This window comes from Planktothricoides raciborskii GIHE-MW2 (assembly GCF_040564635.1).
GTDB lineage: Bacteria > Cyanobacteriota > Cyanobacteriia > Cyanobacteriales > Laspinemataceae > Planktothricoides > Planktothricoides raciborskii.
Genome location: NZ_CP159837.1, coordinates 4,039,995 through 4,097,665 on the forward strand (window position 1 = coordinate 4,039,995; position 57,671 = coordinate 4,097,665).

The 57,671-nt window shown below is 44.3% G+C and carries 55 protein-coding genes and 4 pseudogenes (2 of these 59 cut by a window edge); 27 read left to right on the forward strand and 32 right to left on the reverse strand.

What is annotated here, in order from left to right:
- Nucleotides 1-382, reverse strand: the 5' portion of a protein-coding gene (locus ABWT76_RS17160; RefSeq protein WP_190879254.1) for an ATP-binding protein. The gene continues 71 nt to the left of window position 1, outside the view; 382 of the gene's 453 nt are visible here — the first part of the coding sequence; it begins with the start codon at nt 380-382; the stop codon falls past the left edge of the window.
- Nucleotides 383-1,665: 1,283 nt separating this feature from the next.
- On the opposite strand from ABWT76_RS17160, the gene ABWT76_RS17165 reads away from it, so the two are divergent.
- A complete protein-coding gene (locus ABWT76_RS17165) occupies nt 1,666-2,592 on the forward strand; it encodes an alpha/beta fold hydrolase (RefSeq protein ID WP_054466879.1) in 927 nt (308 codons plus the stop codon).
- 59 nt (nt 2,593-2,651) lie between these two features.
- Here the strand turns inward: ABWT76_RS17165 and ABWT76_RS17170 are convergent, their stop codons facing one another.
- Nucleotides 2,652-2,984, reverse strand: coding sequence for a ferredoxin (locus ABWT76_RS17170; protein WP_054466945.1), 333 nt, complete (start codon nt 2,982-2,984; stop codon nt 2,652-2,654).
- Between the two features lie 543 nt (nt 2,985-3,527).
- Here ABWT76_RS17170 and ABWT76_RS17175 point away from each other — a divergent pair.
- The 3 genes from ABWT76_RS17175 to msrB all read left to right on the forward strand — a co-directional run bounded on the left by ABWT76_RS17175 (nt 3,528) and on the right by msrB (nt 5,597).
- Complete coding sequence (locus tag ABWT76_RS17175) at nt 3,528-3,992, forward strand: CBS domain-containing protein (RefSeq protein ID WP_072160781.1); 465 nt, start codon at nt 3,528-3,530, stop codon at nt 3,990-3,992.
- A 62-nt stretch (nt 3,993-4,054) separates the two neighbouring features.
- Nucleotides 4,055-4,720 carry a phycobilisome degradation protein NblB gene (nblB, locus tag ABWT76_RS17180; RefSeq protein ID WP_354634670.1) on the forward strand — a complete coding sequence of 222 codons (666 nt, stop codon included), beginning with the start codon at nt 4,055-4,057 and terminating at the stop codon, nt 4,718-4,720.
- 478 nt (nt 4,721-5,198) lie between these two features.
- The gene (msrB, locus tag ABWT76_RS17185; RefSeq protein ID WP_054466876.1) at nt 5,199-5,597 is read left to right on the forward strand and encodes a peptide-methionine (R)-S-oxide reductase MsrB; all 399 of its coding nucleotides are present in this window, start codon (nt 5,199-5,201) and stop codon (nt 5,595-5,597) included.
- A gap of 104 nt (nt 5,598-5,701) precedes the next feature.
- Here msrB and ABWT76_RS17190 read toward each other — a convergent pair whose 3' ends face one another.
- A complete protein-coding gene (locus tag ABWT76_RS17190; protein ID WP_354634671.1) occupies nt 5,702-6,403 on the reverse strand; it encodes a pirin family protein in 702 nt (233 codons plus the stop codon).
- A gap of 139 nt (nt 6,404-6,542) precedes the next feature.
- Nucleotides 6,543-6,779 (reverse strand): CDGSH iron-sulfur domain-containing protein, encoded by a 237-nt coding sequence (locus ABWT76_RS17195; protein ID WP_054466874.1) that lies wholly within the window; start codon nt 6,777-6,779, stop codon nt 6,543-6,545.
- Between the two features lie 237 nt (nt 6,780-7,016).
- Between ABWT76_RS17195 and ABWT76_RS17200 the strand changes: the two genes are divergently transcribed.
- On the forward strand, nt 7,017-7,340 hold the full coding sequence (locus ABWT76_RS17200) for a helix-turn-helix domain-containing protein (protein ID WP_054466944.1): 324 nt from the start codon (nt 7,017-7,019) through the stop codon (nt 7,338-7,340).
- A gap of 206 nt (nt 7,341-7,546) precedes the next feature.
- On the opposite strand, the gene ABWT76_RS17205 is transcribed toward ABWT76_RS17200, so the two are convergent.
- The 5 genes from ABWT76_RS17205 to ABWT76_RS17225 all read right to left on the reverse strand — a co-directional run bounded on the left by ABWT76_RS17205 (nt 7,547) and on the right by ABWT76_RS17225 (nt 14,164).
- Nucleotides 7,547-7,810 (reverse strand): hypothetical protein, encoded by a 264-nt coding sequence (locus ABWT76_RS17205; protein WP_054470331.1) that lies wholly within the window; start codon nt 7,808-7,810, stop codon nt 7,547-7,549.
- A 143-nt stretch (nt 7,811-7,953) separates the two neighbouring features.
- Nucleotides 7,954-8,733 (reverse strand): hypothetical protein, encoded by a 780-nt coding sequence (locus tag ABWT76_RS17210; protein ID WP_354634672.1) that lies wholly within the window; start codon nt 8,731-8,733, stop codon nt 7,954-7,956.
- Between the two features lie 163 nt (nt 8,734-8,896).
- On the reverse strand, nt 8,897-9,121 hold the full coding sequence (locus tag ABWT76_RS17215; RefSeq protein WP_354634673.1) for a type II toxin-antitoxin system MqsA family antitoxin: 225 nt from the start codon (nt 9,119-9,121) through the stop codon (nt 8,897-8,899).
- Nucleotides 9,122-9,251: 130 nt separating this feature from the next.
- Nucleotides 9,252-13,478, reverse strand: coding sequence for a hypothetical protein (locus ABWT76_RS17220; RefSeq protein WP_354634675.1), 4,227 nt, complete (start codon nt 13,476-13,478; stop codon nt 9,252-9,254).
- Nucleotides 13,479-13,732: 254 nt separating this feature from the next.
- Nucleotides 13,733-14,164, reverse strand: a complete 432-nt coding sequence (locus ABWT76_RS17225; RefSeq protein ID WP_354634676.1) for a galectin family protein — start codon at nt 14,162-14,164, stop codon at nt 13,733-13,735.
- Between the two features lie 537 nt (nt 14,165-14,701).
- Here ABWT76_RS17225 and ABWT76_RS17230 point away from each other — a divergent pair.
- Nucleotides 14,702-15,040 carry a zinc ribbon domain-containing protein gene (locus ABWT76_RS17230; RefSeq protein ID WP_190880634.1) on the forward strand — a complete coding sequence of 113 codons (339 nt, stop codon included), beginning with the start codon at nt 14,702-14,704 and terminating at the stop codon, nt 15,038-15,040.
- Between the two features lie 220 nt (nt 15,041-15,260).
- Here the strand turns inward: ABWT76_RS17230 and ABWT76_RS17235 are convergent, their stop codons facing one another.
- The 6 genes and pseudogenes from ABWT76_RS17235 to ABWT76_RS17260 form a co-directional block, all read right to left on the reverse strand.
- Nucleotides 15,261-16,307, reverse strand: coding sequence for a patatin-like phospholipase family protein (locus ABWT76_RS17235; protein ID WP_190880632.1), 1,047 nt, complete (start codon nt 16,305-16,307; stop codon nt 15,261-15,263).
- Between the two features lie 431 nt (nt 16,308-16,738).
- On the reverse strand, nt 16,739-17,185 hold the full coding sequence (locus tag ABWT76_RS17240) for an NUDIX hydrolase (protein ID WP_054466245.1): 447 nt from the start codon (nt 17,183-17,185) through the stop codon (nt 16,739-16,741).
- A 32-nt stretch (nt 17,186-17,217) separates the two neighbouring features.
- The gene (locus tag ABWT76_RS17245; RefSeq protein ID WP_354634677.1) at nt 17,218-17,766 is read right to left on the reverse strand and encodes a hypothetical protein; all 549 of its coding nucleotides are present in this window, start codon (nt 17,764-17,766) and stop codon (nt 17,218-17,220) included.
- On the reverse strand, nt 17,767-18,510 hold the full coding sequence (locus tag ABWT76_RS17250; protein ID WP_054466243.1) for a Uma2 family endonuclease: 744 nt from the start codon (nt 18,508-18,510) through the stop codon (nt 17,767-17,769). It lies immediately after the preceding gene.
- A 107-nt stretch (nt 18,511-18,617) separates the two neighbouring features.
- Nucleotides 18,618-18,836, reverse strand: a complete 219-nt coding sequence (locus tag ABWT76_RS17255; RefSeq protein ID WP_054466242.1) for a type II toxin-antitoxin system HicA family toxin — start codon at nt 18,834-18,836, stop codon at nt 18,618-18,620.
- Nucleotides 18,836-19,003 (reverse strand): annotated as a pseudogene (locus tag ABWT76_RS17260) (type II toxin-antitoxin system HicB family antitoxin); the annotation flags it as partial. The gene ABWT76_RS17255 and the pseudogene ABWT76_RS17260, both read right to left, overlap by 1 nt.
- 427 nt (nt 19,004-19,430) lie before the next feature.
- Between ABWT76_RS17260 and ispG the strand changes: the two are divergent.
- The 5 genes from ispG to ABWT76_RS17285 all read left to right on the forward strand — a co-directional run bounded on the left by ispG (nt 19,431) and on the right by ABWT76_RS17285 (nt 25,795).
- Nucleotides 19,431-20,657 (forward strand): (E)-4-hydroxy-3-methylbut-2-enyl-diphosphate synthase, encoded by a 1,227-nt coding sequence (gene ispG / locus ABWT76_RS17265; RefSeq protein WP_054466241.1) that lies wholly within the window; start codon nt 19,431-19,433, stop codon nt 20,655-20,657.
- Between the two features lie 837 nt (nt 20,658-21,494).
- On the forward strand, nt 21,495-22,781 hold the full coding sequence (ctpC, locus tag ABWT76_RS17270; RefSeq protein WP_054466240.1) for a carboxyl-terminal processing protease CtpC: 1,287 nt from the start codon (nt 21,495-21,497) through the stop codon (nt 22,779-22,781).
- Between the two features lie 143 nt (nt 22,782-22,924).
- The gene (gene mtnA / locus ABWT76_RS17275) at nt 22,925-23,953 is read left to right on the forward strand and encodes an S-methyl-5-thioribose-1-phosphate isomerase (RefSeq protein ID WP_054466239.1); all 1,029 of its coding nucleotides are present in this window, start codon (nt 22,925-22,927) and stop codon (nt 23,951-23,953) included.
- 467 nt (nt 23,954-24,420) lie between these two features.
- On the forward strand, nt 24,421-25,077 hold the full coding sequence (locus ABWT76_RS17280) for a nitroreductase family protein (protein ID WP_082348843.1): 657 nt from the start codon (nt 24,421-24,423) through the stop codon (nt 25,075-25,077).
- A 79-nt stretch (nt 25,078-25,156) separates the two neighbouring features.
- Nucleotides 25,157-25,795 (forward strand): helix-turn-helix domain-containing protein, encoded by a 639-nt coding sequence (locus ABWT76_RS17285; RefSeq protein ID WP_054466237.1) that lies wholly within the window; start codon nt 25,157-25,159, stop codon nt 25,793-25,795.
- 73 nt (nt 25,796-25,868) lie between these two features.
- Here ABWT76_RS17285 and ABWT76_RS17290 read toward each other — a convergent pair whose 3' ends face one another.
- The 3 genes from ABWT76_RS17290 to ABWT76_RS17300 all read right to left on the reverse strand — a co-directional run bounded on the left by ABWT76_RS17290 (nt 25,869) and on the right by ABWT76_RS17300 (nt 28,780).
- Nucleotides 25,869-26,639 carry a DUF1350 family protein gene (locus ABWT76_RS17290; protein WP_054466236.1) on the reverse strand — a complete coding sequence of 257 codons (771 nt, stop codon included), beginning with the start codon at nt 26,637-26,639 and terminating at the stop codon, nt 25,869-25,871.
- Between the two features lie 163 nt (nt 26,640-26,802).
- Nucleotides 26,803-27,279, reverse strand: coding sequence for a tRNA adenosine(34) deaminase TadA (gene tadA, locus ABWT76_RS17295; protein WP_054466235.1), 477 nt, complete (start codon nt 27,277-27,279; stop codon nt 26,803-26,805).
- A 160-nt stretch (nt 27,280-27,439) separates the two neighbouring features.
- Entirely contained in the window at nt 27,440-28,780 is a 1,341-nt protein-coding gene (locus ABWT76_RS17300) for a CCA tRNA nucleotidyltransferase (RefSeq protein ID WP_054466234.1), read from the reverse strand.
- Nucleotides 28,781-28,882: 102 nt separating this feature from the next.
- On the opposite strand from ABWT76_RS17300, the gene ABWT76_RS17305 reads away from it, so the two are divergent.
- Entirely contained in the window at nt 28,883-29,131 is a 249-nt protein-coding gene (locus ABWT76_RS17305) for a Ycf34 family protein (protein WP_054466253.1), read from the forward strand.
- Nucleotides 29,132-29,252: 121 nt separating this feature from the next.
- Nucleotides 29,253-30,034, forward strand: a pseudogene (locus ABWT76_RS17310) (Uma2 family endonuclease).
- Between the two features lie 107 nt (nt 30,035-30,141).
- Here the strand turns inward: ABWT76_RS17310 and ABWT76_RS17315 are convergent.
- The 5 genes and pseudogenes from ABWT76_RS17315 to ABWT76_RS17335 all read right to left on the reverse strand — a co-directional run bounded on the left by ABWT76_RS17315 (nt 30,142) and on the right by ABWT76_RS17335 (nt 33,269).
- Entirely contained in the window at nt 30,142-30,489 is a 348-nt protein-coding gene (locus tag ABWT76_RS17315) for a hypothetical protein (protein WP_190880626.1), read from the reverse strand.
- Nucleotides 30,490-30,561: 72 nt separating this feature from the next.
- A pseudogene (locus tag ABWT76_RS17320) lies at nt 30,562-31,321 on the reverse strand (IS5 family transposase).
- Between the two features lie 60 nt (nt 31,322-31,381).
- Entirely contained in the window at nt 31,382-32,197 is an 816-nt protein-coding gene (locus ABWT76_RS17325; RefSeq protein WP_354634678.1) for an NB-ARC domain-containing protein, read from the reverse strand.
- A pseudogene (locus tag ABWT76_RS17330) lies at nt 32,197-32,956 on the reverse strand (IS5 family transposase). The gene ABWT76_RS17325 and the pseudogene ABWT76_RS17330 overlap by 1 nt, the downstream one beginning before the upstream one ends.
- Nucleotides 32,913-33,269 (reverse strand): hypothetical protein, encoded by a 357-nt coding sequence (locus ABWT76_RS17335; RefSeq protein ID WP_354634679.1) that lies wholly within the window; start codon nt 33,267-33,269, stop codon nt 32,913-32,915. Before ABWT76_RS17335 ends, ABWT76_RS17330 begins: the two are co-directional and overlap by 44 nt.
- 227 nt (nt 33,270-33,496) lie before the next feature.
- On the opposite strand from ABWT76_RS17335, the gene ABWT76_RS17340 reads away from it, so the two are divergent.
- From ABWT76_RS17340 to ABWT76_RS17350, 3 genes are all read left to right on the forward strand, one after another.
- Nucleotides 33,497-34,120 (forward strand): hypothetical protein, encoded by a 624-nt coding sequence (locus ABWT76_RS17340; protein ID WP_156331704.1) that lies wholly within the window; start codon nt 33,497-33,499, stop codon nt 34,118-34,120.
- Nucleotides 34,110-34,958: an AAA family ATPase gene (locus ABWT76_RS17345; RefSeq protein WP_054466231.1), complete on the forward strand. Its 849-nt coding sequence runs from the start codon at nt 34,110-34,112 to the stop codon at nt 34,956-34,958. The genes ABWT76_RS17340 and ABWT76_RS17345 overlap by 11 nt, the downstream gene beginning before the upstream one ends.
- 83 nt (nt 34,959-35,041) lie before the next feature.
- A complete protein-coding gene (locus ABWT76_RS17350; RefSeq protein ID WP_156331703.1) occupies nt 35,042-35,497 on the forward strand; it encodes a hypothetical protein in 456 nt (151 codons plus the stop codon).
- Between the two features lie 291 nt (nt 35,498-35,788).
- On the opposite strand, the gene ABWT76_RS17355 is transcribed toward ABWT76_RS17350, so the two are convergent.
- A complete protein-coding gene (locus ABWT76_RS17355; protein ID WP_054466229.1) occupies nt 35,789-36,220 on the reverse strand; it encodes a low molecular weight phosphatase family protein in 432 nt (143 codons plus the stop codon).
- Nucleotides 36,221-36,297: 77 nt separating this feature from the next.
- On the opposite strand from ABWT76_RS17355, the gene ABWT76_RS17360 reads away from it, so the two are divergent.
- The 6 genes from ABWT76_RS17360 to ABWT76_RS17385 all read left to right on the forward strand — a co-directional run bounded on the left by ABWT76_RS17360 (nt 36,298) and on the right by ABWT76_RS17385 (nt 42,450).
- Nucleotides 36,298-38,727 carry an ATP-dependent helicase gene (locus ABWT76_RS17360; protein ID WP_082348841.1) on the forward strand — a complete coding sequence of 810 codons (2,430 nt, stop codon included), beginning with the start codon at nt 36,298-36,300 and terminating at the stop codon, nt 38,725-38,727.
- Between the two features lie 135 nt (nt 38,728-38,862).
- Nucleotides 38,863-39,060: a 50S ribosomal protein L35 gene (gene rpmI / locus ABWT76_RS17365; protein ID WP_054466228.1), complete on the forward strand. Its 198-nt coding sequence runs from the start codon at nt 38,863-38,865 to the stop codon at nt 39,058-39,060.
- 138 nt (nt 39,061-39,198) lie between these two features.
- Nucleotides 39,199-39,555, forward strand: a complete 357-nt coding sequence (rplT, locus tag ABWT76_RS17370; protein ID WP_054466227.1) for a 50S ribosomal protein L20 — start codon at nt 39,199-39,201, stop codon at nt 39,553-39,555.
- Nucleotides 39,556-39,577: 22 nt separating this feature from the next.
- A complete protein-coding gene (locus ABWT76_RS17375) occupies nt 39,578-40,612 on the forward strand; it encodes a transporter substrate-binding domain-containing protein (RefSeq protein ID WP_313890672.1) in 1,035 nt (344 codons plus the stop codon).
- Nucleotides 40,613-40,811: 199 nt separating this feature from the next.
- A complete protein-coding gene (locus tag ABWT76_RS17380; RefSeq protein WP_190878867.1) occupies nt 40,812-41,327 on the forward strand; it encodes a tetratricopeptide repeat protein in 516 nt (171 codons plus the stop codon).
- Between the two features lie 331 nt (nt 41,328-41,658).
- A complete protein-coding gene (locus tag ABWT76_RS17385) occupies nt 41,659-42,450 on the forward strand; it encodes an HAD family hydrolase (protein ID WP_054466225.1) in 792 nt (263 codons plus the stop codon).
- 112 nt (nt 42,451-42,562) lie between these two features.
- Here the strand turns inward: ABWT76_RS17385 and mreD are convergent, their stop codons facing one another.
- From mreD to ABWT76_RS17400, 3 genes are all read right to left on the reverse strand, one after another.
- Nucleotides 42,563-43,129, reverse strand: coding sequence for a rod shape-determining protein MreD (gene mreD, locus ABWT76_RS17390; protein WP_190878866.1), 567 nt, complete (start codon nt 43,127-43,129; stop codon nt 42,563-42,565).
- The gene (mreC, locus tag ABWT76_RS17395; RefSeq protein WP_190878865.1) at nt 43,126-43,920 is read right to left on the reverse strand and encodes a rod shape-determining protein MreC; all 795 of its coding nucleotides are present in this window, start codon (nt 43,918-43,920) and stop codon (nt 43,126-43,128) included. The genes mreD and mreC overlap by 4 nt, the downstream gene beginning before the upstream one ends.
- A 99-nt stretch (nt 43,921-44,019) precedes the next feature.
- Nucleotides 44,020-45,027, reverse strand: coding sequence for a rod shape-determining protein (locus tag ABWT76_RS17400; protein WP_054466222.1), 1,008 nt, complete (start codon nt 45,025-45,027; stop codon nt 44,020-44,022).
- A 231-nt stretch (nt 45,028-45,258) separates the two neighbouring features.
- On the opposite strand from ABWT76_RS17400, the gene ABWT76_RS17405 reads away from it, so the two are divergent.
- The 3 genes from ABWT76_RS17405 (at nt 45,259) to ABWT76_RS17415 (ending at nt 46,867) form a co-directional block, all read left to right on the forward strand.
- Nucleotides 45,259-45,633, forward strand: coding sequence for a single-stranded DNA-binding protein (locus ABWT76_RS17405; protein ID WP_054466221.1), 375 nt, complete (start codon nt 45,259-45,261; stop codon nt 45,631-45,633).
- A gap of 60 nt (nt 45,634-45,693) precedes the next feature.
- Entirely contained in the window at nt 45,694-46,125 is a 432-nt protein-coding gene (locus ABWT76_RS17410; protein WP_054466220.1) for an EVE domain-containing protein, read from the forward strand.
- A 121-nt stretch (nt 46,126-46,246) separates the two neighbouring features.
- A complete protein-coding gene (locus tag ABWT76_RS17415; RefSeq protein WP_054466219.1) occupies nt 46,247-46,867 on the forward strand; it encodes an SRPBCC family protein in 621 nt (206 codons plus the stop codon).
- 327 nt (nt 46,868-47,194) lie between these two features.
- Here ABWT76_RS17415 and ABWT76_RS17420 read toward each other — a convergent pair whose 3' ends face one another.
- Both ABWT76_RS17420 and ABWT76_RS17425 read right to left on the reverse strand, forming a co-directional pair.
- The gene (locus ABWT76_RS17420) at nt 47,195-47,479 is read right to left on the reverse strand and encodes a DUF3288 family protein (RefSeq protein WP_054466218.1); all 285 of its coding nucleotides are present in this window, start codon (nt 47,477-47,479) and stop codon (nt 47,195-47,197) included.
- On the reverse strand, nt 47,476-50,088 hold the full coding sequence (locus ABWT76_RS17425) for a tetratricopeptide repeat protein (RefSeq protein WP_354634680.1): 2,613 nt from the start codon (nt 50,086-50,088) through the stop codon (nt 47,476-47,478). The genes ABWT76_RS17420 and ABWT76_RS17425 overlap by 4 nt, the downstream gene beginning before the upstream one ends.
- 781 nt (nt 50,089-50,869) lie before the next feature.
- Between ABWT76_RS17425 and ABWT76_RS17430 the strand changes: the two genes are divergently transcribed.
- Nucleotides 50,870-52,906, forward strand: coding sequence for a calcium-binding protein (locus tag ABWT76_RS17430; protein ID WP_054466215.1), 2,037 nt, complete (start codon nt 50,870-50,872; stop codon nt 52,904-52,906).
- A 188-nt stretch (nt 52,907-53,094) separates the two neighbouring features.
- Here the strand turns inward: ABWT76_RS17430 and aspS are convergent, their stop codons facing one another.
- Nucleotides 53,095-54,882, reverse strand: a complete 1,788-nt coding sequence (aspS, locus tag ABWT76_RS17435; RefSeq protein WP_054466214.1) for an aspartate--tRNA ligase — start codon at nt 54,880-54,882, stop codon at nt 53,095-53,097.
- 217 nt (nt 54,883-55,099) lie between these two features.
- Nucleotides 55,100-55,522 (reverse strand): hypothetical protein, encoded by a 423-nt coding sequence (locus ABWT76_RS17440; protein ID WP_190878854.1) that lies wholly within the window; start codon nt 55,520-55,522, stop codon nt 55,100-55,102.
- Nucleotides 55,523-55,916: 394 nt separating this feature from the next.
- On the opposite strand from ABWT76_RS17440, the gene ABWT76_RS17445 reads away from it, so the two are divergent.
- On the forward strand, nt 55,917-56,372 hold the full coding sequence (locus ABWT76_RS17445; RefSeq protein ID WP_190878870.1) for a Dps family protein: 456 nt from the start codon (nt 55,917-55,919) through the stop codon (nt 56,370-56,372).
- A 603-nt stretch (nt 56,373-56,975) separates the two neighbouring features.
- Here ABWT76_RS17445 and ABWT76_RS17450 read toward each other — a convergent pair.
- Nucleotides 56,976-57,671 carry the 3' portion of a TrpB-like pyridoxal phosphate-dependent enzyme gene (locus tag ABWT76_RS17450; RefSeq protein WP_190878852.1) on the reverse strand. The gene runs 669 nt beyond the window's last position, so 696 of the gene's 1,365 nt are visible here — the last part of the coding sequence; its start codon lies beyond the right edge, outside the window; its stop codon occupies nt 56,976-56,978.

Consider the following 57,671-nt stretch of genomic DNA (forward strand, 5'->3'; position numbering starts at 1 on the left):
TCCAATGAACTTTATCGAAAATCTGGTGTAAAATAAACAATCCTCTGCCGCATTCCTCTTCCTCGTGCGGGAATTCTTCATTAGTTTCATTGGCATAAGCCGAATTGGGGCAATAAAAACCATTTCCTTGATCGGAAATGATCCACCAATACTCATCACGAACTACCGAAAACCGAATTTCAACTGTTTTACTTGGGTCTAGGTTATTGCCATGTTTAGCTGCATTCACTAAAGCTTCTTGTAGTCCCAGTCTAATTTCTGCTTGCCATTGACTGGGAATTTCTGCCAATAGCAAATCTAAAATTGGACAGAGATATAGCGTGGAGGCAAAGCTAATTTTGTTCCAGCTACGTCCTTTGATCCGAGGTGATATAGCAATCACAGAAAAACCCCGCAGTTTTGATTAATAAATGAACATGGTTTGTCTAGGTGTCATCCTAAATATCCTTGAGGAGTTGCTAATTGCCTAAATGCTAATCAGCGCTAATCACCGAGTTACTTTGTTACTTTCGCAGCCATGTCAGAATCATAGACAAAAATCGTCAATGATGCTTGAATGTATCGAAAGATACTTATGAAAGATACTGATGATTGCATATGATGGCAACTCACCAAAAAAGGGATATTTGTGTCACCCCGATCGCGAATTGTTGTGGATTCCGGCAACAAAGCGATCGCATCCAAAAAGGTAAGTTGCTCCCCAAGGTGGATCATTGAGTTTCAGATAGATATAGGGTCAAACCCGCACAATCTGTGACTCGTTAAGCAGGATCCAGTTAACCGATTAAATATTAATTATTGATCAGTGCGTGTGCGGCATTGACAGCCGATGGATCGGCATTTGTTTGTCATCAAACTTGCCAGCCTTTTTTGGCGGCAGGTCACGGAATTTGTAGTTGCCAAATCATCCAAATCATACTGCTCGTGACCCAAGGTTCTCACTAAGTATATTTTTATTTTATCTCAAGAATCAGCAAAACACCAGAGGTTTAGTCAGATTCAAATAATTCCCAGGGAATCATTGCATCTTGAATTCCACACATTTGATTCCGTATTTAGGCATTCATAGTTATAATAGCCTATTTGTCGATGGACTGGATCGTGCGAGTTTTTACGGAATCAGGCCATCCAGAAAACCGGAAATAGCTTAGGGCGATCGATGTTATCCCAGGAGTTCACCCCCTTATCTGGACTATCTTCTCGGTAATTACACAGAATCAGATCCATCAACGACCCCCCAGCCAAATCCGGCAAAATAGAGTGATTTCCATCCCATGCTTAACCTGGGTCTAAATAGGAAAAAAGTTAAATTTTTATTAAAATTTTTTATTGAATAATCACTCATTCTTTGGATTTACAAATCTATCCGATGTAGGGTGTGGGGAGCTTCTGGTGCGGGGGTGCCCGCCGTCGGCAGAGGAGCAGAGGAGCAGAGGAGCAGAGGGGAGAGTGAATAGTGAATAGTGAATAGTGAATAGTGAATAGTGATATTTTTTTTGTACGGGCGAATGGCCATTCGCCCCTACGACTGTTCACTTGTACGGGCGAATGGCCATTCGCCCCTACGACTTTTAACTGCACCCCCGCTCCCCCGCTCCTCTGCTTCCCCGCTTCCCCACACCTTAAGATACAATTATTCACAAAACTTATTAATTCTTAATCATCATGGCGGATAGTGCAGTCCTGGCTTCAGCAGAAATTTGCGGTGATTACTGGCAATGGCGCGAACAGTCGATTTATTATGTTCGGGCCGGAAACCGACATTCGGGGCGCCCACCGTTGTTATTAGTACATGGTTTTGGGGCTTCCACCGACCATTGGCGGAAAAATATTCAGGAATTACAACAAGATTTTGAAGTATGGGCGATCGACCTGATTGGTTTTGGCCGTTCGGCGAAACCGAAATGGGTCTACGGGGGGGAACTTTGGCGCGATCAACTGCATGATTTCATCCAAGCACAAATTGGGTCGCCCGTGGTGTTAGCCGGTAACTCCCTGGGGGGTTATGCTTCCTTATGTTTGGCAGCCCAGCGCCCTGAGTCTGCCGCTGGGGTGATTTTACTTAATAGTGCGGGGCCTTTTAGCGAGACATCAACGGACACATCATCGGACACACCATCGGCGCCCAAACCATCACCCGTTCGGCAAGGGATGAATCAACTGATCCGAGGAGTTTTTCGCCAAGAGTGGGTCAGCTTTTTGATTTTCCAATGGACCAGACGGCGATCGGTGATTCGGAAAACCCTGGAAAAAGTCTATCTGGATACCACTGCGGTGACGGATCGACTGGTGGAAGAAATTTATCGTCCTTCCTGCGATCCGGGGGCGGCGGGGGTTTTTGCTTCGGTGTTCAAGTCTCCTTCTGGGGAAAAAGTAGACCAGCTACTCCAAGAGTTGAACTGTCCCCTGTTGACTCTGTGGGGGGAAGGCGATCCCTGGATGAATGTGCGCGATCGCAGTCAAAAGTTTCGTCAATATTATCCCCAACTCACCGAATACTTCCTCAAAGCCGGTCATTGCCCCCATGATGAAATTCCCCAACAGGTCAACGAATTAATCAAAACGTGGGTTTTCTCCAATTGTTTAATGTAGGGTGGGCAAAATCTTGCCTACCCTACCACTAAGGTGGGCAATTTTGCCCACCCTACCATTTAATAAAATCGGGGATGAATCCTGGGGTGGAGTAACCGATCCACAGGTTTACCCTCTTGAAGATGTTGTTCGATAATCTCCGGCACATCGGTGGGTTTAACCCGGCAATACCAAACATCATCGGGGTTTACCTTCACCGTTGGGCCGGAACTGCACTGACCGAGACAACCACAGCCACTCACCGTGAACTCCGGCAATCTAAGTTGCTGAAACATCGCCAGCACCTCTGCGGATCCGTTGCGCTGACAAGATTGATACTGGCAAATGGAAACACACTTATATGTTGTCTGTGCTATTGACGGTGCCGTTGACGGTGCCATTGACTCTACCATTGACGGTGCCATTGACGGTGGCGTTGCTTGTGGATCATTTATGGGTGTCATCGCTCAAATCTCTACATAAATCTTTACAAAAGATCATAACAAGGTCAACGATAGTTTGCCGATCGCCTTTCCTTTGAAGTAATAGTTTAAATTTCCAGAAAAGATCGACTTTTGTGCGGATATCTGCGAAAATTTTTCTAGCACAGTCAAACGTTCCAGTAATCTAACCTGATTGATTAGGATCTGGATCCGAAGTCATTCAAACGCCTGGGTTAGAGAAAATATCACCTAGGCTAAAAATTAGCTAGACTCTAGTCTCGTTTATTGGGTTCGGTTCAGCAAAATAACAGATCCATCATCTTAGATAAAATTGGGGCAACCCATCATCTAATCTGGTAATAAGCTGGTAAAAAGAAATGCTTGTTTAGCTTCTTGTTTAGCTTACTTAGCAGATAGCCTAGATGTCTTGATGCGGATAAGAAATATTCTAACCAAGATTCTAAGCAAGCAGATTTCGATGGCTGAAAATTAGTTATAAATGTAATCAGAAGTATGTCAAAAACAGTTGGTGAAGTAATGACCCGCGATCCGATCTTAGTGCAGCCTCAAACTTCTTTAGAAGAGGCGATTAAGATTTTAGCGGAAAAACGAATTGGCGGTTTGCCCGTAGTTGATGAGTCAGGAAAACTGCTGGGAATCATCTCAGAAGGTGACTTGATGTGGAAAGAAACGGAGGTAAAACCGCCAGCTTATATTATGTTACTGGATAGCGTGATTTATTTGGAAAATCCAGGGCGTTATCAGCGAGAACTCCATAAGGCATTGGGCCAAACTGTAGGCGAAGTGATGAGCGATCATGTTTTGACGATTAAACCAGGAAAATCTGTTAAAGATGCCGCCAGGTTGCTGAATGAAAAGCGGATCGATCGCCTGCCGGTAATTGATGATAATGGCCATGTTGTAGGAATTATTACTCGTGGAGATATTGTCAGATTTATGGCTTCCGGTGAAGATTAGTTGATTGTATACTTGTAAGAATCTCTAGCGAATAATAATCGAGCATTTATTAAATTACGAACATGACGATAACTCCTGAGTCTATTCAGCAACAGCTACAGTCAGAAAATGTGGGCGATCGCCTCCGTGCAGTCAATGATTTACGTCAACTTGACCCGGCGATCGCATTTCAACTGATACAAACAGCCATTAAAGACCAAAGTGCTCGAGTTCGCTATGCTGCGGTGAGTCAGATGACGAGTTTGGGTGAGCAGGATCGAGAAACAGCCTTAACTGTACTGCGCGATCGGCTACATAATGACTCAGAAGCCGATGTCCAAGCAGCCGCTGCGGATGCTTTAGCCGCCTTAAAATTGACCGAAGCCTTTGATGACTTGCGCCAACAATACGAAACCACTAAAGAGTGGCTGGTTAAATTTAGTATTGTGGCAGCCCTGGGAGAAATGGGATATCCGCGATCGTTTGAAGTCCTAGAAGATGCTCTGCTCAACGGGGAACAACTGGTAAAAACTGTCGCTATTAGCGCATTAGGGGAACTGGGCGATCGACGGGCGATCGCGTTATTGCTGCCTTATGCCACGGATCCCGATTGGCAAATTCGTCACCGACTGACCCAAGCATTAGGGACACTTGGTGGGGCAGAAGTACGAGCGACTTTAGAGCAACTGGCAAGTGATGAAATGGAAATCGTCGCTCAAAGTGCTCAAGTCCATCTCCAGCAAATATAGCGTTTCTCATACTTATGAGGTACTGAGCTTTCTCTGTCATTCCCGCGAATGCGGGAATCCACAGAGCCACTACACCTCACAATATTTCAAACTGCTATATAAAGTCATCCCTTCAATTCAGGAGCAGTCACGAACCCGGTCTAATCAACCGGGTTTGTTGTTTGTTGGTTGTTGGTTGTTGGTTGTTGGTTGGGGTGTGGGGAGTGTGGGGTGTGTGGGGTGTGTGGGGAAGAGAGAAAAGAGAATAGAGAAAAGAGAATAGAGAATTTTCCTATGCATCCTATGCATCCTATGCATCCTATGCATCCTATGCATCCTCTTCCCCTACACCCTACACCCTACACCCTACACCCTACACCCTACACCCTACACCCTACACCCTGTTGGTTATTTGTGATTTGAAAAATAAAAAAACTTTTTGTGGCTAGATTTCGTATAATTTTTTATGAGTCCAATTTAATCACAACCGGAGCGAATCATGGTTCAGAGAGTAGAAAAAACCGAACAAGAGTGGAAACAGCAATTAACCGAAGAACAGTTTAAAGTTACCCGCAAAAAAGGCACAGAAAGAGCCTTTACTGGGGCTTATCACGACAATAAAGAAAAAGGAAAGTATCAATGTATTTGTTGTGGGGCTGATCTCTTTACTTCAGATACAAAATTTGACTCTGGGACAGGTTGGCCATCTTTTTGGGCGCCGATTCAGGATGAAAATATCAAAGAAGAGAGTGACTTTAGCTTCTTTATGCGGCGAACCGAGGTGCTTTGTGCCGCTTGTGATGCTCACTTGGGTCACGTTTTTAATGATGGCCCAAAACCCACCGGATTACGCTATTGCATTAATTCTGCTTCGTTGAACTTTGTGAAATCTGAATAGTTAAACCGATTCAGAAAATACCTCACAAAATAAAATTTTTGATCATAGGAGCAATTAATTAATTGCCCCTATTTTTATTTTTAAATTTGATTGAATAATGTTGACTATCTGCCTAAGTCAAATAGTAAAAATTCTGCATCGCTTTCGGCAGATAAAATAATGGTTAATTCATCCACCATTGCCACCGCATCTCCGGCAGAAATTGCCTGATTATTTACAGTGATTTGTCCTTTGATAAGCTGTAACCAAATTAGGCGATCGCGCTTAATTTCCGATTCAATTTTATCTCCAGCAGCCAACAAACTAGCATATAAATTCACATCTTGATGAATTGTCACTGAACCATCTCGACCATCCCTAGAACCCACTAAACGTAACTGACCGATCTTTTCTGCGGGGGAATACATTTTTTGTTCATAACTGGCAGGCAGCCCCTTTTTTTCCGGCAAAATCCAAATTTGTAGCAGATGAACTAACTCATTATCCGAATGGTTATATTCGCTGTGACTGACTCCGGTTCCCGCACTCATGCGCTGCACTTCTCCGGGACGAATCACCGAACTATTTCCCATACTATCTTTATGTTCTAAAGCCCCTTCAATAACATAAGTGACAATTTCCATATCTTGATGGGAATGAGTGGGAAAACCCATTTTTGGTTGCACTCGGTCTTCATTAATCACGCGGAGATTGCCAAATCCCATGAAATTTGGATCGTAATAGCTGGCAAAGGAAAAAGTATGATAGGAGTCTAACCACCCACGATTAGCGTGTCCGCGTTCTTGAGATTTTCTAATTGTTAGCATAATGGTTTGGAAGATGTTTGGGAAAATGTTTGGGAAAATAAAAGGTTATACCAAATCCGGTTCGTAGGGGCGATTCGCTTGCTCGCCTCTACGATGAAAATGTGATTGTTTCTCCCTTGTCTGGAAATCCTAAAGTAATTTATAATCCCAGATGAGCACCATCGCAAAATGGGGCATTATTGGTATGTTTGCACTGACATAATGCTACCTTTTTTTTCTCGTCTAATTTAAATTGCATGGGAGTAAAATCTGTACCTTGATGTTTGCCATCACAGAATGGTTGGTTGCTGGATTGACCACAAGTACAATAATAATAAGTTCCAGCTTCTAGTTCGAGAACGGCAGGTTTTTTGTCAGCAATTACAGGTTTGCTCATGGGTTCTTCCTCTATTTTAAAATTAGTTAATGAACCAGAGTGCAGCAGGTGGCAAGATTTTTGTCTCTGGTTTGATCCTGTTTCCAGGTTAAAATATTTACAATCAAAATGTAAAGTACGCACTTTAAAGTGGGGTACTTACCAAAAAGATACTATGAAGGGACTATGGTAAGCAGTACGACTCAGCAAGAATTTCAGATTACCGATCTGTCTGTGGGGCAGATTGATCGAGAGGATATGAGCGATCGCCTCACTTGTGCGGTGGAAAGCACGATTAAAGTGATTGGGGGACGCTGGAAAGTGTTAATTTTGCGAGAACTTTTTCAAGGAGTGAAACGTTTTAATGAGTTACATCGTGTGCTACATGGGATTACCCAAAAAATGCTGACTCAACAACTCAGAGAAATGGAAGCTGACGGCATTATTCATCGAGAAGTTTATGCCCAAGTTCCGCCAAAAGTTGAATATTCTCTGACTCCGTTGGGGGAAAGTCTCAAACCAATTTTGAAGGAAATGCACCAATGGGGGTTAACTTATTTGCAAAGTCAAAGAGATAAATAGACGAGAAGGCTTTCATCAATATCTCGATTCCCCCAACCCCCCTTGGGAAGGGGGGCTTTTTAGAGTTTTTCCTCTGATTTAATGACAACGGTGTTCTATTTACGGGCGAAGCATGACCGTAATAAGTTACTGCTTTTAGTCAATAAAATATCTGCGGTCATGCTTCGCCCCTACAGGATTTGATTGTGGTAATTTGATTTTGGTAATTAGGCCATTTGATCCCGATCCATATTGGTCGATCCAAAAATAGGTTCTACCCGAATGGCTAAGATCGCAGATGGTCGGACTACCATGTATTCCCCTTGGATATTTTTAATGGGGACGTTGACAAATTCTTGACTTTCCGCTTTGGGGACTAATACCCCTTGATACCATTTTTGAAAGTCTTGGATAGTGGGAAATTTGACGCATTCCCGTTGTCCACCTGTCAAAAATATATACACCGCAATTTCATCTGGAGTTCTTGGCATGACAAATTCTCCTTAACTAATTATCACCAATCGGATCTCGGAATATTTGCGAGCGACCTGGAAAAGATAAATTGAGAAGAATTGACTAATTTTCTGTGGGGAAATTGCCACTGGAGTCGCTTAATCCGTGGGCAATTTCCGGGTTAAGAAAATAAGCTATAACGTTGCAGTTGAGCTTCGATCGCACCGGGTAAAATTTCCTCTAGTTCGGCGCGATCGCGGAACTGAATCATCTGTAATGAAGGCCAATCAAAGGGCAATTCTTTTGGGGTGTCCTCTGATAATTGTTGCACCAGTAAGATTTGTTCCCGACGCTTGCTTTGTAGAGCATAGCCCAATTCTACACATACCGTCGGACTGGGAATTCCCCGGGCAGGATTTCCGAAGCGATCTTTAGCAGTGGCAACCGGAGTCATATCGGCGATAAACAGTAAACTCTGGCGCAATTTCCGCATCCGACTATTACTCGGACGCAACAGCCCCGTATCTGGGCGCTGGGCTTCTTCCAGGGATAAGGTGAGGCGCGATCGCTGATTTAAGTGAGCGATCGCCTCTTGCAATCCTTCCCGCAGGTCATCACTCAAGCTGGGATTTTCCCCTTGCAGAGAGAAGTATATGGTCGGATCCAAACGGGCCATCACGTCTTGTTTCGTAAAATAGATTTCCTGGGAAATCAAGTCAATATTGGCCACCGCATAGCCGCCACTGCCTTCAATATAAAATTCGACTGGATCCCCTTCTAAGTAGCGCTCAAACCAAGCTGAACGTCTGACCTCATCCTTGTCATCGAGAAAATCAGCCCTTAGTCCGGTTTTTAACAAACTATTTTTGTTCAGTCGTAAATCCGCCTTCGGTCGTTTTTCCAATTCTCGAATTGGTTCATACTCCTGAAGATACCAAGCTCGCACCGCAATAATCGCCATTAGATGCTTTTATCCATCACAATCCGATTCATCACTTTAGCATAAGTTGGATCGGTAGTTTACGGCAAAAAATATTTGTTATTGGTTATTGGTTATTTGTTATTTGTTGGTGGTTGATGGTTGATTGTTGGTTGTTGTTAGCGATTGTGATTTCGTTCTATCTCTAAGCGGCATATCGGATAATTTCCACTTCAGCCCCGTTATTTGCCGCAATTTCGGCGCGGTGTAAAATTTCCTCGGTAATTTGATTACTCAAATAATATTCTCCACAATTGTTACACACTTCCGCTGGGACTTTTTTAATAATAATAATAGATTCTCCTCGTTCTAATGTCACCGTAACTAAACCTGGGCTAGTTTCTCCATTTTTACAAATGATACAATTCATCTATTCAACCTCCGCCTCAGATTTACTCATATTATACCAAGTTCAAAAATTATTGCTACAATTCCGAGGTGAATTTGGGCGCTTTTCCGTAGCGCCCCTACTGTTACATTTTTAATTGGAAACGGTATAATTATTCCCAGGTTTCTAACTCAGCGATCGCCTGTTGTACCAGGGTAATGATTCTTTGCCGACTGCGTTCAAAGGTAGCGGCAATCCAAATAAAGCCAATGCCAACTAATAAACCGATCGCCCATTTGAGTTGAGTATCTTGATAAATCAGCACCACCATTTGGTAAATGGCATTGAGCAAAAATACCACAGTTCCCACATAAAGATAGGCGCGAACTCGTAAGATTAAACCGGCAAAGATTGACACCATACAGATTAATCCCGTGACCAGCCAATTTGCGGTCAGCAAAGACACCACACAAATAGCACCCGTGGCGCAGAAACGAATCAAAGAACGGGTTTCTTTTTGCTCCGCAGTCTTTAAATCTGGATCGAATTGGGCAATATATAAAAACAAAAAAGCAATTGGGATGACATACCCCAAAGGTTCGGTAAAATTCAGTTGTACTAACCACCGAATAATCGCCCAATCAATCAGAAAACCGCTGACATAAGTGAACCGCAAAGAATTTGGCGATCGCCGATTAAACCAAGCCAGAAAAATATAAAATGCCGCAGGCATTAAGAGACTACTGGGGACAAAGGTACTGGATGAAAGATTGCCCCCAAATATCAACGCAGTGGTGATGGGTAATATGACAGCACTTAACTGCCAAGGTTGGGAAGGCCATCCCCATTTTTCCCAGGGGATAAAATAGAAAAAGTAAGCAATGATGGTAGCGATCGCCCCTGCCCAACCGATGACCCAATTAAACCAAAACTCTGGCAATTGAGTGATGCCATAGATTAGCAAGGCTCCAGTTTCTAGTAAACCGAGATAAACCCAAGTTTCGGCGATATTTTGATAGGGATTATGGCGACCTTGCATAATCGCATATCGGGCTAATAAAATACCCGTGCCAATGCCGAGGAGCATATTCAAGCTAATGGGATAAGCGATCGCGGCAATTAACAAGCTACTGCCAATGACCCAGTGAGTATGGGCGCAGATAACTAACTCTTCTTTGGTGAGTTTTAAGTAATAAGTTAACCAAGGAGTTAGCAGACGATAGGCGTATAAAATGCCCGTGGTTAAAGCCGCGATCGCAACTAATTGATCTCCGGTGCCGAAAGCGGAAATTTGATAATATAAAACCTCATAAGCGGATAACCAAACTCCCACTAAGGCGAAATAAATCAGTAACTTGCCTTGGGGACTGCGACGACCTACCCCAATGGCGGTTAAGGCTAGTCCTAAAGTGGTTAATCCGGTCCAAGAGGTCAAGGTGCCGGAGCGAAAAATAGTCCCTAAAACCGCATAAGCTACGGGGATAATGTCCCAACTTCTGGTAATGGTTTCTTCGCTAGTTTGACGGCGGGAATCATACCAATCTCCTAATAGTTGGGTTGCTAATCCGAGGACAATATTGGCAATGGCTAAAATTAGCAGTGAGCGATCGAAAAATGCCAAAGTTTCGGCGGCGAGAATTTCTATACACCAAGCTAAGGCATAGATAGAACGATTATTAGCTATCGGGAAATTCCAATAGGCGATCGCCACAGTAAGAATAATTGTGGCAATTAAAGCCTGGAAATTAGGAACAAAATAGAACCCAATCCAGTATAGGGCAAACGAATGAAACGTTAGGGCAATGAGTAGAAAAGTTGCGAGAAAGATAGCCCAACCATTCAACGCTGGGGCATAGACCAATCCCAAACTTTTACTCTGGTTTTCTTCTGCTTCTGCTGCCCGGTCTTCGTTGCCCACCCCCCTTGATAAGGGGGGATCGAGGGGGGATTCCTGTTCCCCTATGGAGGGGCTTAAATACTTATGTAGTAAGATTAAAACCGCGATCGCCACCGCAGCGACCACTAACCAATCTGTTCCGGTGACTAGAGGTACGCCAAACAACCCAAAATCAAGGGCGATCGCGGTAAAACAGAGGCCAAAACCAACGGTCATGGCGGCTGCCCCAGTTTGGCGTAAATATGCCGTATTAATCAACATCAAAACCGTGGCTACGGCAAAACCAATTAACCGAATGATCGGCGTTTCTAGGATAACTAAATTGGCCATAACTAGGGCGATCGCACTCAACCAACAGGCCATGAACCGCCGTTTCTTTGACCAATAAGCCACCCCGGTTAGGGAAATTGGCGCAATCAGCCAGATCGCATATAATTCTTGATTTACATTGGTATAATTCAGCGCGATATTCTGGTTTAATAAATAATAACTGAGTCCAGCAAAACCCAGCCCTAAATAATATGCACTTTTTTCAAAGAAATAACTCCAATATGAAATCATTTCTGGTTTTTGGTTATTGCTTTCTGCCCAGAGATAAAGGGCTAACTCGATAACCATCACTCCCAAGCAAATCATACCCCAAATTTCTATGATGAAATCCGGGAAAAATCTGTGGATTAAAGAAAAGCCAGTCCCTAAACCAGCAATATGCGTCAAATACACCAGAGTTAAGCTATTGTCCGTTGTAATTGGTCGAAAACGATAATTATCGTGGTCTTCCCCTGCTTTTGCGGGGGCAAGGTTCGGGCTCTTTTCTGCCGAATCCTCTGTATTTGGCAATCCAATACCTGATATTAACCGCCGATAAGTAATCACCGCCAAAATAATCGTCGTAGCGATTAAATTGAGCGATCGCACATTCCCGTTTGGCAAACTCAGCAACACCATGCCTATGCCTAACCCTAAACTCAAATAATCTCCGGTTAAACCACATTGGATCGCATTAGGTTTTTCTTGTCGGTAAATCCAATCCGTCAACCAAACCGTCAAGATTAAATAAGGAATCAGAGTAATTGCATAAATCGTAAATGGGGCATCAGCAGCTTGGGCTAGTTCTACCCCTGTTTGCACTGCTTGCGAGCGAAAACCAGGGGGAATAATTTGGCGAAGTAAAATACAAGCTTGTAAACCAATAAAGAAAATTGCGGTCAAATAAGTCCGGTTAAAATTATCCCAGAAATAACGACAGAGCAGCCACAAAACTAGACCACTGACGCCAATTGCTTGCAAAGCTTCCCACGGTTGCCACGCTGCCGTTGCCCAGGGAATACTGACAAATGCAATCAACCACCCAAGGAATAATAAAAAGCTGCCAATTTGCGGCAAAGCCAACTCAGGAGAGGCGGGAACATTTGCTTCTGAAAGAGCAGGATCAATGGATTTTTTCTCAGACAACCAAACAAATAGCCAACCACTAATCCCGATCGCTAATCCTAATTGACTAATCTCAATGCTTTGCAGGAAAATGCCCCGAAATAATAACACCCCTGTGGCATAAATTAAGCATAAATAATACTTACGGGAAATCTCCCTTTGGTTCCCCCGGAGATCGGCGCGATCGCCCGTTGGTCGTCCTGAAGCACCAGAAATGTCGGGTCGATCCCCCCGTGGTAGCCCTAAATATTTTGTTTGATATTTTGTTTGATAAAAAGTAGTAACAGAAGAGGCGATCGTCCCCAAATAAACTGCACTTAAAGGAAAAATTGGCCAAGCCCAACCCCAATGCAACACACTTAAAAAGATGTAATTTCCCCAAAAAATTGGGGATGACCTCGCCCGATTTTTAGGCTTTTGATAAGTCCCAATCGTCATCCCAGCTAAAGTCATGGCGGCGATCGCGGCGGTAATCCATCCTAGGGGCGAATTCCACAAACGAAACCCATCCATCGCCCAAAAATTTAACGGCACCAGTAACATGGTTACTGTCTGTAAAGTTTGTGCGGTTAACTGCAAATTTGACTGCTTAACCGTCCACTGACTAACCAACCAAAATAAACAAGTATAGGCAAATAAAACTAAATATTGACCAAACGGCGGAAACTGGTCCCATTGAGTCGCAACCAATACCCCAGAAGAGAGTGTCACCATAAACACCCCTAGGAATAGTAACCACTGCACACTCAACTCCGCCATCAGGGATTTTAACCCTTGGGCAATGTAAGACGGACGAGGTGGGGCGGTCGTCGGGGCAGAGGATCTCAGAGGAATTTCTGCGGCTGGTTCTGGTGATGATTCGGGGATTAATTCGGGGATTAATTCCGGGATCAATTCTGCCACCACGAATGGGGGCAAAGGACTGGTCAGAGATTCCTGACAGAGTTGCCTTACCTGTTCGTCAGTCACCAAACCCAGACGCAATAAAGCATCTAACCCGTCGAGTAAATGGGGATCAGACTTGCGGATATTCAGTTGAATGCTGATTATATTTTGTGGGTCGTACATTGGTAGCCACCAATAGCGCTACCAAATTATCGTACTTTTATCGAAGATTGACCACAATTGTGCATTCGTGCTGAGGTTTTCCTGACAGCAAATGTATCATCATCTATAGATGATGATAGATAGATGAGGCCAAGCCGGGATAACCCACCAGACTGAAACGCCTAAAATTGTAGGTTGGGTTGACGGCTGTTACTCAACCGTAACCCTCACAGCAATACTGGGGAAAGTCCCTCAACCCAACCTACGCAAATCAACTAAAATGCCTTCAGGACATAAAAATCTTTAAATTTGGCGGTATTTTCGGCACCATAAGCAAAACCGACCTCAATTCCATCTAACTTTTCTACAGCCGTCCGATGCTTATATTTATAAACCCAAGGTGCTTGTCCGGACACTTCGGCTTTGACTTCAAATTCACCGGGCAGAATTGTAATGAATAAAGCCGTTTCTACCCCTTTTACCAACGGAAAACCAGCCGGTCGTTCTTCTGGACCCCAGCCTCCACCTAGCTGACTGTTCAGAACAACACATCCGTTGATGTAACGAGGATTAAGATGAAGGGCAATGTCTTGACCACATTTCAAATTGATTACCGTGGATCCGGCTCCATCTGAGGGACTAATATAAGACCATTTCACCACATAGCCAACGCCCAAATCAGGCATGGTGGTACTGAGAATAGACATATAATTCTCCTTTGTCGCGCAATATGAGTAAAGCATTTTCAAAAAACCTTCGTCATTTTAACCGGGTTTTGATTTTTTTGAGCAAATTATGACAATTCTTAATATTAATCTGAGAAAAAACCCCAACTAATGTATATAGCAATCCTAAAGCCTCGCCTGTAGGGGCAATTCATCAATTGCCCCACTCAGTCAAGCGGGAGCTTGACACCCCAGAATTCTCCAATACCGGGACTATTATAGTGATGTTAATTTGGCGATCGCCTAGGCAAAAAAACCGATCCGATCGGGCTTTTATCATAGTTGATTTTCGGCCTGAAATATTCTTTGTGAATAGCTGTTATGTTTATGGATTCTGAGTCCTTTGCCCCAAAAATCTCTTGATTCAGGGTGTCACCAGCCCATGCCAGAAAGTAGTGAAAACCCACCCAGTGGTTCGGTTGACGGTAAAAACCCTTGTCATCTATGATTAACCCATAAATCACAGTCACCATAATCTATATCAACAATTTATTCAGAAGATGGAGAGAAATTGTCGCTATGCCAACCTACGATTATTTTTGCGCTAGTAACAACAAAACCATCGAAGTGGTACACAGCATCCATGAAAAACTGGAAACATGGGGCCAATTGTGCCAAATGGCTAAATGCGATCCGGGGGATACGCCGGAAAATTCCCCAGTTCGTCGGTTAATCACCGCCCCCAGTGTTGTGGTTCCTACGTCTAATAGTGACTATAAGAGTATGGGATTTAGCAAGCTGGTGAAACGAGATGAGGGAGTGTATGAAAACGTCACGGCAACTGACAATGAAAGTAAAGTGGTCAGACCAGGCGATCGCAAAACTTATCCTGATTTTCACAAGAAAATTAGTGATTAAATCAGCGATTTAAATGCATCAAGTAAAAAATAGGTGGCAGGATTTACAGTGAAAACCTTCCACCTATTTTTGATTTTAGATTAAATCTCTCAAGGTCGATCGATGGTCATCGCCGCCGATCCCTAGGCACTAGGTAATCACAAGTGATTTGTGATTCTCAGGATTGGCGATCGCTTTTCTAACATAAGCAAATCAACCCCTGATTTATAACCCAAAAAACTTACACAGGAACTGCTGTGTCCATCTTAAGTTGAACTAAGAACTGTTCCGCTTGTTTTTCCCCATCAGCCATCAACTTATCAATAAATGACCGAGAGCGACTCAGCTTAGAAGCATAGTCTAAGGACTGACAGAGATCGGGACTCATATCAATCCAACGAATTTTCACGGGGCGATACTTTTGTTGAACTTCTTCATTAAACATTCCTTGTCGGTGCCATTCATTGACCAATTCAATAAATCGCACTTCTTGGTAGAGAGAAAGGTTGCCCGCGAGTTCGTTGCGTCGATCTAGAATTTCTTCGGCGGTTTTTGGAGTATCGTTCCGAGTTTTTGGATTAATTTGAATAATCCAGAGTTCATCAGGACGTTGATCCAAAACATCGGCGACTAATTCTCGAACCGGCGGATTTTGAGAAAATAGTCCATCCCAGTAGATTCCTTGCACGGCTTTGAAGACATTCGGAATCGCCGCAGAAGCCAGAATCGCGTCAACGGTAATTTCCCCGCGACGAGAGTTAAAGTCTTTAAACTCACCCGCCAGGATATCACAAGCGCCTAGAACTAAGACGGGGCTGTTCGGCTCAATAATCTCGTTGATTTCCTGAAAAGGAATAAATTCTTCCAGAAGGGCTTTGAAATCAAAATATTCTTTTCTGGGAGACAAAGCCGTCATTAAATTGACAATCCAATCGGTGTTGTAGGGATTGGCTGGCACTTGAGGGATGATTCCTTTATCTTGCAAGTTAATCAGTTGAATCGTCCAATCATTAATCATCTCTTCCCAGAGGGAATTGGCAGCATTGCCCTTAGTCCAAAAGTCAACTAACCACTTGTAGGGGGGTTCTTTAGAGCCTTTAGCCCATTTCAACAAACCATACCAAACGGTAGTGGCACAAATCGCACCGCCCGAAGTGCCACTTAAGCCAATAATATTATAGCGTTCATGGACACCGGCTTGGAGCAGCTTTTTCAAAACTCCAGCGGTAAAAGCGGTATGACTTCCGCCACCTTGACATCCAATGACGATTTTCTTTCTTTCTGCCATAACCAATTTTCCTCTTGAACTGGGAACGGTTAATTTATCGTGATGCGTTTCTGGTATAGAAATTGAAGCGAGATCACGAACTGAATTTACTAAGCATTAATAACTATAACACCCAAGGGGATCGATTGATTGTTAATAAATGTAAATAAAAATTAAAATGAGGCCAGCAAAAATAGCCTGTTTATGAGAAAAAGCAGTGATGTGAAATTTGTCTGTGGTTTTCCCTGTCTAAAAAGGTGAAGGGAAGCATCCCATCTTTCCCTGCTGTAAAGGCTTTAGGGGCGAGGCAAAAGGGTAGTTAATTCTCTGTTTTGACAGTTAAGATAATTACCCTTTGGCGAGATCGCCCTTAATTTTAAGTTAGTTCATGTTAGCCGGATCAAAACCAAGATTTTTGGATTATAGTTTGGTTTTGCTAGGGGCGATCAATCTTAATCAAAAAGTTCGGGAAAATGCTGCTGAATAAACTGAATCAAAATGTCCTGATGAGGGCGACTCAGGGGACGAACTTCACCGGCTTTTTCCGAATAGCGATCGCCCCGCAGAATCTCTTCCACAGTCCATAAACCCATATCCCATCCTTCATTTAAAACCAACTGATTCATGTCCACGGTTAAGTCACCATAGTAAATATGACGAACCACTTCTGGAGTCACAAAACTATCAAACCAGGAAATCACCGCCGGGGCATAGCCAATTTCTTCTTCTAACTCTCGCTTAACCGCAGCTTCTGGGGTTTCGTTCGGTTCAACATGACCGCCAAAAAACGCCCAATAACCGGGATGATTGATTGTCGGAATATTATCTCTTAGTTGCAGTAGGAATTTGCTGTCTTGGTGTAAAATACCTAAAGAAACGTGCCGCAATTTTGTGTTCATTTAAAAAAATTACTTTTTCCTTTATTGATTAATTATTTTTGGGTTTCATTCAATTCCAGTCGCTTAACTTGTTCCAGATAAACTTCGCCAAACTCTTGGTCAGAAATGGGAATACTTTGATATTTAACCTGACCTTGAATTAAGACTTGCTCTCCCATCTGGGGGGGAGAATCTTTTTGGATAAAAACCCAAATATTCCCGCTCTCATCCGCTAATTGATAGGCGGCACTATCCACAAAAGGAACTACTTTTTGTACAGTTCCTTTGACATAAACTTTAGAGTGTTTTTCCCAATTTTGTTCGATCGCATTAATCGGGGTGACACCCAATCCTGATTTGACCAAGCCATTACAACTGGTTAGTCCGATCAATACAAATGCGATCGCACTTATTTTAAGCAGTTTGGCGTCAAGTTGCATCATATCGCAGGTTTTAGTGGAATGAAGTAAAAGCGGGGGATGGCCAGAAAAACCCGATTTCTTGAAGAAACCGGGTTTTTCCGCGATGAAACCGGGTTTTTGGCTTGTTTCTGATTCTAACGCACACCGCAGTAATACCCCAGAAAGCAATCTACAAGCCATCTACAAACTATCCGGGTCAATACCCAATTCTTGCAACTTGGCTGATAATTGAGCCACTTTTTCCAAGGCCAACTGCTTCTGCTGGCGTTCGGTTTCCGCTTGTGCAAAGGCCAACTCTTTTTGCTGACGTTCGGTTTCCGCACTTTCCTCTGGGGTATTGACCAATTCCCCTTCCGGGGTAAAAAATCTTAATTGGCCGTTAAAAACCCCCAAATATAACCCTAATTGCTTACTCCACAAATATCCTGATTCATTTGGGGCGATCGCTTCATACACAGAATCTAGCAAGTGGAAACCAGCAAATTCTAAAGTATCTGGGTCAAACCAAAAATAATCAGGAGTGCGAAAAATGTCTTGATAGAGTTGTTTTTTTAAGCCTCGGTCGATCGCTGCGGTACTTTTTGACAGCAATTCAATAATTATATTAGGATATTTGCCGTCTTCTTCCCAAACCACCCAACTTTTGCGCGGTGTTTTTTCGGTGCCAAGAACGACAAAAAAATCTGGCCCGCGAAAATCTTCCGACTTCCGTTGCCGTGAGGAGTAATAAATGGTCAGATTTCCACTGGCAAAATAGTCAGTGCGATCGCGCCATAACCAATCTAAGCATTTCAGCAACAGCAGTATTTGCTGAAGATGTAAATGAGTTTCCACTGGAGGTTCATTGCTATATAAATCACTTTCAGGAAATATAACATCTTCTGGGGGATCTTCAGAAATATTGCGTTCTTTAACCAAATTCATAAGCGGTTTTGATGACTATTTTATTTTTATTTTAACTTAGTTTAGCGGATGCGGGAATGATTTTTTCGAGCCAATTTTCGTTTTTTATTATTTTTGTTAAAATTATGCTAAAGATTTTCCCATTCATCCCGATTAATACCGTCTTGCCGCAATATTCTCACCAACAACTCCATACCAATATCACTTTGATGCGGATTTGGCAGAGTTAGGGTAAGATCGCCTTTTTTCATATGTTGATGTTTTCCGCCCGCGACCGGCCCGACAAATCCCAGTTCTTTTAAATAACGAATTAAGTCTTTTCTCTTAATTAGACCAATTGGAGGCATTAAACAGCCTCCTTAATCATTAATTCAATTCCATCAACAATTGGTAAAAATTGACGATCTGCCAGTCGAATTAAAATCCAATCTTCTAAGGCAGACTGTAATTCTTCTCGACAATTTTCCAAAGTTGCAGCATTTGCCCAAACTCCTGGAAAACCGGGGATTTCTCCAGAAACCGGGTTTCTATGACAATTTTGGTGGGGTTACAGAGATTTTCTAAAGAAACCCGGTTTCTTCAGCACTCGGTGCATGGCTGCTTGAATGTAGCTGGTTAACATTTTGATCTTTAATAAAATAAAACAAAATAAACAGACTCACTAAATAATTGTGACATACCTTTGAGCAAACCGGGGGATTCCCTACCCTGGCCCGACCCGATCGCTACCATTGCTGATTTCTCGACGATCAGCGCGATCGGGAAATTCCCACGGAATGCCTGGAGGTGATGGCGGCAGCAAACATCTCCAGTAACCGAGATCGCACCGACAGAGGCAGCAAAACCTAATCATATTGACCCCAGAACTGTCAAAAGATCCCCGAAATATGGCAATCTGAAATATAAAAGAGAATTTAAATAAAATTCAAACTCTTGCAACTATGCAAACTCTGCCACTACCGACAACTCCTAAAGCGGATGCCAACGCAGCCCTGATGGACACCACCATCCATCGCCGCAAAACTCGCCCAGTAAAAGTGGGCAACGTCACCATTGGCGGCGGATATCCCGTAGTCGTCCAATCGATGATCAACGAAGATACCTTAGATATCGACGGGTCCGTTGCCGGAATTCGGCGTCTCCATGAAATTGGCTGTGAAATCGTCCGGGTGACAGTGCCGAGTATGGCCCATGCCAAAGCTTTAGCCACCATCAAAGAAAAACTCGCCGCCACCTATCAACCCGTGCCCTTAGTGGCAGACGTACATCACAACGGCATGAAAATCGCCCTGGAAGTAGCCAAGCACGTCGATAAAGTGCGGATTAATCCAGGGTTATATGTCTTTGAAAAGCCAAAAAGCGATCGCACCGAATACACCCCAGGGGAATTTGATGAAATTGGGGAAAAAATCCGCGAAACCTTAGAACCCTTAGTCATTTCCCTGCGGGATCAAGGGAAAGCCATGCGAATTGGGGTGAACCACGGTTCTCTCGCGGAACGGATGCTATTTACCTACGGAGATACTCCCGAAGGAATGGTCGAATCCGCCCTAGAATTTATTCGCATTTGCGAATCTTTGGACTTCCGCAACCTGGTAATTTCCATGAAAGCCTCGCGAGTTCCCGTCATGTTAGCGGCTTATCGGCTGATGGCCAAACGGATGGACGAATTCGGCATGGACTATCCCCTGCACCTAGGAGTCACCGAAGCCGGAGACGGAGAATATGGGCGGATCAAGTCTACCGCAGGCATTGGCACTCTCTTAGCCGAAGGCATTGGCGACACCATTCGGGTTTCTTTAACCGAAGCCCCAGAAAAAGAAATCCCCGTTTGTTACAGCATTCTGCAAGCGTTAGGCTTGCGGAAAACAATGGTGGAATATGTCGCTTGTCCTTCTTGTGGTCGCACTCTATTTAACTTAGAAGAAGTGCTGCATAAAGTCCGAGAAGCCACCAAGCATTTAACCGGGTTAGATATTGCGGTGATGGGCTGCATTGTCAATGGCCCAGGAGAAATGGCCGATGCTGACTATGGTTATGTGGGTAAGCAACCGGGCTATATTTCTCTCTATCGCGGACGGGAAGAAATTAAGAAAGTCCCTGAAACTGAAGGTGTAACAGAATTGATCAATTTAATTAAGGCCGACGGTCGCTGGGTCGATCCTTAACTTTTGTTGTTAGTTGTTGGTTATTTGTTATTGGTTGTTGGTTATTTGTCATAAGGTGCCAGACATCGAATAACGAATAACCAATCACGAATAACCAATCACTACACCAAAAACAATTATGGAAAGAATAATCATCAAGACTGGTTAAGGAAATCTGTGTTATCGTGAAAACTGAAGGGTGGGCAATTTTTCGGCGGCGTAAGTATCTTAATCAAAATCAACCGAGTTAACAAAAGTAGTTGAGTTGAGGTGATCCATGATAACAAAAATGCCCTAGGAATAATCCCCGGTTGTCTCGCCTCGGCTAGTTTTTTGGAGAAAAAGCCTTTAATAATTCAGCGAAATTCAGGAAAAATGCATAGCAATGCTTCTGTAGGGGCGATAGCATTCGGGCAAGTAACTTATCCGATTTCACAATAACCTTTTACCCAAATGCTTCGCCCGGACGATCAATTAACAACCTTTCTACTCAGTTGCTAATATTAAGACCAAGGGACGTAGCAGCAGTCGAACCTCCGTGATATTACGGAAACTTTTCGTTAGGGGCAGGATCGGCAAACGTGAAAATCTTAAAAAAATTCTTTAAAATAAAGAGCAGTCCTGGAAAATAACGGAAAAATAATGGAGAACTTATTGATATGAAAATCTGATTCGAGTAAGGTAGCGGGTTAACTCGCTCCATATTTGAACCTTAGACACTTTAAGGCGTCAAAACCCCTAACCAGCCATCAAGTAATTCTCGTTCGTGATGGATCTGGAAAATATTAAACCAGGATTTCAGTGATTCGTAGCTGTAAATGTTTATATGTAATGTTTTCTTCCCGTCTCAGGAGACTTATGGTGATTAAAAAACGCGGACTTGTTCTCGGTACAACAGCATTTATGTTAACGGCGATTACGGTGACGGTCACGGGACTGTTGTCTCAAGGACAAGCCTTTTTTCAAGATAGCCCCAAAGAACTGGTCGATGAAGTCTGGCAGATCGTTGACCGGGAATATGTTGATGGTACTTTTAATAGTGTAGATTGGCGAACGGTGCGTCAGGATTATGTGGAAAATCGATCCTATCAGTCGATGGATCAAGCTTATGACGCGATTAGAGAAATGCTGGAACAAATCCAGGATCCATACACGCGGTTTATGGATCCCGAAGAGTTCCGCAATATGCAAATTGATACTTCTGGGGAACTGACTGGGGTAGGGATCCAGTTGGCGCAAGATGAAGAAACTAAGCAACTGGTGGTAATTGCGCCGATTGAGGATACTCCGGCTTTCCGGGTGGGGATTCAAGCTAAAGATGTGATCCTGAAAATTAATGGTCAGAGTACCGAGGGCATGGATGTTAACCAAGCGGTGAGTTTAATTCGTGGTCCGGTGGGTACAGAAGTGACTTTGACGATTAAGCGGGACAAAGAACCGGAAAAAGATTATACGATGCGGCGCGATCGCATTGAAATCCACCCAGTTCGTTATAGCTTGCGTGACTCTGACAGTGGCAAAATTGGTTATATTCGCCTCAACCAATTCAACGCCAACGCAGCGGAAGAAATGCGTCAAGCGATTCAAGACTTGGAAAACCAAAAAGTTACCGGCTATATTCTGGATTTGCGTTCTAACCCAGGGGGTCTGTTGTACTCCAGTGTGGAAATTGCCCGGATGTGGTTGTCCAGCGGCACGATTGTCTCGACGGTTAACCGACGCGGGGAAATGGATCGCCAAGAAGCTTCGGGGCGATCGCTCACCGAAAAACCCCTGGTGGTTCTGGTGGATGGCGGTTCTGCCAGTGCCAGTGAAATTCTCTCTGGGGCATTGCAGGATAACGGACGAGCGGTGGTTGTGGGCACGAAAACTTTTGGGAAAGGCTTAGTCCAATCGGTACGGGGTTTAGGTGATGGTTCTGGATTAGCGGTGACGATCGCCAAATATCTGACCCCTAATGGCACAGATATTAACCATGAAGGCATTCACCCAGACATTGAGATTGACTTGACGGAAGAAGCTAAAGAAGCGATTAAGAAGGATCGCACTTTGATTGGCACTGAAACCGATACTCAATATGCGGAAGCGTTAAAGGTGTTAAAAGAGGAAATTGCCGCCTCTCGCCGCATCCAAGCGGGAAATTAAGCATTACCATTGAGCCTCAGATCAAATGCGCGATTCCGCAAAGCGGTCGAGAAAGCGAATCGCCTCTCCTGGGGAAGAAAAATATACCCAAGAAGACCCCCATCGTTCTAAGATGTTGGGGTCTTTTTCGTTGAGTTCGTATAATGATTTATCCTATTCTGTGGCAAGATGATAGCGTTTTCCTGATTGACCAAACGCGAATTCCCGCTGAATATCGCCTGGTCAAAATCGATCGCATTGAGGATATGGCTCATGGGATTAAAACCATGATCGTTAGAGGAGCCCCGGCTATTGGCGTAGCGGCAGCCTACGGAATGTATTTAGGGGCTAGAGAAATTGAAACCGACAACAAAAGTATCTTTTTAGAAAAATTAGCCTTCTTTGGCCAACAGTTGCGGCAAACTCGTCCCACTGCGGTCAATTTGTTTTGGGCGATCGACCGGATGTTAAAAACTGCCCAAGAAACCGAGGGAACCGTCGAGCAAATTAAGACTGTGCTTCTGGAAACCGCCAAAACTATTAATCAAGAAGACATACAAACTTGTCAAGCTATTGGGGACAAAGGCTTAGAAGTGTTACCCCCCAGCCCGCAGAAACTGCGAATTCTCACCCATTGTAATGCTGGAGCCTTAGCCACTGCGGGTTATGGCACCGCTTTGGGGGTGATTCGTTCTGCTTGGAAAGCGGAACGTTTAGTGCGGGTCTATGCGGATGAAACTCGTCCCCGTTTACAAGGGGCAAAACTGACAGCTTGGGAATGCGTGCAAGAAGGAATTCCCGTCACCGTGATTACCGATAATATGGCGGCTCATTGTATGAAAAAGGGGATGATTGATGCAGTGATTGTCGGCGCCGATCGCATTGCCGCAAATGGGGATACGGCGAATAAAATTGGGACTTATTCTTTAGCATTAGTGGCCAAAGCCCACCAGATTCCTTTTTTTGTGGCGGCTCCCCTTTCTACCATTGATTTTCAGTTAGCAACTGGGGCAGAAATTACCATTGAGGAACGCGATTTCGCCGAAGTTTATCAAGTAGGTGACACGGTTTTAACTCCCCCTGGAGTAGATTTTTATAATCCAGCTTTTGATGTGACTCCGGCAGAGTTAATTACTAAAATTATTACGGAATATGGAGCAGTCAACCCAGGGGATTTAAAACAGTTTCAATAAAAATGTTGTTGGTTGGTTGTTGTTTGTTGTTGGTTGGGGAACAGGGAAGGGTTATCAGGGAACGGGGAACAGTTATCAGGGAACGGGGAAAGTCGTAGGGGCGACGAGCGCATTCGCCCGTACAAAAGTCGTAGGGGCGACGAGCGCATTAGCCCGTACAAGTGAAAAGTGATGCCTTTCAATGAAATACCACTACTCACTATTCACTCTTCACTCTTTCGTCTTTCATTAGCATCCTCTTTCATTAGCATCCTGTTGCCTGTTCCCTGTTGTTTGTTGTTTGTTATCATAATCATCCCCAAACAACCAATAACTAACAGATAGCCAATAGCAATTAACGTATAGCAAATAACAAAAAACAGATAACAGATAATTAAAAATGTGAAAGTTTGGGGATTTATTGTTATCTATTCCATAAATTTAGGTATTCTGGTATGTGTTCATGCAGTTGCTACAGGAGGATGGAGATGAAACCTTCTATTGGCGTCAAAGAAGCGATTGAACAAAGACGGGCGGCCCGTGCGTTCCGTCCTGATGTTATTCCCCAGGTGATTTTGGAAGAAATTTTGCGCTTAGGTTTGTACGCACCTTCTGGGTTTAATCTCCAGCCTTGGCGATTTATTGTGGTGCGCGATCGCGAAAATAAGGAAAAATTAAAAGCTTGTGCCTTTAATCAACGGCAAGTGACTGAGGCGCCGGTGGTGTTGATTTGTTGTGGCGATCGCCGGGTTCTTGACCCAGATTATATTGAATCAGTGATTTCCTTGGGCATGAAAACCGGGGCGATCGCCGATCCACTAGCGGAGTATATGCGATCGGCGATTCCTAAGATTTTTGAGAATAAACCCTCTTTTGAAAACATAGAAGCTTGGACAAACCGGCAAACCATGCTGGCCGTAGCGCATTTGATGATTGTGGCTAAAAGCTACGGGGTGGATAGCTGCCCAATGGAAGGGTTTATCGCTTCTGAGGTGAAAGCGGCATTTAATATCCCGGAAGAGGTAGATGTCTGCTGTCTGCTGCCCCTGGGTTATGCGGCTGAACCCATGAAACCTTATGGGGGACGTTTTGAAACGAACCAAGTTGTCTACAGTGAAACATTTGGCCAACCCTTTCACCGATAATTACCGATAATTTTAGAGAAGTCAAACACAAACCACTCTCAAAAACTATTCTGGAAAGCAAGACTGTGGGACAAAATTTATGAGTCAAACCGATTATCCAGAAAGATTGCAACAGCTATTGCCGCAGGTAGGACTGAGAAGTTTGCGCGAACTCAGTCGCCAAGCGGGGGTTTCTCGTTGGCAGGTGCAACAATTAAGGGAAGGCAAAGCGTTACAAATGCGGGGCGAAAGTTTGCTGAAACTCAGTGCCGCCCTGCAAATTCCCCTGGCTGATTTACTGAGCCAATTTGGTGAGGTGGACTTAACTCCCCAGAAAACGAAAGACGCAACGGGAAAAAGAGATTCCTATCAAGCAGAATATCAGCGCTTAAAAACGGAGATGGCACAACAGCGAGAAGTGTTGATGCAGGAATTTCAGCAGTCTGGTTTACAAATGCTGGAATCTTGGTTAAAGCAATGGCCAAAAGCGGTCTACGCTGCCCAGCAAAATCCTCAGTTAGCAGCGGCGAATCTGTTGCCGCTAATGCGTCCCGTGGAAGAGTTGGTGAAACAATGGGGAGTAGAGGCGATCGCGGAGGTTGGTTCCCAGGTGGCTTACGATCCCCGCTGGCATCAACTCACCCAAGGAACGGCGGAACCGGGAGCAATGGTTACAGTAAAAAGTCCCGGTTATCGTCAAGGCGATCGACTGCTTTATCGCACAGAAGTTAGCCCATAGTTAGTCAATCAAAAGGGTTTTGAAAAGGGTTTTTACCTGGGAAAAATTTAGGAATTTATTGCTGATTTGCGATTTAGCTATTCACACCGAGAGGATTGAGCCAGCGGAAAATCTCTTGTTTAAGCAGATCCGGTTCTCGATGAATTTCTTGCTTCACCCATTGGGCGATCGCATCGATGGGCGAAAACTCTTTTCCCGGTTTCCATTGCACATTTTGACTCAACGGAGTCAGGTGATTTCCCGGCAGGATTTTCACCGTCACCATATTAGAAAATAGTTCTTGTAAAATAGGATTTAAACTGAGAGTTTGATCCAAATCATCCTGCTTAAACTTAATTAACAAATTCCTCCTAACTTGGTATTTACGAGCAATAATATCATTAGTTTGCTTGGGATTTGGGCTAAAGTCAAAATCAAAATCATCGGGTAAATTGTCCGCAAAAGGAATCGATCGCCGCGCCGGAAAATTATTAAAAGAAATCAGAATATTCCCCGCCCGTTCCACGGAAAATAAACTACCAATTAATAAATGTAGCTTGCAGCCCATACTATGCCCTAATCCGTAAACGGGCAAATAGCGATTCGGTAATTTTCCCGCCATTTGCAATTGTTCCACACACCACTCGAAGCTTTCCAAAACATTCCGGGCAATCTCGCGATGATCGAAAGTATTAATAAACGGTGTAGCGACGATCGCATAACCTTTTTTACTGGTGTCTTCTAATAAAGAACGATAGGTTAAATGGGGCGCTGCACCGATAAAAGCACCGCCAATAAAATGCACTATTCCCTTGGGACGAGAAGGAATATAAACCCAGTTACCAGAAAATTCTTGCCAGTCCATATTTGTTATTAGTTATTTGTTGGTTGTTGTTTGTTCGTGAAGAAAAAACCACAGAGACACAGAGGACACAGAGAACAAATTACCTTTGTGTCCTCTGTGCCTTTGTGGTTCAATTAATATGTCTAATATTACCACAAGTTAACTAAATTATCTCACAAATTTTTTACCGATTACGACGTTGGGCAAACCAAGATTGTAACTGTTGCCGACAAGGAGTTTCAAGAATGCCACCCAGCACCGATAATTTATGAAAAGAACAAGCACTATCTGGAATATTCGCTACAGTACGAATTGCCCCGGTTTTGGGGTCATCAGCGCCATAAACTAATAACTTTAAACGGGATTGCGTGATCGCACCTGCACACATGGGACAAGGTTCTAAAGTTACATATAAAGTACAATCATTCAGGTGCCAATTTTGTAACCGTTTCCCTGCTAATCGTAGAGCGATAATTTCTGCATGGGCGGTGGGGTCGTTATCTCGTTCTCTGCGGTTTTCTCCTTCAGCAATTAATTCATTTTGACTATTAATAATCACCGCTCCTACGGGAATTTCCGCTGCTTTTCCGGCATTTTCTGCCAGTTCTAAAGCACGATTCATCCATTTTTTATGGTTAATATAAATTGGATTTTCTAGCATACGGCTGTTTTCGATTGATTGAATAGACTACAGATATTGGTCGGTTTGGGGCTTGTAGGGGCGAAGCATTCCCGGAAAAAATTCCGGGAATGCTTCGCCATCACCCAAGCAAATAAAGGTGTAGGGTGTAGGGGCAGGTAATAGTGAACAATGACAACTATTAATTAACCTTTTCTTGCAATTTGGCAAAGGCGATCGCCTCTTCTGGAGTAGAGATTTGATCCGTGGCACGAGCCAGGGCAATTTCCGTCAGTAATTTGCCTATTTCTGGACTACTGGGTAGTTCTAAAGCTGCCATTAATTGTTGCCCTGTGACTAAAGGCGTGGGATGAGCAATTTGATTTTCGGGGTTAAGATATTTTTCTATCAATTGGTTCAAAACACCGGTTTCTTTAAAAAACAGGGTTTCTTCGGTTACTTCTATTTTTTCCGCTATTATTTTAACAGCCAATGCCGGAAACATTTCTTTGACTTCCTGAAAGATAAAATATTGCGATCGCACCAAATTAGTTTCAGAATCATGCTCTAAATTATGCCGATCAAGAGTTTGATATCGCTGCCAACTATGCAGCACTCGCGTCACAGCGCTAATTTCCGATCGACTAAACTTTAACCGGACTAATTGGCTTTCCGCTTGCTTCGGTTCAGGAGATACCAAAATCGCAAATTTAGCCACCGCTAAATAACCAGAACTTCGCCTACTTTTCGGCCAAGAAGCAAACAGTTGCCGTCCCAAATCTGGCCAAGTTTCTGCTAACTTAATCGCCGCTGCATCAATTCTTTCTAGCACAGCGAAACTTTCCTTCGTTGCATTGGGAAACCACATACCCAGTAACCCATCTTCCCACGCGGTAGTCAAGGGATTTGCCCCCTGGGGAGAATCCAGAATATAATTCAACTCTGTTCTAATTCGTTCCGCTGCCACCTGTTTCAGAAATGGTGCTAATTGACGGATGGCTTTTTGGGTTTCTGGATCGATGGTAAAACCCAATTGGGCTGCCTGACGATAAGCCCGCAATAACCGCAATGGATCATCTGCCAAATTAGTAGGAGAAACCATGCGAATGATGCCACTTTTAATATCTGCTTCACCATTAAAAGGGTCAACAAATTCACCAGTCCGGGGATGATAGGCGATCGCATTCATGGTATAGTCTCGTCGCCCTAAATCTGTAATTAAAGTAGACCCTTCCTGCTTGGCAAAATCTACAGTTGCATTCTGAAAAACCACCCTAGCAATCTTACGTTTCTCATCAAGTACCACAAAACCAGCCTTATATTCTTTGGCAATTTTACTGGCAATGCTCACCGCTTGACCGGGCAAAACAAAATCCAAATCAAGATAGCCTAATGCAGTGGACTGGATTTTCCCTTGCTGTTGCAGCAGGGCATTTCGCACCGCCCCTCCGACCAAATAAGCATCATTCGGCAACCATTCCAAACTAAATGGCCAAGTTTCCGGGGATAAAATAGCGATATTTTCAACATTTTTGCTGTTCATAGGTATTCGGGTAGGTATCTAGACTGAGGGACTAGACAAATTTAGGACTGTATAAGCTAGATTAACAAAAAGGTCGTGGAGTTTGTTATGGAGTTTGTCGAGATGTGTATTTGTATTAACTGCCATTATGTAGACCGCTGCATCACCTATCACGCGGTGGAAACCCAACACCAACAACCCCATTTAACTGATATTCCAGATTTTGATCCCATTGAACCATCGATTAATGTGAATATTCGCTCTCAAGCAGATGCGATCGAAATGGAATGGGATGTAGTGGGTTGTAACAGTTTTCAAGCAGAAATGGGTAAATGGGCTCGGTTGCGTCCGGGAGAAGCCATTCCCACATAACCGAGGGTCGGGGAAGGTAGGGACTGGGGGTAAAAACAATTCTCTCGTCCCGAAATCCCCTCTGATTTATCATTAAAATCATCAAAAAAATCATCAAAATTCTCAATGAGAGGATAAAATCATGGTTGTTCAAATCGAGGCAAAAACCAGTAAAAACACCAATATTATTTATCCCGATAGTGATGGAAAAACCATTACAGATAATACCAAACAATTTCGCTGGATTACAGTGATTTATTACAATCTAGAATGGCTATTTGCTCAGGATGAGAATGTATTTGTGGCGGGGGATTTGCTCTGGTATCCAGTGGAAGGAAATAATCAGCTACGTCAAGCCCCAGATGTGATGGTTGTATTTGGGGCGAAAAAAGGCGATCGCGTAAGCGGTGCGGAGCACTATCGCGGTTCTTATATGCAATGGAAAGAACAAGGAATTAGCCCGCAAGTAGTATTTGAAATTCTCTCTCCCGGTAATACCTTAACCGAAATGAATCGCAAACAGGTTTTTTATAACCGTTATGGGGTAGAAGAATACTATGTCTATGACCCGGATAAAAATGATTTAAGTGGATGGTTGAGAGGCGAACATGGACTAGATATTATTGAGACCATGACAGTCCTCGTTTAGGCATTCGCTTTGACTTATCCGAGGAGCAATTACAACTTTTCCGTCCTGATGGTACACCTTTTGTCAGCTATGGAGATATTTATCAACGGTTGGAAGTGGCACTAGAGGAGGTAGAACAAGAACGCCAAAATGCTGAACGAGAAAGCCAACGGGCTGAACGAGAAAGCCAACGGGCTGAACGAGAAAGCCAACGGGCTGAACGAGAAAGCCAACGGGCTGAAAGATTGGCTGAACGCTTGAAGGCAATGGGCATCGATCCAGAGGCGATTGATTGAAATCGGGGGATGAGAAACCGGATTTTTTGAGATATTAATTGGTGGGCAATGCCCACCCTACACCCGTAGGGACACGGCAATGCCGTGTCCCTACATTTAATGTTAATTTAATGTTGAAGATTTTTGACATATTGCTGAAAAGCAGGAATCACTTGAAACACAGTTTCCTGGTTGTGAATCTTTTGTGCGATTAAACCGCGTCTGACTAAAGATTGAATGGCGGAAAATACATCGGTTGGCAAACCTTGATAGCTTTTCAATAATTGAGGAAAATTAGCCGGGGCTGCTTGGACTGTTAAGGCATTTAGCACCTTTTTTTCTATTTCTGACAGTCTCTCATACTGTTGCTGGAAAATAAAGCTTAATTCATCTCCTAATATCGATAATTCTGATTGATAAATTAGATATTCAGCGACTCTCCCAGCAAATAAATTATTGATAGTCCGAGCGGTCAATTTTAAGTATAGGGGATTGGCTTGAAATAAGTTGATTAATTCGGCCTATTTATCTTGGTCTAGGGCGTGTCATCAATTAAGCCAAATGACAGAAGCGATGAGATAAATTGCTCCTAAAAAATTACGAGCAGTCTTATCATAACGAGTTGCAATCGCTCTATATTGCTTCAGACGGGCAAAAAAGTTCTCAATTAAATGACGGGCTTTATAAAGCTCTTTGTCATATGGGTAAGAGACTGTGCGATTCCCTTTTGAGGGAATCACCGCCTCACATTTTTTGGCGGAAGATATCGCTTTCGAACTCGCTCATCTGCATCATATGCTTTGTCTGCTAAAACTGCCTCCGCTTCTATCTCTGGTAACAAGACATCCGCTCCCTCTAAGTCATGGGCTTGCCCCGCAGTTAAATGAAATCCGGTCGGATTCCCCAGTGGATCACAAGTGGCATGAATCTTAGTGCTCAACCCCCCTTTGCTACGTCCAATGGCTTGGTCTTCTCCCCCTTTTTTTCCGCCCCGGCACTGTGTTGATGGGCTCGCACAATCGTACTATCAATCATGGCATATTCATCATCCGCATCTTCTGCCAGTAACTCGAAGATATTCTCCCACACCCCAGAACGACACCAACGACTAAATCGAGTGTGAATCACCCTAAAATCACCAAATCTGTCGGGTAAATCACGCCAAGGAATACCGGCACGATAGCGATAGAGAACTGCTTCAACAAAGAGACGATTATCTTTGGCCGTAACTCCGACATGTCCTTTTCTGCCCGGAAGCAGAGGCTCAATTTTTTCCCATTGGTCGTCTCTGAGAGCGTAACGGCGCATAATTCACCTGATGATCTAAAAAGTTTTCTGCTTCTACCTCTGCATTTCTCCTGCTTTTTGTCAAGTCTTCCAATTGATGACACGCCCTAATAAATCATTTTGTTGGAGAATTTCTCTGGCAGCGGCTTCACTGACCCCGGTGAGATATAAAACCTGTACTCCCTGATAATCCGGTGGAAAAGTGAGCATTTCTAAAGCCGGTTCCGAACTGGTGAAAATTAGACAACTATTATGCTCCATTTCTCCCAGGATTTTAAAAAAAGTTCCGTAATTTTCATAACCTGTTTTATAAGTGCCTGAAAGTTGCTCACTCTGAAAAAGTTGTTGCCCGTCGTCGCAAATTATTAGACACCGAGAATTGCGTAAATATTCCAGCAATATTGCCAGTTGAGCCTCTATGCGATCGGGCAAGTCTGTGACTGGGCGATCGCAAATAAATTCAATTATTTTTTTCAGGGTGGTTTCTAGGGTTGGAAAAGTGCGGAGGCTATGCCAGAAAATGCAATCAAATTGAGTCTGAATTTGGGTAATTAAATGACGGGCGATCGCGCTTTTGCCAGTACCACTAATTCCCAAAATAGCTACGAGGCGACATTGTTTTTGGCTAATCCAGTTTTCCAGGGTAGTGAGTTCACAAGTGCGATGATAAAATTTGGCGATCGCTGGTGCATCTCTTAAATTTAATCTGGGTTTGTCTTGAGGACTTTCTTCAGTTGATGGTGGAGGAGGGGGTGAGTTTTGTTTAGCTTTTGAATGATGTATGGGTTCGGTACAAACGTTGATGCTACCTCTTTGGACAAAGTTAAAACTCAGGAAATTAGAAGATTGAGAAATATGATATCTTTCAATGGCGGATCTAAAACTAGGGCGTGTCATCAATTAAGCCAAATGACAGAAGCGATGAGATAAATTGCTCCTAAAAAATTACGAGCAGTCTTATCATAAAGAGTTGCAATCGCTCTATATTGCTTCAGACGGGCAAAAAAGTTCTCAATTAAATGACGGGCTTTATAAAGCTCTTTGTCATATGGGTAAGAGACTGTGCGATTCCCTTTTGAGGGAATCACCGCCTCACATTTTTTGGCGGAAGATATCGCTTTCGAACTCGCTCATCTGCATCATATGCTTTGTCTGCTAAAACTGCCTCCGCTTCTATCTCTGGTAACAAGACATCCGCTCCCTCTAAGTCATGGGCTTGCCCCGCAGTTAAATGAAATCCGGTCGGATTCCCCAGTGCATCACAAGTGGCATGAATCTTAGTGCTCAACCCCCCTTTGCTACGTCCAATGGCTTGGTCTTCTCCCCCTTTTTTTCCGCCCCGGCACTGTGTTGATGGGCTCGCACAATCGTACTATCAATCATGGCATATTCATCATCCGCATCTTCTGCCAGTAACTCGAAGATATTCTCCCACACCCCAGAACGACACCAACGACTAAATCGAGTGTGAATCACCCTAAAATCACCAAATCTGTCGGGTAAATCACGCCAAGGAATACCGGCACGATAGCGATAGAGAACTGCTTCAACAAAGAGACGATTATCTTTGGCCGTAACTCCGACATGTCCTTTTCTGCCCGGAAGCAGAGGCTCAATTTTTTCCCATTGGTCGTCTCTGAGAGCGTAACGGCGCATAATTCACCTGATGATCTAAAAAGTTTTCTGCTTCTACCTCTGCATTTCTCCTGCTTTTTGTCAAGTCTTCCAATTGATGACACGCCCTAGACTTGGTGACATTTTCCTCTAATATTTCTGAAATCATTTGCCATAACTTTGAAGCCACATTACCCACATGGCGATCGCCACATTTAAATTCCTTAGCAATCTGGGAATATTTTTTGCCTTGCCAACTTCCCCGCAAGATTTCTTGTTGCAGATTATCTAAATGCTTGCCGGTTTTGGCTAAAACTAGCTCGTCAGCGACCCTTAAGGCTTCGTTAATATCCATATCCAAGTAAATACAGAGATTGCGGGTATTATAGCAAATTTTTGTGATATTTTGTGAGATTTTCTTAAATTTGCTGATTTTTTCTGATATTTTTTGCTGAAAAGTGATGTTTTTTAGGCAAAAAATTTAGCTAAAAATCATGATAAAAAATGACACTTTTTTTTGACAAATATGATTTTTTGTCGTTAGCATAGAATAAATGAGTCATGGAAAAAGGGCTAAAACAAATGGATCCTTTAGCAGCATCTTTCATCTTTAACACGGCTAGTGCTGCCCTGTCTGGCATCATAGTTAATATGGTGAATGGTCAGACCACAGCAGTCAATAAGGAAGAATTAAAAAGAGAAGTAACTCGTATAGTGACGGTGGAGGTTAAAAAGCATCAACTAAACCGTCAAGAGCAAGAATTACAGGCTATGATCGCTGAAATTCTTACTGAAATTAAAATTTTAGCCGCCAGAGACAAAGACATAAAATTAACAAATGAAACAATCGAGTTAAAACCATTGTCAGGGCCTAGCTTGCCATTCCTCAAAGATCCCAAGGACGCTCGCCTGGAACGGTTACATAAAATTATAGCCCAAAGGCGTCAAGAATTGCGTTTGCCGGAGTCGAACGATATTCCTGATGGCTGGAAACCAGTCGATCCGAATAAATATCCACATAAACAACCTGAACCCCCAGTTCCTGAGAATCCACAACAAGAAATTAACCAGAACGCGGAAGCATGGCAACAAACTCCCAAAGAACCAGAAAAAAGTTATTGGCAAAAACGAATTGAAGACGCAACTCGGAGAATTCAAATTATTCGCGCTGGCGGTGAGGTAATCGATGAACAAGATGAATCATAAAATTTTTATACCAGAAAGATTTAAACGAGTCTTAGAGCTTCACATCGTCAAAAATTTAATGAAAAGCGTTGCCGGTCGGGTGCCACTTTTGTTGGGGATTCATGGAGCATCAGGAGATGGAAAAACCTACCAATGCGAACAAATTTTAACTGAAATTGGGGTTCAGGCATTCTTAATATCTGGCGGACAGCTAGAAAGTCCTGATTCGGGAAAACCGGCTCAACTGGTTAGAGACACTTATCTGCAAGCAAGTGATTGTATTGAAAAGGGTAAGTGTAAAGCCGCCGTTGTGCTAATCAATGACGTAGATACAGGATTAGGCAATTGGGGAGATATGGTTCAGTACACCGTGAACACACAAACCGTTTTTGGTGAACTGATGCACCTTGTCGATTACCCAAATTTAGTAGCAGGAATCCCGACTAAACGCATTCCAATTGTTATCACGGGTAATGATTTCACCAAGTTGTATGAACCTCTGGTTCGTGCTGGCCGAATGACGGCATTTGAGTGGAAGCCAACTTTAGAAGAGAAAGCAGAAATAGTTCAGGGCATTTTTTCAGAACTTAGTTTTTCAGAATGCCAAGCCCTGGTGAGAGAATTTTCATCTCAACCCATTGCTTTCTTTTCCCATCTGAAATCTAGTCTGATAGATGATGAGCTTTGGAAATCAATTCAAAAAGTAGGGGTAAGTCGCAGATCTATAGAATATATTACGGATCGTTATGATGCGAGAGAGCCAGATTTAAATCAACATTTTCAGTTTTCCGACCTAGTAAAAGCTGGTAAACATTTGCTTCAATCCGGTCAACTCATCAATCATTTGAGGTTTAACTAAAAATGGCCAGGACAGTTACTTATACCAAGTCAATAACTTGCACCAGAATCGAGATAATCAAATCACAGGTCAAGATAGCACTTGTGAGAACAACAGACCTTTCTGATTATGCAATAGAAAATTCCATTTTGAAAGGGATAGAATATCAGTGGATTCGTGAAGTCAATGTTTACGGGTTAGATAGTTCCAACCTGTGTAAAGCACAGTTAATTATGACAATTGACTGGGAGCAGCATAATCTACAGATCGCTAATGGCAAAGCGACTGTTGTCATCACGGAAGATGGCCGAACTTGGAAAGATAATACAGCGCTTGAGTTAAGGGAAGCGATCAAATTATTTATGGACTATGCGAAGGCAAATAACCTGAAAGCAAAATGTCACACACGCTATGCACCAGGGGTAAATCACGAAGAAGCTGACCGCGTTCTGGGAATGGTTGATGCTGAACCGATTCAATGGAACGCTAAAGCCAGGGGATTTGACTGTTATATCCAAGAAGTTGAAGAACTTCGAGTGGGTTTTTATTGTGTGGATTGATGCTGATAAATTAAAATAATTGGGTCGATCTCATATTGGCAATAGCGAAGCATTCGGGCAACAATGTTGACTTATATCGCTAATATTTTGCCCGAATGCTTCGCCTTTAAGAAATTTACGACCTTCAGAACGCGGCATTGCTATGTCTTTAAGCCCGTCGGTTTATTATTAAAAATTATTGGAATAGAACCAAAAAAATATGATGGGGATGTATGTCCTCCAAGTAATTGTGAATTTTTACGCCTAATTTAAATTATTTTTTACTCAGATAAATTGATTTTTTCGGCTTTTTTAGTTAAGTTCTGCCACTAATTGCCGAATCCGTTTGGCAATTTCTGGCAAGGCAGTAGTTGCCGGAGTAATTTCTACATCGTGAACTAGCCAATATTCTACGGCGGCTTCCCACTGAGGAAAGCGATCGCGCATTAAAGGACGATGTTCTAATTCATCCAAGGCAATCACCCGATCGCAGGTGGCAAAATCCGCATCACTTGCGGGCAGGGGAAATCGTTCTGTTGCTGATACCGTCAAACCTAATTCAGCTAATTGGGCGATCGCATAACGAGAAATTGGCCCAACATTATTAACTCCCCGTTCTAACGCCAACCCGCGAGAATCTGCTTGCCAATCTAATCCAGCTTTGACGGCTAAATGATTAAACAAATGTTCCGCAAAGCGACTACGATAGTAATTGCCGGTACAAAGAAACAGTAATTTTTTCATAAATTTCCTCACAGCCCAGATAAAACCCAATAGCATTATAATTTGAGCCAGCTAATGGTGGTGAAAATGATTAACCCATGACCAAAACACCCATAATCTCACCCATAATCTCAGAGGGCGCTTCGGGAAGCACCCCTAGAATCGAAATCGACAGAGAAAACATCATACAAAGTATTTACAATGGATTGCGACCCGGACAAAGGTCTATGGCGGACTGGAAAGGGGGGACATTGGCCGTATCAGCGGTTCCCGGAGCAGGTAAGACCAAAGGAATGGCTGATGCAGCGGCACTGGCGATCGCACGTCATCAACTCCATCAGCGAAATTACCTGATTATCGTCACTTTTACCCGATCGGCGGCTGCCAACATAAAAGCCAAAATCCAGCAAACCCTGGAAAAATTACGCTTACCTCAAATTGGCTTTTATGTTTATACCTTGCATGGATTAGCTTTAAATATTGCCAGTCATCATCCCGACTTATCCGGGCTAAACTTAGACAATTCTGCCTTAATCACACCCAACAAAAGTCACCGATTAATTCGGACAGCGGTAGAACGGTGGTTAATTGCCCATCCCCGGCAATATCAAAAACTGCTCGAAGGAAAACAATTTGACGGAGAAGAAACCGAACGGTTACGGCGTCAGTCCGTGTTGCGAACTGAGGTATTGCCGGAATTAGCTGATACCGTAATTCACGAAGCCAAATCTTCTGGTTTATTACCTGAAGACTTGCGCCAACTCGCCGCAGAAATTCCCGGAGATCATTATGAAATCCTCTCCATTGCCGCCGGACTTTATGAAGAATACGATGCCCTACTGCGATCGCAAGAACTAATCAGCTATGACGACATGATCATTGCGGCCAAACGAGTCCTAGAAAACGAAGCCGCCCGCCGACACTGGCAACAGCAAGTATTTGCCGTCTTTGAAGACGAAGCCCAAGACTCGACCCCTCTACAAACGGAAATTCTAGAAATTTTGGCGTCCGATCCTGACGCCCCAGAAAAACCCCCCAACTTAATCCGAGTCGGAGATACTAATCAAGCCATTAACAGCACCTTCACCCCCGCCGATCCGATTTATTTTCGCCGCTTTTGCGCCGAATGTGAAGCCCAGGGCACAAGGGCGAGAATGGATCAAGCCGGTCGCAGCACCCAGAAAATTATCGACTGGGCCAACTTAATGGTGGAATGGGTCAATCAAAATTACACAGAGGCGCCCGCATTGGGGGCGCAAGCATTGGGGGCGCAACCATTGCGCCCCTACCAAAACATGAACCACAGAGGCACAGAGGTAACAGAGGCAGAACCAGAAGCCCAAGCCGAAAACCCCTTTAGTCCCCTGGAAATTAAACCAGTGGGAGCGGACGATCCGCAACGGTCAGCCAACCCGCCAGCCACGGGTGGGGGAGTGGAAATTTACACCCCAGAAGATATTTACCAAACCATCGAATTAATCGGTCAACGGATTATACGTTTATATTCTCAAGATCGAGATAAGACAGCGGCAATCTTAGTCCGAGAAAACCGCCAAGGAGAATTTATCGCCAAAGTGCTCAGAAATCCTCAAAGTTATGGCATTGATGTAGATTTGGTCGCCAATGGCATCGAACTGTATGAAGTGGCTTCAGCCCATCGCCTCTCCCATATCCCCGTAGAAATCCTGGCATTAATGAAATTTGTTCACCGACCCCATTCACAGGACTACCTAAAAAATGCCTTGCGAGTCTTAGTAGACCGCCGGATCATTCCCGTCCAAGATATCAACACCCTGGCCAGCCGCCCCGAACAATTCCTCTATCCTGGGCCATTGACCCCACCACAAACCCCACAAGTCCAAAAAGTGCGGCAATTTTGTCTCAACCTACTGCAAGCCAAAACCGAACTCCCCTCATCTCAGCTAATTTCCTACTTAGCCTTAGAGTTAGGATACAATCAGGCCGAACTCGCCACCGCTGACAAATTAGCCGAACGAGTCGCCCTCCAAAGCTACCAAGACAACTCAATTGCCACCCGCATCGAAGTCCTTAACGAAATTGTCAGCACCGAAAGCTTTGAGTCCGTGGATTCTGCTGAGGGCGAAGCAGAATCTTTATATACCCAACCGGGCAAGCTCACCATCATTACCATGCATAAAGCGAAAGGTTTGGATTGGGACTATGTATTTATCCCGTTTTTGCATGAAAACATGATTCCTGGTCGTTTGCGGGTGCAACCTCAAGCCCAGTTTCTGGGGGATTTTTCTTTATCTGAGGTCGCCCGATCGCAAATTCGCGCTCAATTACACGGCGTCCCCATCCCTGATGTCATGGATGCCTGGAAACAAGCGGCAACTTTGAAAATCAGTGAAGAATTTCGCTTACTTTATGTAGCGATGACCAGAGCCAAGCGATTGCTGTGGATGTCCGCCGCCGTCAATGCCCCTTTGACTTGGAGCAAAACCGAAGCACTCAGCCCGCAAAAACCTTGTCCGCTAATCCCCGCTCTTGGTTCAATACTTTCTTAGGGCGGGGAAAGAAGCGGCGGTTCACGAAGCGTTCGTCCATCAGCGATCGCAACTTCTCGATTATCCTCTTGTTAAATAGGGAACGATCATCGTATAATTATCGATTGTGCCGAATTAATCAATTAAAACAAGTTCATGCCTAAACTCAAAACCCGCAAATCAGCGGCCAAGCGCTTTAGAGCAACTGGCAGTGGCAAGATTATGCGTCGCAAAGCTTTCAAGAGCCACTTACTGCAACACAAACCCACCAAACGGAAAAATCATCTGTCTAAAGTCGTCGTCGTCGATGAGCGCGATGCCGAAAACGTGCGTTTGATGCTGCCTTATTTGTAAAAAATCATGGTTGAGTGTTGATGGTGAACTATCAACGACTAACCGTTAACCAATAACCGTTAACCAATAACCGTCAATCAATAACCGTCAACCATTAACCGTTAACCCTTGCAATAACTAACTAACAACTAAAAAACAATGACTAGAGTAAAACGCGGTAATGTGGCTCGTAAACGCCGCAACAAAATTCTTAAACTCGCTAAAGGATTTCGGGGTTCTCACTCGAAATTGTTCCGCACCGCTAATCAGCAGGTGATGAAGGCTCTCCGAAGTGCCTATCGCGATCGCCGCAAGCGGAAACGCGATTTTCGTCGTCTTTGGATTGCTCGGATCAACGCCGCATCCAGACAAAATGGTATGAGCTACAGCCAACTGATTGGCAACATGAAAAAAGCCAATATTCAAATCAATCGCAAGATGTTAGCGAACCTGGCTGTATTGGATCCGGAAACCTTTGCCAAAGTGGTCGAACTGGCTGGTCAAGGTCGCGCTTAGGAATCGCTGGCAGGGAGAGTGTTTGCCCACAAGACATTGCATCCAACGTCAAACGAACAGTCAAACGAACAAGATTTCCGCCCGGATCGGAAATTTTAGATTTTGGCACCAATGGCACCTAGTTGTCCACCTAGTTGTCCAGCTAGTTGTCCAGCTAGTTGTCCACCTAGTTGTCCACCTAGTTGTCACCGAGAATTTGGCAGAGCAAATCTCAAATTCTCTGAAATCTAAAATCACTCAGTTTTTTGGTTGGGGACTCTGCTTAAGTCTGGTATTGTCGCCAATTTTCGCAGGGTTCCCATTACCAGGGCATACAGCCCAGTGGCCGGAAATATTGCAGCGTGGAACTCTGATTGTGGCGGTCAAAGATAATTTAAGACCCCTAGGTTTTCGCAGCCCTGACGGAACCTTACAAGGATTAGAAATTGATTTGGCTCGTCGCTTGGCAGCCGAACTTTTGGGAGACTCCAATGCGGTGAAATTAGAGCCGGTATCTAATGTGAATCGGCTATCAGTGGTTTTTAACCATCAAGTCGATCTGGCGATCGCCTCTGTGACGGCAAACCGAGTCCGCTCTCGGTTGGTCGATTTTAGTCTTCCTTATTATCTAGATGGCACGGCGTTGGTCAGTAAGACAAAGGTTTCTGATGTACTTAACCGAGTCCCAAGCTTGTCCAGTCCCTTGTCCGGTCAAAAGATTGCGGTACTCAATGGTTCCAGCACGATCTCGATCATCCGCTATCACTTTCCTGCCGCACAACTGGTTGGCGTTGATTCTTATCAACAAGGGTATTCCCTCCTAGAAGCGGGTCAAGCCACTGCTTTTGCAGGCGATGCCAGCGTTCTCACGGGTTGGGTGCAAGAATATCCAGAATATTCTTTGCTCCCGGTGCAACTCGGCACCCAACCACTAGCCGTGGTGATGCCCAAAGGACAACAGTATGCCGACTTGCGGGCAAAAGTGAATCAGGCGATCGCGGCACTGCAAGCAGACGGCTGGCTTTTAGCACGCACGAAATCCTGGGGCTTACCGCTTCCGCCTGCAAGCGAAAAATAACATATCATTAACTTTTAATTAATTCTTGATATTTGATAGTTGATTGTTGATAGTTAATTATTAATTATCAATTATTGCTTCTCCCCCGCTTCCCCGCTCCTCTGCCCCCCCCGCTCCTCTGCCCCCCCGCTCCCCCGCACAAGAACCCCGGCTCCAACAACCCGATATTGCACACATACATCAGCTATTTTGCACCGTTATGGATAACTCTTTAGGGATTCTCTACCTCTCAGTTTTGCTAGGATTTCTGGCGATCGTTGCCGGATTTGTGATCCGACAAATCTTTAAAACCCGCCAGTTAGAAAATCAACTATCTAAATTACAAAAAAAAATCAATAGTGATAAAGCCAGCCCACAAGATTATTATGAATTGGGCAGCATTTATTTAGATAAAAAACTATATTCTCAATCGGTACAAATGTTTCAAAAAGCATTGAAATTCAAAGATTTAGAAAATGAAAATTTAGCTTTAATTTACAATGCTTTGGGCTTTGCTTATGCTGCTTTGGAACAGTATGATATAGCCATTCGCCAATATAAACAAGCTTTAAAATGTCAAGAAGACTATGTAGTTGCTTGGAATAACTTGGGCTATTCTTATGAACGAAAAACTTTAACGGTTCAGGCATTAGAAGCTTATGAAAATGCTTTGAAATATGAGCCGAATAACGAAACGGCTAAAATTCGTAGCAGTTCACTGCGTAAGCGGGTATGAGCTTATGCTTAGGTAGAATACGCAGAATAATCTTTTGATTTTCATAACTTTTAGATGACATAAATTTTCTTAATTTAAAGGGGGCAGGTGATTAAACTTGTTCCTTTTTTATTTATTGATTTTTATTTATTTTTATTTATTAGACTGATAATGCTACCACCCTTGGCTGTTCGGGAATGACCGAAATTAGGAACAAATGAACCCAGAGATTTGGTCTGAAAAATTACCGATGAAAAATTACCGATGACACATGAAAAATTAGGGATGACAATTGTGCAGTTTTTCGTTAGTGTAAAGATATGTAAAAATTTGGGCAGAAGGACGTTAAGTTATGAAAGGTTATCCCGCCTTTGACTACCAGAGACAAAAGTGGAGTAGTCAACAAGCATCTGGTTGTAAGTACACTATGACGGTGTTTTGTGACTTTGACGGTCCGATTGTTGATGTTTCCGAACGGTACTACACCACTTATCAACAAGGGTTAAAGAGTATTGAAGCGATCGCACAATCAAGAGGCGATCGCTTAGACCTCTTTGTTCTCAGTCAAGCCCAATTCTGGCAAATGAAGCGCGATCGGATTCCCGATGCAGAAATTGCCAGCCAATCCGGTTTAACTGAACCATATATTCCCCTGTTTTTGCAGCAAGTTAAAGAGATTGTCAATCAGCCGGACTTACTGGAGAAAGACACCCTGCAACCGGGGGTGAGATGGGCTCTGGCTTTGCTGCATACTCGCGGATATCGGTTAGTGCTGGTGACGTTGCGGCATCAATCACAAGTGAAAGAAATTTTGCACAACACGGGATTAGCCAAATTATTTACGGATATTTACGGCACACGCGATCGCCATGCCGCCTATCAAAACTACGCCCAACTCAAAACCGACCTCTTAGCCGAAGCAATGGCCAAATATAGTCAGCCTGACGTTTCTCTCTGCTGGATGGTGGGAGATACCGAAGCCGATATTCTTGCGGGTCAAGCCCTAAAAATTCCCACCATTGGCCTAACTTGTGGCATTCGGAGTGCCTGGTATTTGCAGCAATTTCATCCCGACAAAATTAAAACGGATTTACTCAGTGCCGTCCAATCGATCATTGGATGTGCCGAGCTAGTATCCGCCTAACATGAATGATTCCGATCAACCATTCCGCTTAATATTGCGGTTAATATTGCGGTTAATATTGCGGTTAATATTGCGGTTAATATTGCGGTTAATATTGCGGTTAATATTGCGGTTAATTATTTGGGTTGATTAACTTCCACCAATGACTCAGAGGCAAATAGATGGCTGGAGCCCAAAGACTACTCAAAATCGCTGAAGCCAGAGCAATTCGTTGGTGATCGATCCAAATATCATTCAAGGGGCGATCGCCAATTATCCCAAATTGTAAAGCCAGCACCGTTTCAGCCACAATTGCCATGCCGAACACCACCAGGGCTACCGAGACAAAATCATCTAGAATCAAGCGCTGTTTTTGTAAATAACTACTGAGCAATCCCACCAATGCCAAACTCAGGGCATGAGTCGGCCAATGTGCCGTCATCCCATCTTGTAGCAAACCCAGAATCACCCCCATAAAACAAGCTTGGGTGGGGGTGCGCTGAATACTCCAAGTCACCACCCAAATCAACAGCCAGTCAGGAGCAATATGCAGCAATTCCATTCCAGGGAAACGAGTCGGCAACAACAATAAACACAAAAACACCGAGGCAATCGTCACCCCAGTGTTGAGCATCGTCCGTTGCTCTGTTGGCAAATAAGACACCCAATCCAGCCATGAATTTTTTAATGACCTTTTCATTGGATCTCCTCTGAAGTTGAAAGGGCATCATTCACCAAATCAGGAGATTTCTGCACATATGGGGAAACAACCACCCACTCTAGGGCATTCATCGGTGCGGATAAATTAATCACCGCTTCAGGGGCTGGACTGGCATTTAAGTTCAGCGATTCCACAACGCCGACGGGTAAACCCACCGGAAATAGTTGACTCAGAGAAGAAGTCGAAATCACATCTCCTGGTTTCACATCGGGTAACTTATCAAAAAACTCCATCACCGCCTTGGAGCCTCTCGATCCGCGCATTAAGCCCAGATTGCGACTCCGTGTAACCGCCACACCTACCTTAAAACTTGGATCGCTAATCAAAAGAACCTGACTGCTATTTGGGGTAACGCTCTCAATTAATCCCACCACGACGCCCGGTTCCGTGGTCACCACATCATTTTTGCGAATCCCATGTTTGCTCCCACGACCTAATGTCACCTGTTGCCACCAGCGATCGGCGCTGCGACCAATTACAGGGGCAACAATTGAGCTTTTCGCGTCTTGGGAAACATAACCCAATAGCTTTTCTAGCTTGTTGTTTTCTTTTTCTAAAACGGCGACTCTTTGCTCTAATTGCACAATTTTGGCATTTGTTAGCTGCGATCGCTCAGTTTCACTCAGTTGAAACGGACGAGACAGCCACTCATAAACTTGATAAACGGGGCTTGCCTCGGTATAGCGAATAAACAAAGCAATACCAAGAGCAACACTAGCCCAAACCAGTTGGGAACTATACCGGCCCCACCAACGACGCATTGTGTACATTTAAAATATTTAAAGGCTTATATTGCAGTTTTGATCCCAGCAGATTTTCATCAATGATTAATCGGTTGACGTTGATTCCTCCAAAGTTTAGCCTATAGGCTACACAGAAGTGGAGCGAGCACTAAAGACTCGTCCGAGTTCTTGGAAATTTTCTAGGACACGACCGGTGCCCAACACCACGCAGCATAAGGGATCCGCCGCGACATGAGTCACAATACCCGTTTCATGGCTAATTAAAGTATCCAGTCCTTTTAATAAAGCACCGCCTCCAGCCAACATAATGCCGCGATCGATAATATCCGATGCCAGTTCCGGGGGAGTTCGTTCTAACGTCCGTTTAACTGCTTCCACAATCACCACCAGGGGTTCTGCCATGCTTTCCCGGATTTCGGGACCTTTGATGGTGACAGTTCGTGGTAAACCAGACAACAGGTGCAAACCTCTGACTTCCATCATCGCATCATCATCATCATCGGTAGGATAAGCCGAGGCTAACTGAATTTTAATGTCTTCAGCAGTGCGCTCTCCAATCACCAGGTTATGCACCTTTTTCATATATTGAATAATCGCTTCCGTCAGTTCATCCCCAGCAATTCTAACGGATTCACTCAGAACCGTCCCTTGCAAACTCAGAACTGCCACTTCCGTGGTGCCACCACCAATGTCAACAATCATATTACCCGTGGGATCGGCAACGGGTAAACCTGCACCGATCGCCGCCGCCACAGGTTCATCAATCAGAAAAACTTCTTTAGCACCGGCGTGAATGGCTGCGTCCATCACTGCCCGACGCTCAACTCCCGTGACTCCACTGGGAATGCCAATCACAATCCGAGGACGTCCTAGGGAACTGCCTTCACTGACACGCTTGATGAAATATTTCAGCATTAGTTCAGCGGTATCAAAGTCAGCAATCACCCCATCGCGCAAGGGACGTAAGGCGATAACGTTTTCCGGGGTTCGACCCAGCATTTTTTTAGCATCTTCCCCGACAGATAATGGCTCCTTGGTTAGCTTGTCGATCGCCACTACCGAAGGTTCCTGGAGAACAATCCCCTTACCGGACACATAGACCAATGTATTTGCTGTTCCCAGGTCGATGCCCATGTCCCTGGATAAAGAAAAGCGATTGAAAAAACCCACTCTCTTCTACGCCCCCATTTAGATGATGCTTGTGCGAGTATAATGTAACAAAAATTTAACTGAGGTGGATTCTATTACGTTTTTTATTCTGAGTCTAGTCAGAGACAGTAATTTTTTTGCCTCAGTATGAATTGTTGTTTGTCAGTATAATCCCAATAATCCCAAGAACACTCAATCTTATCCGGAAGCTAATATATGAGTCTAAATCTTGTCACCCTGGTAGGCCGTGCGGGGAGAGACCCCGAAGTAAAATATTTTGAGTCTGGTAAGGTCGTATGCAATTTCGCCCTGGCGGTGAATCGCCCAACTCGCAACAGTGATGAACCGGATTGGTTTAATTTGGAAATGTGGGACAAAACCGCAGAAGTTGCCGGTAGTTATGTCCGCAAAGGCAGTTTAATCGGAGTTCAAGGTTCATTAAAATTTGAATATTGGCAAGATCGGGCATCAGGGGTTTCTCGTTCCAAACCTGTGATCCGCGTAGAGCGTCTGGAGCTTCTCGGTTCCAAGCAAGATGCCGAGCAAGCTAGAGGTGATTTGAGCCATCAATATGATGATGGCGAGTTCTAATTTTCGGTCTTGTGGAATATCTTGTGGAATACTTGCCTTTCTGAAGCAGGAGTAAAACTGGTGGCCTATTGGTTGTTAAAAACTGAACCGGAACAGTATTCTTATCAAGATTTGCTACGAGAAGGTTGCACCATTTGGGATGGGGTAAAAAATAACCTGGCGCTGAAATATATGGCCACCATGAACGTGGGCGATTTAGGTTTCATTTATCACACAGGTGGTGAGCGTCGGGTAACCGCCATCGTGGCCGAAGTCGTCAGTCAACCCTACCCCGATCCAAATTTCCATCAACCAAAATGGCTGGTCGTGGATCTGCGATCGCGTTTTCCCATGCCCCAAACCGTAACCCTGGCACAAATTAAAGCACAACCAGAATTATCCAATTGTGACTTAATTCGCCTTCCTCGACTCTCAATTGTGCCATTGTCCCTAGAACATTGGCAGAAAATCCTCACCTTGGGTCATGTAGAGGGATCTGAAACCCAACCCTAAAAACCCAACCATGATTTTCTCAGTTTTCCTGGGTAACTTCTGGCAATTATCGGTTGATCATAAATAAAACAAACGTTCGTTGAGTTTTTATTAAAAAACCAAACACACCAAACACATAAAAATGATGAAAATCTCCTCTGTTGCAATTATTATTGGGTACTTGACTTGCTTTTCCTTACTTGCCAATCCCCTAAAAAATCCAGCCCGGGCAGAGCAGATTACAGAAAATCAGCCTTTAATTCTCGCCCAAAAAGCTAATCATCAGAAAAATGCCACAAAAGTCACTGGGGCAAATGGTCAGTATGTCGCCCAAATGAGGATCAATGCTTCACCTGCCGAAGTTTGGCGGGTTTTAACGGATTACAATAATTTTAATCAATTCATTCCCAATGTGATTTCTAGTCGATTGATTTCCGCCGATGGCAACGTCAAAATTATTGAACAAATCTCTGAACGGGTGTTATTTGGGGTTCCTATCCAAACTCGGATGCGGACACAAAATCGCGAAACTTATCAACAACAAATTAACTTTAACTTAATTAGTGGCGATTTATCCAAGTTACAAGGATACTGGAAAATTGAACCCGTTGGCAGTGGTAATGGTAGTGCCAATCAAGTCTTATTGACCTACCAAGTAGAAGCTCAACCGCCATCAGGGGTTCCAGCCGCGTTTTTTTATGATATTTTTAAGAATTCTTTAGAACCTACCCTGAATGCAATTCGGCAAGCAGCAGAAAATTAAGTAAATCTCAAAAAATTGTTTTTTTCACCAACAATTTTCCGATTGATTGCTAATTCATTGGTAATTGCTGTCGGCATGATTTTTTCTTTTTGCTGGGGTAAAGAAACCGGGTTTCAGGAAAATCTCTTCTAGGGAAATCTATTCTCTTGAATCCAGAGATTCACCCTTGATTCCCGGTTTTGCATCTAAAACTCCAGAGGCAAAATTCCTGATCTAACAGGTGTTGCTTGACTACATATAATCCACCCGCGATCGCCGTAAATTTATTAAAAAAACATAAGATTTTCCTTCAATTCAACTCCTGTTAGCGTTGATATTTCCCAGATATTATATCCAATCTTCCTCATCGCTTTTAGGGCGATAAATATGGCCAAGACCATGAATTTTTCGCGTATATTCAAACAGTTCTTCTTCGGTTAAATTCCACTTAGCCAGCAATTTTTCTAAATCTGCTTGGATATCTTTAGCTCCGGGAAAGCCCCGATACCGAATTCTTAATCTAGCTAACTCTGCTAAATTATAATCCGTAGGTTCTCCATCAAGCAGACTCTCAACAATCGCCCGATCTTTAGCAGCTAAAGGATGTAGCTGATCCTGATTTCCTTGGCTCATTTGATTTCACTCCCACGTAGTTGCTGAAATATTCTATACATATCCTGGGCAAACTTTTGGGGATTCCATAATGGGGATAAATTTTCTGGATCTTGGGATTTTTTCAACTGTTCCCGAATGCTATTTCTTAAATTCAAATCCTGTCCTAATTTGATCCCCCATGCCACATATTCTTCCCAACTCGAAGCCAACCCTGCGGAAATGCCCAAAGTTTTTAAGCATGAATACCCCATTCTTGCCAAAAATTGCTCCCCAAAGCGTGTCACTACGGGTAAGTGAAACCACAAAGCCTCTAGGTTATGCGTCCCCCCATTATAAGGATAAGAATCTAAGCAGATATCCGCAATTTGGTAGATGGTGCGATGTTCTTCTTCTGTCCGATTTCTGGGCAAAAATTTCACCCGCTCAAAACTCACATTTTCTGCGGCACAAGCAGCTTGATAAACTGACTGAATGACCTGGATATCGCCTATTCCTTTATAAATTAAAATACTCTGAGATACTTGTTTGACTATCTTGATTTGGGCTAAGGCTAATTCGGGATTAAGTTTAGTGGCTGGTGCAGCGCATAGATACACCACCTGACTTGAATCAATTCCCATTTCTTGCCGTTTTGATTGACGATCCACAGGTTCGCTGGCAAAGCCACTTACTGCCACAAAAGAGTCAGGCATTCTTAACAGTTGTTCCCGATAATAGGGTTCGACTCCCGAAGGGTGGCAATGCCGATCGCTCAAAAAGTAATTTTTATCGGAAATAAATGGGGCATCAAATCCTAACCAGGAAATACATACGGGCGCCGGTTGGCAATGAAGAATTTCGGCGTGACGGGGAATTGTCAGGGAATCTAAATCTATTAAAATGTCTAATTCATCCTCCTCTATTTGTTTGATTATTTGTCTCCATTGGGTTTCTGTGTTTAATTGAGATGGTTGATAAAATTTAGCCGAAATTTGTTTAAATTTATCCGTGATATCATCGCTATTAGTCTTTTCTGTTTGATATAAGTAAATATTGGGAGTGATTTGGGATAATTCGGTAATAATGTCAGCGCTACACCAGCCTACTGAATGTCTCCGAAAATGGGCAGAAATGAAGCCAATTTTTACCATTTCATTGTTGTAGGGGCGAAGCATTCTGGCTGAGGAGCGATCGCTAACAGGCGAAAGTTGATTTTCCGACGGAGAAGGGCGAAGCATTCGGGCTGAGGAGCGATCGCTAACAGGCGAAAGTTGATTTTCCGACGGAGAAGGGCGAAGCATTCGGGCTGAGGAGCGATCGCTAACAGGCGAAAGTTGATTTTCCGAATGCTTCGCCCCTACTTGCGATAAATACTGAGAAAACTGAGCGCCAATTAATTGAGAAATTTGAGAATTACCCGCTAAATCATCGCGTAACCGATTTCGACAAAATAAAAGCGAGGAATAGAGTAGATCGATGATTTCTGATAGCCAAGGATGCCACTGTTCTGGAGATAATTGTGGTTCAATTTCTTGTAATAATTTGGTGGCGATATCAGCATTTCCTGATTTGAGATAAGCGATCGCCCCTGCGGTAGCCGCCACAACTTTGGCGGGTTCATTTTGGCCTAACTGACGGCAAAATGCATAATATTGATCCGCTGCTTGTCTGACCGAGGATAAATCCCAGTTGCCTGGTTGAAAGGTGCGGATCAATTCAAATAAACCGCGATGGGTTTCTATCAGTCTGGGCTTTAATTCCAGCGATCGCACAAAATAACTCACGGCGGCTTGAAAGCGATCGCTTGCTAACAATAGATCCTCCGATGTTGCCGCCAGTCGTCCCGTGGCTAGTCCCAAGTTGCAATGTAACTCCGCCAAGTCTGGCTGAATTTCTAAGGCTTGCTTAAATGCCGCGATCGCCCCCTCCACCTGACCGTCATATAATCGCGCCGTCCCTAAATTAGAATAGAGTTTGGCCAACTCATCGGGCTGCTTTCGCTTCTCATCTAGAGATATCAGCTTTTCATAACAATCAATCGCCTCACCATACCGCCCCAAACTCAACAGTAAATTTCCTAACTTCCAATCCAGCCCACTGCCAAACCGGGCATCGATCGCCAAAGCCTGCTGCCAACAAGCAACCGCCTCCTCTAACAGACCTTGCTGCTGTCGCACATTCCCCAAATTGGCATAAATTCCCGCCAGCAAGGGAGCAGAGGGGATAAGGGGCAGAGGAGAGAGAAGAGAGAAGAGAGAATTTTCCTCTTTGCTCTTTCCTCTTTCCTCTTTCCTCTTTTCTCCCCTGCTCCCCCGCTCCCCTGCTCCCCTGCTCCCCTGTTCCCCGTTCCCCGTTCCCTGATAAATAATCGCGATCGCCCTTTCATAAAATTCAACCGCTGACGCCAATTCCCCTTGTAGATAATAAATATTGCCAATATTGGCATGAGCCGCCGCAAAATCTGGCTGAATTTCCACCGCCAGGGAATAAGCCCGTTTCGCCTCATGCAGTTTTCCTAGGGCTTGTAGGGCATTCCCCAAATCCTTATAAGCCTCGGCATCATCGGGTTTTAACTGGATCAGGCGCTGCAACTGAGCGATCGCCGCCAAAAACTTCTGTGGCTGTAAATTGTTATGGTTATTTATCATTAAAAAACGTTATTTGTTATTTGTTATTGGTGTTTGGTGAGATATCTCCGGCTGGGGAAAAGAAGCTCTTGCAAAATACCGGCTTCGATCCCCCCCCACCCCCCCTAGATCCCCCCTATATCCCCCCGATCCAAGAGGGGTGGGGACTTTTTAGAATTTTGCCAGAGGTCTATCCTATTTATGCTAATATTGAGCGATCATTCAAAGATTAGTTAAAATTGGCAAAGATTAGCAAAGATTAGCAAAGATTAACCAAGATTGGCAAAACCACTCAACTAATAAGCAAAGAAAATCAAAGATTCGATGGATTGTCAAAGGTTCCTGAAATCGGAACTTTATCCAGATCCACGATGTCTGACAGTGAATAAAGAACAAAACAAACAGAACCTACGCACTTACTCCAATAATAAGGGCAACCACCCTTCGACCCTTCGACCTCGCTCAGGGCTCAGGGGCAACCGGGGTGATTGCCCCGTGCATTACCCTAAAGATCGACCGAAGTGCGTAAGTCCTAACAAAGTTGGGCATTTGCCAACTTAGTCACCGATCGGCTATAAATCAGCTATAAATCATCTCTAACCAATAAAGAACGATGTAATGGGTAAACTGGCCAAAACAGGCCGATCGCCTATAAAATCAAAGCGTATTGTCAAATCTTTGCCAAAGAGGAGGCAATATTGTTAGCGGAGATGCTAAATTAACATTCAAGGTTTTCTACCAGGTCTGCCTCGGCAGCATAAACCAGGAAAACACGAACACGGATGAGGAGTGAAATACGTTCATGGTTCAAATACTTGGTCAATTTAACGATACTCTGACTCTTGGGAGTGATACGATTCCAGCCCAGGACACAGTAATAGGTCTAGACGGGAGTGATATTCTCACTACATCGACTCTCGGCGGCAGCCTCCTTTACGGAAATAGAGACAACGACTCTCTAACCTCACGGGCTGCGGGAAACATTCTTTATGGAGGTCAAGAGAATGACCGCCTGCTCAGTTTAGCCGGTGGTAGCCTCTTCTTTGGGGATTTAGGGGACGATCTGTTTGAAGCCTTCGGTGGCACAGGCAAAGATACGGTCTATGGTGGCCCCCGTGACGGCGACCAAACCGATGGTAATGATGTCTTCAACTTTGGTAATGCTGGCGGTGGTGGCAACCTAGGCTATGGCAACACTGGGAATGACTTCCTGAGTGGATCTGGATTGGGCAGCGACACTCTCTACGGTGGTAAAGGCGACGACACCATCCAGGTTGTCGAACTCTCATCCTCTGGAACCGCTGGTGGTGGTACTGGCGGGTTTGTACCCTTAAATACTCAGATCAGCAATATCGGCATCCGTACCGGCAATATCTCTGGTGGTACTGTCTCTTCAACCACTGGTGCGGTCGGTGTTGTCACCACATCTGGGGCAAATCCACCCAATAACCTCGGTAAAAACTATCTCTCTGGCGACCTCGGTAAGGACTTGGTAATTGGTCTGGGCGATCGCGACAGCCTCTTTGGTGGAGAAGAAAACGATACCCTGATGCTGTTGGGTAATATCGCGACGACGGCTAATAATAATAGCAACACCTCCTTGCAAGGTGCTACTGTTAATTTGAATGGTGTACCGCAAAATGCTCTCCTAGATGGCGGCAATGGCAACGACAGCTTGATTGCCTTCGGTGGCTTACGCGGCAGAAATACCCTGCTGGGGGGTGAAGGCAGCGACACCATCCGCAACTATGGCGTCCAAAGTTATGTTGACGGCGGCGATGGAAACGACACCCTCGTGATGGATAATTCTTTCGGTGTCTTTGGTGGCAGCACCCTGATGGGTGGTGCTGGCGATGACTCCATTAACGTCGCTACTACTGGTGGCACCAACCTGCTCTACGGTGGTGTCGGCGCTGACACCTTGGTGGGTAGTAACCCAACAGGCAACTTTGGCGATACCTTATATGGTGGAGGTATGGTAAACACCGCCGACACGAGTAATGACTCATTGACTGCGGGAGCTCGCAGCTTGATGTTTGGTCAACAAGGTAATGACACTTTGGTGGGCACTGGAGCAAATGCCAGCCTCTATGGTGGTCAAGGAACCGATAGCTTATTAGCGACTGCTAATTCCTACCTGTCCGGAGATTTGGGCAATGACACCTTGAATGTTACTGGATCTGCCAATACCTTACTCGGTGGTGAAGGCAACGACTCTCTATTTGGTCTAAATGCCACTGGAAACATCCTGAACGGTGGTGCCGGAAATGATGTTCTGGTTGCTGGTAGCGAGACCGATACTCTGATTGGTGGCGAAGGAAATGACTTCTTCATCGGTAGCGGAAATGCTGACACCCTTGGTGGTGAAGCCGGTCGCGCTGGTTCTGACACCCTGTATGGTGGTGTCGGTGCTGATAGTCTGATTGGTCATGCTGGTTTCGATGGCTTCTACTATGCAGGCAACGGCGATATCCGCGATACCATAACTGCTTTTGAGTCGGGCACCGATAAGATTTACCTGCGCTCTACTGCATTCGGTAATACTGATGCATCTGGTGCCACAGTAGCTAACCTAGCTGCACCTGGACAAAACCTGCGTACTGGCTTAGACTTCTTCTCAGTTGGAGCCAACCAAAATTACAGCAGTCTCGGCGGTACATTCTCTGGCGGTTCGACTACTCTGCCAGCGATTGTCTTTGACTCCAATGCCGGTGGCGGTGGTACTCTCTACTGGGATTTCAACGGTGGTGGTAACGCGAATACTGGTTTAACTGGCTTGTCGGTGATCGCAACCATTCAAACTGGTTCTGTCAACGTCAACGACATCGTGATCTTCTAATTCTCAAAGTCCGTTTTTGAGTCGGCAAAAGAAGCACCCAGGTTATTCAAAAAGCCTGGGTGCTTTTTAAGTGAGATCGCGGATAATTTCACCAGAAAGACACAAAGAACACAAAGAGATTTTTTATATCTTCTCTGTGTCCTTTGTGCCTCTGTGGTTTTAGTTTAGTTAAAGCTAGTTAAAGCTACTTAACTTTTTGGTTTATAAGTAGAAGCAACGTGCAATTCTTTTAATTGCTTGGTGTCTACAGAAGCGGGAGCACCTGTTAACAAGCAGCGGGCTTGTTGGGTTTTGGGGAAGGCGATGACATCCCGAATTGATTCTTCGCCTGCTAATAACATGACGAAGCGATCTAAGCCGTAGGCAATGCCCGCATGAGGGGGTGTGCCGAAGTCAAAGGCATCCAGTAAAAAGCCAAATTTGTTGTAGGCTTCTTCCGGGGATAATCCGATCGCCTCAAAGACTTTTTCTTGAATTTCCCGTTGGTAAATCCGCATACTACCGCCACCAATTTCTAGGCCGTTGTAGACGACATCATATGCTAGGGCTCTGGCGTTTTTGATATCAGCCAAATCATCAGGATTGGGGCAAGTAAAGGGGTGGTGCAATGCTTCGAGGCGTTTCTCATCGGCATTCCACTCAAACATGGGGAAATCTGTCACCCAAAGTAGGTTAATTTTATTTTGGTCAACCATTCCCAGTTGACGGGCAATCACTTGGCGCAGGCGATCTAGGGTTTTATTGACGATCGCTGTTTGACCAGCCCCAAATAATAATAAATGGCCGGGTTTTGCTTGGGTACGCGCCAGCAATTCCGCTTTTTGTTCCGGGGTTAAGTTATCTTTAATTGCGCCAATTGTGTCAATTTCCCCATCTTCTTTCACCCGGATATAGGCTAACCCTTGGCCACCGGCTTCAACGGCTTCTTGGAATAAGTCGCCTTTGGGTTTAATCCGCACATTAGAAATCGCCGCATTGCCTTCAGGAATTGGCAAAATTTTCACAATCCCCCCGGATGCTACAGCCCCAGAAAAGACTTTGAAACCAGAGTCTTTTACTAAGTCAGAAACATCGACTAATTCCAAACCATAACGGGTATCCGGTCGGTCGGTTCCATACCGATCCATCGCGTCTTTATAGGTAATACGCGGGAAAGGTCGGGGGATGTCGATATCTTTAATGGTTTTGAAGATATGGCAAATTAAAGATTCGTTGAGTTCTAGGATTTCTTCCAAGGACATGAAACTCATTTCCATGTCCAATTGGGTAAATTCTGGTTGGCGATCGGCGCGGAGGTCTTCGTCCCGGAAGCAACGCGCAATCTGATAATAGCGATCGCACCCGGCTACCATCAACAACTGTTTAAATAATTGCGGTGATTGTGGTAAAGCATACCATTCCCCGGAGTTTACTCGTGAAGGAACTAAATAATCCCTAGCCCCTTCGGGAGTGGAACGAGTTAAAATCGGAGTTTCCACCTCCATAAAATGCTGCTGGTCTTCTAAAAACCGGCGGATACTTTTAATCACCTGGTGACGTAGCTGCATATTCCGCGCCATCCGTTCCCGGCGCAAATCCAAATAGCGATACTTTAAGCGCAACTCTTCGCGCACCGACTCATTATCAGCACTGGAAACTTGGAACGGCAAAGGCTTGTGAACCGCATTGAGGACTTCAATTCGATCGGCGTAAATTTCTATTTCGCCGCTGGGTAATCTGGGATTTCGGGATTCTTCGGGGCGTTGGCTGACTCGACCTGTAATTTTCACCACATACTCGTTGCGAAGGCGATCGCAATCGGCGTATGAAGCTGGGGTGCGTTCGGGGTCGCTGACGATCTGAACGACGCCGCTGCGATCGCGCAAATCGATAAAAATAACGCCTCCATGATCGCGGCGACGGTCTACCCATCCACAGAGGGTGACAGTTTCTCCGATATGTTCGCTATGGAGTTGGCCGCAATAGTGGGTTCTCATGGTTGTGGATCTGGGTTAGTGAACGGTAAACGGTAGGCTTTTTTTGCCAATTAACACTTATCTGATCTACCGATCAGGCATAAGCTTAATCATTATCTAGCATTCATGGCTACAATCAACAGAAAAAATCGGGGCAATTTCAGAATCGCCCCGATCGCGCGATCGGCAAATTTTAACTCAGGATTGGCGAGACACTGCCTAAAATTCCCCCAAAGGTCTATTCTTTGGGCGCTCGATCGTCTTTGTCATCTTTTTTCGGCGCGGTCAGCACCTCCCAAGCCGCTTGGGCAGCTTTGGTGAAGCGATCGGCAAGGTCTTGCATTTCTTTTAACACGCCATTCCAGTTTTTCTCCCCTTCGCTCTGCACTTGGAGAAACGCTTTCTCAAATCTGTCTGGGTCAATCAGTTTAATCTGTTCGATATTTTTCCTAGCTTGACTTACTGCTTTGAGATAAGCTTCCCGACTGAAATCGCCAGCCGCTTGCATTTCTGCCTTGGCCAAATTCTTAATCGCCTCAATTAGCGCCTCTGTCGCCTCTTTCAGTTCATCCGCCGTCTTCGGTTCGGTTTCAGTAGTCGCGGTGACCTCTTTGGCTTCTACGCTCACTTCCACAATTGCGGAATCTTTATCGGTAGTCATGGTTTTGTTTCCTGAAATCAATCAATTTACTTATTTTACTTATGAGTAAGCGCCCAGGGGCGCTTCTGACTTGATTGTAGCGTGATTTTTTTGTGGGCGAAAAAATCGCGCTTCCAGACAAAAACCGGGCTGCTTTCAGAAATCGCGTTTTTCAGGCGATCGCCTTTCCTTTCCGTACCTCTAGCCACCTCTAAGCAATTGATCGGACTTTCTATATCTGCCACTTTTTGCGTCAATATTTTTGGGAAAATCTTGGGAAAATCTTGGGAAAATCTTGGGAAAATCTTGGTAAAATTACCCGTAGGAGCGTCAAAAAAGCGCCCAACAAGTTTTTTAGTAGGGGCGCAATGCTTGCGCCCGGAGGAATTATGGCTGAAACACAAAGCCAGTCAATATCGGCATTAATGAACAAGACCGACAGGCGATCGCTCATGGACTGTCGAGACTTTTAGCAGACACTTACACCCTATACCTAAAAACCCACAATTTCCACTGGAACGTCACTGGGCCAATGTTCCAGACCCTACATTTGATGTTTGAAGCCCAGTACAACGAACTGGCTTTAGCGGTAGACTTAATCGCCGAACGAATTCGCGCCTTGGGTTTCCCCGCCCCTGGTACTTACAGCGAATATGCCAAACTCTCCTCGATCCCGGAAACCCCAGGAGTACCCAACGCCCAAGAAATGATTAAACTCCTGGTGGAAGGACAAGAAGCGGTGGTGCGAACAGCCCGTTCCCTGTTTCCCCTTGTGGAAGCGGTCAGCGACGAACCCACCGCTGATTTACTTACCCAGCGGATGCAGGTTCACGAAAAAACCGCCTGGATGTTGAGAAGTCTTTTAGGATAACTCAAAAACCGGGTTTTTCAGGGTAGGGTGCCGTTCGCGGCAGTTTAAGGGAAAAACAATTAACCTTTATTCCAGCCTTAACGCACCTTCTAGTTAACCGGATGAAAAACCGGGTTTCTGGATTAAATTTATTTCAGATAGTAAAAGTTACGACAGAAACCCGGTTTTGTTGTGCGAAGGCTGGGTGCGATCGCTGTTTTCGGATTAATCAAACCTTTGCTAATTATTAAAATTATCCAGGATCAATGCATGATAAAATGATCGTGATTTATTGACCAATCTGAGGGATATTCAATTTTTCCTGACCAAGCTTTTAATACATCCCAAGCATTTTCTTTTCAATCGGGGCTATCTTCGTTTTCAATGGTAATCAAATAGCGTCGATCCGGTGCTAATTTTAGGGTAATTTCTGATATTAATTCATCGGTTAAATTTTGGCAATAATTGACCGATATATTCTAGATTTTACATCATTTATTTGAAAAATGGAATTTACCAATTCAGGTGTTCCCTGTTGTCCCGGTTTCTCTGGTCTAAGCAGCAAGTAAAAGCGATCGCCGACAGTCAGAAACCCGGTTTTTCCCAGAAACCGGGTTTCTAATTCTACCCAGCAACCACCGGCAAACCAGCTAACGCCATCGCTATTTCTTCAGGACTATATTCATAGTCTTGTAACTTACCGGCTTGATAATCTATATAAGCCTGCATATCAAAATTACCATGACCACAGAGATTAAATAAAATAGTCTTACTCACCCCCTCTTCCTTACAACGTAAAGCTTCATCGATCGCCCCTTTTACTGCGTGATTTGCTTCGGGCGCCGGTAGAATTCCTTCCGCTTGGGCAAAAGTAATTCCGGCAGCAAAACAACCCAATTGAGCATAAGCTTTTGGTTCAATAAAACCTAACTCCAGAATATGACTTAATAACGGTGCCATCCCGTGATAACGTAAACCCCCCGCATGAATTCCTAGGGGGACAAAGCCACTGCCCAAAGTATGCATTTTCACCAGAGGAGTTAACTGGGCTGTATCCCCAAAATCATAAGCATATTTTCCCTTAGTTAAAGTGGGGCAAGCTGCCGGTTCCACCGCCACAAATTTAATCGCTTTTTCTTCCCCCCGCAGTTGTTTACCCAGGAAAGGAAAGGCAATCCCCGCGAAGTTACTGCCGCCCCCGGTACAGCCCACAATAATATCAGGATAATCCGCAGCCATTTCTAACTGAGTTAGGGCTTCTAAACCGATAACTGTTTGATGCAATAATACATGATTCAGCACGCTACCTAAAGCATATTT

Coding starts and splice junctions, on each gene's coding strand:
- ABWT76_RS17355 (WP_054466229.1), bottom strand. CDS start 36,220: ATGAAAAAATTACTGTTTCTTTGTACCGGCAATTACTATCGTAGTCGC.
- ABWT76_RS17230 (WP_190880634.1), top strand. CDS start 14,702: ATGCCAACCTACGATTATTTTTGCGCTAGTAACAACAAAACCATCGAA.
- ABWT76_RS17340 (WP_156331704.1), top strand. CDS start 33,497: ATGGATCCTTTAGCAGCATCTTTCATCTTTAACACGGCTAGTGCTGCC.
- ABWT76_RS17165 (WP_054466879.1), top strand. CDS start 1,666: ATGGCGGATAGTGCAGTCCTGGCTTCAGCAGAAATTTGCGGTGATTAC.
- ABWT76_RS17280 (WP_082348843.1), top strand. CDS start 24,421: ATGAAACCTTCTATTGGCGTCAAAGAAGCGATTGAACAAAGACGGGCG.
- ABWT76_RS17420 (WP_054466218.1), bottom strand. CDS start 47,479: ATGAGCCAAGGAAATCAGGATCAGCTACATCCTTTAGCTGCTAAAGAT.
- ABWT76_RS17415 (WP_054466219.1), top strand. CDS start 46,247: ATGATGAAAATCTCCTCTGTTGCAATTATTATTGGGTACTTGACTTGC.
- ABWT76_RS17170 (WP_054466945.1), bottom strand. CDS start 2,984: ATGGTAGAGTCAATGGCACCGTCAACGGCACCGTCAATAGCACAGACA.
- ABWT76_RS17225 (WP_354634676.1), bottom strand. CDS start 14,164: ATGTCTATTCTCAGTACCACCATGCCTGATTTGGGCGTTGGCTATGTG.
- ABWT76_RS17215 (WP_354634673.1), bottom strand. CDS start 9,121: ATGAATTGTATCATTTGTAAAAATGGAGAAACTAGCCCAGGTTTAGTT.
- ABWT76_RS17440 (WP_190878854.1), bottom strand. CDS start 55,522: ATGACTACCGATAAAGATTCCGCAATTGTGGAAGTGAGCGTAGAAGCC.
- ABWT76_RS17345 (WP_054466231.1), top strand. CDS start 34,110: ATGAATCATAAAATTTTTATACCAGAAAGATTTAAACGAGTCTTAGAG.
- nblB (WP_354634670.1), top strand. CDS start 4,055: ATGACGATAACTCCTGAGTCTATTCAGCAACAGCTACAGTCAGAAAAT.
- mreD (WP_190878866.1), bottom strand. CDS start 43,129: ATGAAAAGGTCATTAAAAAATTCATGGCTGGATTGGGTGTCTTATTTG.
- ABWT76_RS17220 (WP_354634675.1), bottom strand. CDS start 13,478: ATGTACGACCCACAAAATATAATCAGCATTCAACTGAATATCCGCAAG.
- ABWT76_RS17195 (WP_054466874.1), bottom strand. CDS start 6,779: ATGAGCAAACCTGTAATTGCTGACAAAAAACCTGCCGTTCTCGAACTA.
- ABWT76_RS17425 (WP_354634680.1), bottom strand. CDS start 50,088: ATGATAAATAACCATAACAATTTACAGCCACAGAAGTTTTTGGCGGCG.
- ABWT76_RS17205 (WP_054470331.1), bottom strand. CDS start 7,810: ATGCCAAGAACTCCAGATGAAATTGCGGTGTATATATTTTTGACAGGT.
- ABWT76_RS17380 (WP_190878867.1), top strand. CDS start 40,812: ATGGATAACTCTTTAGGGATTCTCTACCTCTCAGTTTTGCTAGGATTT.
- ABWT76_RS17235 (WP_190880632.1), bottom strand. CDS start 16,307: ATGGCAGAAAGAAAGAAAATCGTCATTGGATGTCAAGGTGGCGGAAGT.
- ABWT76_RS17250 (WP_054466243.1), bottom strand. CDS start 18,510: ATGAATTTGGTTAAAGAACGCAATATTTCTGAAGATCCCCCAGAAGAT.
- ABWT76_RS17245 (WP_354634677.1), bottom strand. CDS start 17,766: ATGGCTTGTAGATTGCTTTCTGGGGTATTACTGCGGTGTGCGTTAGAA.
- ABWT76_RS17200 (WP_054466944.1), top strand. CDS start 7,017: ATGAGCGATCGCCTCACTTGTGCGGTGGAAAGCACGATTAAAGTGATT.
- rpmI (WP_054466228.1), top strand. CDS start 38,863: ATGCCTAAACTCAAAACCCGCAAATCAGCGGCCAAGCGCTTTAGAGCA.
- ABWT76_RS17210 (WP_354634672.1), bottom strand. CDS start 8,733: ATGGCGATTATTGCGGTGCGAGCTTGGTATCTTCAGGAGTATGAACCA.
- ABWT76_RS17335 (WP_354634679.1), bottom strand. CDS start 33,269: ATGGATATTAACGAAGCCTTAAGGGTCGCTGACGAGCTAGTTTTAGCC.
- mreC (WP_190878865.1), bottom strand. CDS start 43,920: ATGTACACAATGCGTCGTTGGTGGGGCCGGTATAGTTCCCAACTGGTT.
- mtnA (WP_054466239.1), top strand. CDS start 22,925: ATGATTTATCCTATTCTGTGGCAAGATGATAGCGTTTTCCTGATTGAC.
- ctpC (WP_054466240.1), top strand. CDS start 21,495: ATGGTGATTAAAAAACGCGGACTTGTTCTCGGTACAACAGCATTTATG.
- aspS (WP_054466214.1), bottom strand. CDS start 54,882: ATGAGAACCCACTATTGCGGCCAACTCCATAGCGAACATATCGGAGAA.
- ABWT76_RS17290 (WP_054466236.1), bottom strand. CDS start 26,639: ATGGACTGGCAAGAATTTTCTGGTAACTGGGTTTATATTCCTTCTCGT.
- msrB (WP_054466876.1), top strand. CDS start 5,199: ATGGTTCAGAGAGTAGAAAAAACCGAACAAGAGTGGAAACAGCAATTA.
- ABWT76_RS17190 (WP_354634671.1), bottom strand. CDS start 6,403: ATGCTAACAATTAGAAAATCTCAAGAACGCGGACACGCTAATCGTGGG.
- ABWT76_RS17405 (WP_054466221.1), top strand. CDS start 45,259: ATGAGTCTAAATCTTGTCACCCTGGTAGGCCGTGCGGGGAGAGACCCC.
- ABWT76_RS17325 (WP_354634678.1), bottom strand. CDS start 32,197: ATGACACGCCCTAGTTTTAGATCCGCCATTGAAAGATATCATATTTCT.
- ABWT76_RS17400 (WP_054466222.1), bottom strand. CDS start 45,027: ATGGGCATCGACCTGGGAACAGCAAATACATTGGTCTATGTGTCCGGT.
- ABWT76_RS17385 (WP_054466225.1), top strand. CDS start 41,659: ATGAAAGGTTATCCCGCCTTTGACTACCAGAGACAAAAGTGGAGTAGT.
- tadA (WP_054466235.1), bottom strand. CDS start 27,279: ATGCTAGAAAATCCAATTTATATTAACCATAAAAAATGGATGAATCGT.
- ABWT76_RS17255 (WP_054466242.1), bottom strand. CDS start 18,836: ATGCCTCCAATTGGTCTAATTAAGAGAAAAGACTTAATTCGTTATTTA.
- ABWT76_RS17285 (WP_054466237.1), top strand. CDS start 25,157: ATGAGTCAAACCGATTATCCAGAAAGATTGCAACAGCTATTGCCGCAG.
- ABWT76_RS17240 (WP_054466245.1), bottom strand. CDS start 17,185: ATGAACACAAAATTGCGGCACGTTTCTTTAGGTATTTTACACCAAGAC.
- ABWT76_RS17305 (WP_054466253.1), top strand. CDS start 28,883: ATGTGTATTTGTATTAACTGCCATTATGTAGACCGCTGCATCACCTAT.
- ABWT76_RS17175 (WP_072160781.1), top strand. CDS start 3,528: ATGTCAAAAACAGTTGGTGAAGTAATGACCCGCGATCCGATCTTAGTG.
- ispG (WP_054466241.1), top strand. CDS start 19,431: ATGCAAACTCTGCCACTACCGACAACTCCTAAAGCGGATGCCAACGCA.
- ABWT76_RS17360 (WP_082348841.1), top strand. CDS start 36,298: ATGACCAAAACACCCATAATCTCACCCATAATCTCAGAGGGCGCTTCG.
- ABWT76_RS17430 (WP_054466215.1), top strand. CDS start 50,870: ATGGTTCAAATACTTGGTCAATTTAACGATACTCTGACTCTTGGGAGT.
- ABWT76_RS17300 (WP_054466234.1), bottom strand. CDS start 28,780: ATGAACAGCAAAAATGTTGAAAATATCGCTATTTTATCCCCGGAAACT.
- rplT (WP_054466227.1), top strand. CDS start 39,199: ATGACTAGAGTAAAACGCGGTAATGTGGCTCGTAAACGCCGCAACAAA.